The 57,671-nt window shown below is 48.5% G+C and carries 44 protein-coding genes (2 of these 44 only partly in view); 23 read left to right on the top strand and 21 right to left on the bottom strand.

What is annotated here, in order from left to right; genetic code table 11:
• On the bottom strand, nucleotides 1–1,174 hold the 5' portion of the coding sequence (locus tag L0Y31_RS07915) for an Nramp family divalent metal transporter (RefSeq protein WP_234736579.1). It extends 176 nt beyond the left edge of the window; 1,174 of the gene's 1,350 nt are visible here — the first part of the coding sequence; its start codon is at nucleotides 1,172–1,174; its stop codon lies off the left edge, out of view.
• 228 nt (nucleotides 1,175–1,402) lie between these two features.
• Here L0Y31_RS07915 and L0Y31_RS07910 point away from each other — a divergent pair, with 228 nt between their 5' ends.
• From L0Y31_RS07910 to L0Y31_RS07875, 8 genes are all read left to right on the top strand, one after another.
• Nucleotides 1,403–2,059: a metal-dependent transcriptional regulator gene (locus tag L0Y31_RS07910; RefSeq protein ID WP_234736578.1), complete on the top strand. Its 657-nt coding sequence runs from the start codon at nucleotides 1,403–1,405 to the stop codon at nucleotides 2,057–2,059.
• 34 nt (nucleotides 2,060–2,093) lie between these two features.
• The gene (locus L0Y31_RS07905; protein ID WP_234736577.1) at nucleotides 2,094–3,170 is read left to right on the top strand and encodes an LptF/LptG family permease; all 1,077 of its coding nucleotides are present in this window, start codon (nucleotides 2,094–2,096) and stop codon (nucleotides 3,168–3,170) included.
• A gap of 27 nt (nucleotides 3,171–3,197) precedes the next feature.
• Nucleotides 3,198–4,097 (top strand): DMT family transporter, encoded by a 900-nt coding sequence (locus L0Y31_RS07900; RefSeq protein ID WP_234736576.1) that lies wholly within the window; start codon nucleotides 3,198–3,200, stop codon nucleotides 4,095–4,097.
• Nucleotides 4,097–5,560, top strand: a complete 1,464-nt coding sequence (locus L0Y31_RS07895; protein WP_234736575.1) for a DUF6056 family protein — start codon at nucleotides 4,097–4,099, stop codon at nucleotides 5,558–5,560. The genes L0Y31_RS07900 and L0Y31_RS07895 overlap by 1 nt, the downstream gene beginning before the upstream one ends.
• Before the next feature lie 2 nt (nucleotides 5,561–5,562).
• Nucleotides 5,563–7,257 (top strand): hypothetical protein, encoded by a 1,695-nt coding sequence (locus L0Y31_RS07890; protein ID WP_234736574.1) that lies wholly within the window; start codon nucleotides 5,563–5,565, stop codon nucleotides 7,255–7,257.
• Between the two features lie 9 nt (nucleotides 7,258–7,266).
• A complete protein-coding gene (locus tag L0Y31_RS07885; protein WP_234736573.1) occupies nucleotides 7,267–9,021 on the top strand; it encodes a hypothetical protein in 1,755 nt (584 codons plus the stop codon).
• Nucleotides 9,022–9,130: 109 nt separating this feature from the next.
• Nucleotides 9,131–10,120: a glycosyltransferase family 2 protein gene (locus L0Y31_RS07880; protein WP_234736572.1), complete on the top strand. Its 990-nt coding sequence runs from the start codon at nucleotides 9,131–9,133 to the stop codon at nucleotides 10,118–10,120.
• Nucleotides 10,110–11,606: an MBOAT family O-acyltransferase gene (locus L0Y31_RS07875; RefSeq protein ID WP_234736571.1), complete on the top strand. Its 1,497-nt coding sequence runs from the start codon at nucleotides 10,110–10,112 to the stop codon at nucleotides 11,604–11,606. Before L0Y31_RS07880 ends, L0Y31_RS07875 begins: the two co-directional genes overlap by 11 nt.
• A gap of 9 nt (nucleotides 11,607–11,615) precedes the next feature.
• Here the strand turns inward: L0Y31_RS07875 and L0Y31_RS07870 are convergent, their stop codons facing one another.
• Nucleotides 11,616–12,236, bottom strand: coding sequence for a cysteine hydrolase family protein (locus L0Y31_RS07870; protein ID WP_234736570.1), 621 nt, complete (start codon nucleotides 12,234–12,236; stop codon nucleotides 11,616–11,618).
• A 323-nt stretch (nucleotides 12,237–12,559) separates the two neighbouring features.
• Here L0Y31_RS07870 and L0Y31_RS07865 point away from each other — a divergent pair, with 323 nt between their 5' ends.
• Entirely contained in the window at nucleotides 12,560–13,063 is a 504-nt protein-coding gene (locus L0Y31_RS07865) for a hypothetical protein (protein WP_234736569.1), read from the top strand.
• A 77-nt stretch (nucleotides 13,064–13,140) separates the two neighbouring features.
• Here L0Y31_RS07865 and L0Y31_RS07860 read toward each other — a convergent pair whose 3' ends face one another.
• Nucleotides 13,141–15,267, bottom strand: a complete 2,127-nt coding sequence (locus L0Y31_RS07860) for a prolyl oligopeptidase family serine peptidase (RefSeq protein WP_234736568.1) — start codon at nucleotides 15,265–15,267, stop codon at nucleotides 13,141–13,143.
• Nucleotides 15,268–15,438: 171 nt separating this feature from the next.
• Between L0Y31_RS07860 and L0Y31_RS07855 the strand changes: the two genes are divergently transcribed.
• The 4 genes from L0Y31_RS07855 (at nucleotide 15,439) to L0Y31_RS07840 (ending at nucleotide 22,933) form a co-directional block, all read left to right on the top strand.
• Nucleotides 15,439–18,600: a ligand-binding sensor domain-containing protein gene (locus tag L0Y31_RS07855; protein ID WP_234736567.1), complete on the top strand. Its 3,162-nt coding sequence runs from the start codon at nucleotides 15,439–15,441 to the stop codon at nucleotides 18,598–18,600.
• Nucleotides 18,601–18,755: 155 nt separating this feature from the next.
• The gene (locus L0Y31_RS07850) at nucleotides 18,756–19,232 is read left to right on the top strand and encodes a MarR family winged helix-turn-helix transcriptional regulator (RefSeq protein WP_234736566.1); all 477 of its coding nucleotides are present in this window, start codon (nucleotides 18,756–18,758) and stop codon (nucleotides 19,230–19,232) included.
• 21 nt (nucleotides 19,233–19,253) lie between these two features.
• On the top strand, nucleotides 19,254–21,704 hold the full coding sequence (locus L0Y31_RS07845; protein ID WP_234736565.1) for a 3-hydroxyacyl-CoA dehydrogenase/enoyl-CoA hydratase family protein: 2,451 nt from the start codon (nucleotides 19,254–19,256) through the stop codon (nucleotides 21,702–21,704).
• Nucleotides 21,705–21,757: 53 nt separating this feature from the next.
• Nucleotides 21,758–22,933 (top strand): acetyl-CoA C-acyltransferase, encoded by a 1,176-nt coding sequence (locus tag L0Y31_RS07840; protein WP_234736564.1) that lies wholly within the window; start codon nucleotides 21,758–21,760, stop codon nucleotides 22,931–22,933.
• A 34-nt stretch (nucleotides 22,934–22,967) separates the two neighbouring features.
• Here the strand turns inward: L0Y31_RS07840 and L0Y31_RS07835 are convergent, their stop codons facing one another.
• Nucleotides 22,968–25,058 carry a LysM peptidoglycan-binding domain-containing protein gene (locus L0Y31_RS07835; protein ID WP_234736563.1) on the bottom strand — a complete coding sequence of 697 codons (2,091 nt, stop codon included), beginning with the start codon at nucleotides 25,056–25,058 and terminating at the stop codon, nucleotides 22,968–22,970.
• Nucleotides 25,059–25,436: 378 nt separating this feature from the next.
• Between L0Y31_RS07835 and L0Y31_RS07830 the strand changes: the two genes are divergently transcribed.
• Both L0Y31_RS07830 and L0Y31_RS07825 read left to right on the top strand, forming a co-directional pair.
• Nucleotides 25,437–27,236 carry an acyl-CoA dehydrogenase family protein gene (locus L0Y31_RS07830; RefSeq protein WP_234736562.1) on the top strand — a complete coding sequence of 600 codons (1,800 nt, stop codon included), beginning with the start codon at nucleotides 25,437–25,439 and terminating at the stop codon, nucleotides 27,234–27,236.
• Nucleotides 27,237–27,493: 257 nt separating this feature from the next.
• Nucleotides 27,494–32,908 carry an alpha-2-macroglobulin family protein gene (locus L0Y31_RS07825; protein WP_234736561.1) on the top strand — a complete coding sequence of 1,805 codons (5,415 nt, stop codon included), beginning with the start codon at nucleotides 27,494–27,496 and terminating at the stop codon, nucleotides 32,906–32,908.
• Nucleotides 32,909–32,963: 55 nt separating this feature from the next.
• Here L0Y31_RS07825 and L0Y31_RS07820 read toward each other — a convergent pair whose 3' ends face one another.
• The 4 genes from L0Y31_RS07820 to rocD form a co-directional block, all read right to left on the bottom strand.
• Complete coding sequence (locus L0Y31_RS07820; RefSeq protein ID WP_234736560.1) at nucleotides 32,964–34,046, bottom strand: hypothetical protein; 1,083 nt, start codon at nucleotides 34,044–34,046, stop codon at nucleotides 32,964–32,966.
• Entirely contained in the window at nucleotides 34,021–34,593 is a 573-nt protein-coding gene (locus L0Y31_RS07815) for a hypothetical protein (protein WP_234736559.1), read from the bottom strand. Before L0Y31_RS07815 ends, L0Y31_RS07820 begins: the two co-directional genes overlap by 26 nt.
• Before the next feature lie 77 nt (nucleotides 34,594–34,670).
• A complete protein-coding gene (locus tag L0Y31_RS07810; RefSeq protein WP_234736558.1) occupies nucleotides 34,671–35,276 on the bottom strand; it encodes an RNA polymerase sigma factor in 606 nt (201 codons plus the stop codon).
• Between the two features lie 194 nt (nucleotides 35,277–35,470).
• Nucleotides 35,471–36,730 carry an ornithine--oxo-acid transaminase gene (gene rocD, locus L0Y31_RS07805; RefSeq protein ID WP_234736557.1) on the bottom strand — a complete coding sequence of 420 codons (1,260 nt, stop codon included), beginning with the start codon at nucleotides 36,728–36,730 and terminating at the stop codon, nucleotides 35,471–35,473.
• Between the two features lie 137 nt (nucleotides 36,731–36,867).
• Between rocD and L0Y31_RS07800 the strand changes: the two genes are divergently transcribed.
• Together L0Y31_RS07800 and rpmB are read left to right on the top strand one after the other, a co-directional pair.
• Entirely contained in the window at nucleotides 36,868–37,050 is a 183-nt protein-coding gene (locus L0Y31_RS07800; RefSeq protein WP_234736556.1) for a DUF5522 domain-containing protein, read from the top strand.
• A gap of 103 nt (nucleotides 37,051–37,153) precedes the next feature.
• Nucleotides 37,154–37,393: a 50S ribosomal protein L28 gene (gene rpmB, locus L0Y31_RS07795; protein ID WP_234736555.1), complete on the top strand. Its 240-nt coding sequence runs from the start codon at nucleotides 37,154–37,156 to the stop codon at nucleotides 37,391–37,393.
• Between the two features lie 66 nt (nucleotides 37,394–37,459).
• Here rpmB and L0Y31_RS07790 read toward each other — a convergent pair whose 3' ends face one another.
• Entirely contained in the window at nucleotides 37,460–38,719 is a 1,260-nt protein-coding gene (locus L0Y31_RS07790) for a pepsin/retropepsin-like aspartic protease family protein (protein WP_234736554.1), read from the bottom strand.
• Nucleotides 38,720–38,995: 276 nt separating this feature from the next.
• Between L0Y31_RS07790 and tpiA the strand changes: the two genes are divergently transcribed.
• Complete coding sequence (tpiA, locus tag L0Y31_RS07785) at nucleotides 38,996–39,757, top strand: triose-phosphate isomerase (RefSeq protein ID WP_234736553.1); 762 nt, start codon at nucleotides 38,996–38,998, stop codon at nucleotides 39,755–39,757.
• 44 nt (nucleotides 39,758–39,801) lie between these two features.
• On the opposite strand, the gene L0Y31_RS07780 is transcribed toward tpiA, so the two are convergent.
• The 4 genes from L0Y31_RS07780 to pdhA all read right to left on the bottom strand — a co-directional run bounded on the left by L0Y31_RS07780 (nucleotide 39,802) and on the right by pdhA (nucleotide 43,727).
• Nucleotides 39,802–41,148 (bottom strand): aspartate kinase, encoded by a 1,347-nt coding sequence (locus L0Y31_RS07780; RefSeq protein WP_234736552.1) that lies wholly within the window; start codon nucleotides 41,146–41,148, stop codon nucleotides 39,802–39,804.
• 84 nt (nucleotides 41,149–41,232) lie between these two features.
• Nucleotides 41,233–41,742: a 6,7-dimethyl-8-ribityllumazine synthase gene (ribH, locus tag L0Y31_RS07775; protein ID WP_234736551.1), complete on the bottom strand. Its 510-nt coding sequence runs from the start codon at nucleotides 41,740–41,742 to the stop codon at nucleotides 41,233–41,235.
• 67 nt (nucleotides 41,743–41,809) lie between these two features.
• Complete coding sequence (locus L0Y31_RS07770; protein ID WP_234736550.1) at nucleotides 41,810–42,511, bottom strand: tetratricopeptide repeat protein; 702 nt, start codon at nucleotides 42,509–42,511, stop codon at nucleotides 41,810–41,812.
• Between the two features lie 175 nt (nucleotides 42,512–42,686).
• On the bottom strand, nucleotides 42,687–43,727 hold the full coding sequence (gene pdhA, locus L0Y31_RS07765; protein WP_234736549.1) for a pyruvate dehydrogenase (acetyl-transferring) E1 component subunit alpha: 1,041 nt from the start codon (nucleotides 43,725–43,727) through the stop codon (nucleotides 42,687–42,689).
• A gap of 171 nt (nucleotides 43,728–43,898) precedes the next feature.
• On the opposite strand from pdhA, the gene recF reads away from it, so the two are divergent.
• Nucleotides 43,899–44,993, top strand: a complete 1,095-nt coding sequence (recF, locus tag L0Y31_RS07760) for a DNA replication/repair protein RecF (protein WP_234736548.1) — start codon at nucleotides 43,899–43,901, stop codon at nucleotides 44,991–44,993.
• 345 nt (nucleotides 44,994–45,338) lie between these two features.
• Here the strand turns inward: recF and tatC are convergent, their stop codons facing one another.
• The 3 genes from tatC to L0Y31_RS07745 form a co-directional block, all read right to left on the bottom strand.
• Nucleotides 45,339–46,220, bottom strand: coding sequence for a twin-arginine translocase subunit TatC (gene tatC / locus L0Y31_RS07755; RefSeq protein ID WP_234736547.1), 882 nt, complete (start codon nucleotides 46,218–46,220; stop codon nucleotides 45,339–45,341).
• 73 nt (nucleotides 46,221–46,293) lie between these two features.
• Nucleotides 46,294–47,586, bottom strand: coding sequence for a serine hydroxymethyltransferase (locus L0Y31_RS07750; RefSeq protein ID WP_234736546.1), 1,293 nt, complete (start codon nucleotides 47,584–47,586; stop codon nucleotides 46,294–46,296).
• Nucleotides 47,587–47,722: 136 nt separating this feature from the next.
• Nucleotides 47,723–48,592 carry a helix-turn-helix domain-containing protein gene (locus L0Y31_RS07745; protein WP_234736545.1) on the bottom strand — a complete coding sequence of 290 codons (870 nt, stop codon included), beginning with the start codon at nucleotides 48,590–48,592 and terminating at the stop codon, nucleotides 47,723–47,725.
• A 136-nt stretch (nucleotides 48,593–48,728) separates the two neighbouring features.
• On the opposite strand from L0Y31_RS07745, the gene L0Y31_RS07740 reads away from it, so the two are divergent.
• Both L0Y31_RS07740 and L0Y31_RS07735 read left to right on the top strand, forming a co-directional pair.
• Nucleotides 48,729–49,565: a phytanoyl-CoA dioxygenase family protein gene (locus tag L0Y31_RS07740; protein ID WP_234736544.1), complete on the top strand. Its 837-nt coding sequence runs from the start codon at nucleotides 48,729–48,731 to the stop codon at nucleotides 49,563–49,565.
• A 214-nt stretch (nucleotides 49,566–49,779) separates the two neighbouring features.
• Nucleotides 49,780–51,927, top strand: a complete 2,148-nt coding sequence (locus L0Y31_RS07735; protein ID WP_234736543.1) for a protein-disulfide reductase DsbD family protein — start codon at nucleotides 49,780–49,782, stop codon at nucleotides 51,925–51,927.
• 108 nt (nucleotides 51,928–52,035) lie between these two features.
• Here the strand turns inward: L0Y31_RS07735 and L0Y31_RS07730 are convergent, their stop codons facing one another.
• Nucleotides 52,036–52,731: a porin family protein gene (locus tag L0Y31_RS07730; protein WP_234736542.1), complete on the bottom strand. Its 696-nt coding sequence runs from the start codon at nucleotides 52,729–52,731 to the stop codon at nucleotides 52,036–52,038.
• Between the two features lie 276 nt (nucleotides 52,732–53,007).
• Between L0Y31_RS07730 and L0Y31_RS07725 the strand changes: the two genes are divergently transcribed.
• Nucleotides 53,008–53,823, top strand: coding sequence for a lysophospholipid acyltransferase family protein (locus tag L0Y31_RS07725; protein WP_234736541.1), 816 nt, complete (start codon nucleotides 53,008–53,010; stop codon nucleotides 53,821–53,823).
• A gap of 37 nt (nucleotides 53,824–53,860) precedes the next feature.
• On the opposite strand, the gene L0Y31_RS07720 is transcribed toward L0Y31_RS07725, so the two are convergent.
• The 4 genes from L0Y31_RS07720 to L0Y31_RS07705 form a co-directional block, all read right to left on the bottom strand.
• Complete coding sequence (locus L0Y31_RS07720) at nucleotides 53,861–55,273, bottom strand: inorganic phosphate transporter (RefSeq protein WP_234736540.1); 1,413 nt, start codon at nucleotides 55,271–55,273, stop codon at nucleotides 53,861–53,863.
• 120 nt (nucleotides 55,274–55,393) lie between these two features.
• On the bottom strand, nucleotides 55,394–56,473 hold the full coding sequence (gene rlmN / locus L0Y31_RS07715; RefSeq protein WP_234736539.1) for a dual-specificity RNA methyltransferase RlmN: 1,080 nt from the start codon (nucleotides 56,471–56,473) through the stop codon (nucleotides 55,394–55,396).
• Nucleotides 56,470–57,009, bottom strand: a complete 540-nt coding sequence (locus L0Y31_RS07710) for a CvpA family protein (RefSeq protein WP_234736538.1) — start codon at nucleotides 57,007–57,009, stop codon at nucleotides 56,470–56,472. The genes rlmN and L0Y31_RS07710 overlap by 4 nt, the downstream gene beginning before the upstream one ends.
• 67 nt (nucleotides 57,010–57,076) lie before the next feature.
• Nucleotides 57,077–57,529, bottom strand: a complete 453-nt coding sequence (locus L0Y31_RS07705) for a GatB/YqeY domain-containing protein (RefSeq protein WP_234736537.1) — start codon at nucleotides 57,527–57,529, stop codon at nucleotides 57,077–57,079.
• 132 nt (nucleotides 57,530–57,661) lie between these two features.
• On the opposite strand from L0Y31_RS07705, the gene L0Y31_RS07700 reads away from it, so the two are divergent.
• Nucleotides 57,662–57,671, top strand: partial view of a pyridoxine 5'-phosphate synthase gene (locus tag L0Y31_RS07700; protein WP_234736536.1) — the start only. The gene runs 704 nt beyond the window's last position; 10 of the gene's 714 nt are visible here — the first part of the coding sequence; the start codon lies at nucleotides 57,662–57,664; its stop codon lies off the right edge, out of view.

Genomic DNA, 57,671 nt, shown 5'->3' with positions numbered 1-57,671 from the left:
CCTGACTAAACACCAGCAGATCAGCGGTTCCTTTTTCGCCGTAAAGAATGGTTACAATCAGGGCGGGCACAATGGCAATCAAGCGCGTAATCAAGCGGCGTAACCAGGGTTTTAGTCGAATGTGCAGAAAACCTTCCATCACAATTTGCCCCGCCAAGGTCCCGGTCAGCGTTGAGTTCTGGCCGGATGCGAGTAAAGCGATGGCAAAAAGTGTACTGGCCATCGTAGCACCCAACACTGGATTGAGCAAGGCATGCGCGTCGGTAATATCGGCAACGTGCTGATTCCCTGAGAAGTGAAAAGCCGCCGCGGCTAACACCAGAATGGCAGCGTTGATGAAAAACGCGAGAAACAGCGATACTGTGGAATCAATGGTTGCGAACTTAATGGCATTTCGTCGGCCTTCTTCGCTGCGCGTGTAGTTGCGGGTTTGTACAATGCTGGAATGCAAATACAGGTTGTGTGGCATTACGGTAGCGCCCAAAATTCCAATGGCCACGTACAACATTGCCGGATTGGTAATGATTTCACGCTTCGGAATCAACCCACCCGCAACAGCGCTCCAGTCGGGACTAGCCACGATCACTTCGTAGGCAAAACAGCCCAAGATAATGAAAATGAGCCCCGCCACTAGTCGTTCCAGCCAGCGAAATCCTTTGTTTTGCAGATATAGCAACAGCAGCACGTCTACTGCCGTGATGCATACCCCAACGGTGAGCGGAATCTGAAAAAGTAAATTTAAGGCGATAGCCGAACCGATGACTTCGGCCAAATCGCAGGCAGCAATCGCTACTTCGCTCAAAACCCACAAGACAATGGCCGTTGGTCGGCTGTAATGATCCCGGCAAGCCTGGGCCAAATCGCGGTCCGTGGCAATGCCCAGTTTCAAAGCCAGGTGTTGCAACAGGATAGCAAACACGTTGGAAATCAGGATCACAGAAAGTAACGTATACCCAAAACTAGACCCGCCAGCAATGTCGGTTGCCCAGTTTCCCGGATCCATATACCCCACGGCAACCATCATTCCTGGCCCGATAAAGGCCATCAAACGCTTCCAAAAAGACCCAGTCTCAAATACCGGCACACTAGCGTGTACTTCCGGAAGAGAATTGTCTACATTTTTCGATTTATCCTGGCGATTCGATTCGGTGGTTGAAAGTACTGATGCCCCCATAATATTTTGTGCGGAAGACCTCTATCCAATTTTTTAGGCTACCAATTCACTATTTTGACTTGCTTATATAACAGCTTAAGTGTAACAAGACAAATATATAAAATGTTTTCTAAATAAAAATTTAGACTAATCTAAAAAATAATAATTGTGTAATAAAAATGTAAATTTGTTGGGAGACCGATTTGTTAACCTGCCGATTAGCTGAATACTTAGCTGGTAATGTGACTTATGCATTCATTCACTGAGGAGAATTATTTAAAAACGATTTATTACCTTTCTACCCGGCAAGAGGGCGAGGTAACCACCAATTCGCTGGCCGAAATGACATCGACAAAGGCCGCGTCGGTGTCGGACATGCTGCGTAAATTATCCGAAAAAAGCCTTATTCATTACAAAAAGTACCAGGGTGTTCGCCTGACTGAAGAAGGCAAACGGCTTGCGTTGAAAGTAATCCGGCGCCATCGGTTGTGGGAAGTTTTTCTGGTCGAAAAGCTGGGTTTTGGCTGGGACGAAGTACACGAGATGGCCGAAGATTTGGAACACATTCGGTCGGAGGAACTGGTAGAGCGCCTGGATGCCTACCTGGATTATCCGCAATTTGATCCCCACGGCGACCCAATTCCCAGCCCGGCGGGTCAGATGCCGGAAGTAGAATACCGTAAATTATCGGAGATTCCGGTTGGTCAGGAAGTGCAGGTGATGGGCGTACTGGAGCATTCGACGGAATTTTTACAGCATCTGGACAAAACTGGCCTGAATTTGGGTTGTAAGCTTAATGTCCAGGACGCTAATTCGTTCGACAAATCGATCTCCGTGCAGATCAATGGTGAAAAATTGTTATTTGTTAGTAACGAAGTAGCTCGAAATCTTTTAGTCAGTCGTTAGTAGAAAGGCAGTAACTGACACTGGCAAGCCAATTATGAAGCTCTTAGACAAATATATTCTTAAGCAATTTCTCCTGACGTATCTTTTCGTGGTTTTGATGATCGTGCTGGTTGTTGTCATGATCGATTACACGGAGAAAGTGGATGATTTTTACAAACACAACGCTCCCACGGATAAAATTCTGTTTGATTATTACCTCAACTTTATTCCGTATTGGGCCAATACCATCAGCCCACTCATGGTCTTTATTGCGGCAGTTTTCATGACGTCCCGCATGGCGGCCAAATCAGAGGTTATCGCTATTCTGAGTTCGGGCGTTAGCTTTATTCGCTTTCTGGTTCCTTATTTTATTGGGGCGCTTATGCTGGGGGTAGCTACGTATTTTCTGGTGGGCTGGATTATTCCGCGCGCCAACAAAACCCGGATCGCTTTCGAGCTGAAATACATCAAAGATCAGTTTACGTATTCTGGCCGCAATGTTCACCTGAAAGTGGCTCCGGACGTTTATGCCTATCTGGAAAGCTACAACAATCAGGTTAATACGGGCTATAAGTTCACGCTGGAGAAAGTCAAAGACAACCAGTTGCAGCAAAAACTTTCCAGCGACCGGATTGAGTGGAACATGCAAAAAAAGAAGTGGACCATTTATGATTATTCGATCCGTACCATCAATGGCTTGCAGGAAACCATCACGCGCGGCCCGAAAGTGGATACGCTTCTGAATATGTATCCGTCGGATTTCGACAATCATTACAACCTCTACGAAACCTTTACATTTCCAGAGCTGAACAGTTACATTGAACTCCTGCAAAGTCGGGGGGCCGATGGCGTCGAGACCTACCTGCTCGAAAAATATGCCCGCCAGACCCGGCCTTTCGCCATTATCATTCTCACCGCCATTGGCGTCATTATGTCGGCCCGGAAAAGCCGCCGGGGTGTAGGCTGGCAGGTGGCACTGGGCTTTATTCTGGCTTTTGTGTACCTCTTGTTTTTCATGATGGCCAAAGGCATTGCCGAATCCGGGAATATGAATCCGTTAGTGGCGGTCTGGCTGCCAAATGCTATTTTTGCGGCCATTGGCTTAATCCTGTACCATACGATTCCAAGATAAAAATTGGCCGACCGTAGCCAACGCTCCATGCGCACAAAACCAACGCTTAAAGATTACCTGCACCTGCATTTTATTGTGCTGATTTGGGGGTTTACGGCCATTCTGGGATTGCTGATCAGTGTTTCTTCGCTTCCTCTGGTCATGTACCGGACCTTGCTGGCCACGCTCGGCTTGGGTGCGTTGTTGCTTCTGCAAAAGAAATCCTTTGCCGTTCCGACAGCAGATCGTTTCAAGCTCTTGGGAACCGGTGTTATCATTGCGGTGCATTGGGTGGCTTTTTTCGGAGCGGCCCGCATTGCCAACGCTTCGGTCTGTCTGGCCGGTATGGCCACCTGCTCGCTCTGGACGAGTTTGCTTGAGCCACTGGTTGTTAGACGCCGCATTCAAACGCTGGAAGTTGGACTGGGTCTGGTTATTATTGCCGGACTTTACATGATTTTTCGGTTTGAATTTGATAAAGCCCTGGGGCTATCGGTTGCTATTTTCTCGGCCATGTTAGCCGCTGTTTTTTCCATCATTAACAGTCAATTTACGCACCGCTATCCGGCTCAGATAATAACCTTTTACGAAATGGGCGGTGCTTTTCTGGGTTCATTGCTAGGGCTGGGGTTATATTTGGGACTTTCGAATGAACCGATGGCCATAATCCCGGCTCCCAACGACTGGATCTGGATTGTCATTCTGGCTCTAGTATGTACTGTTTATGCCTACGCTGCTTCTGTTAAACTCATGCGTAAGTTTACAGCCTTTGCGATCAACCTGACGGTCAATCTGGAGCCGGTTTATGGCATCCTGCTGGCTTACCTGGTTTTTGGCGAAAGCGAACGCATGACAACAGGATTTTACGCCGGAACACTGGTCATCTTACTGGCTGTACTCGCCTATCCAGTGCTGAGTCGGCATTTTAATAAGGTAATTGTTGAGTAATGAATGTAGCTTTCTTACCACGGCTGATCGTTGGAATTATTCTGACGGGCTGCCTGTTTCTGGCGGGTTTTCTGTTAGTCGTTCTGGCTTTCTACAATCATCCCTCCCCCACCGATGATTACTGTTTTACGGATACCGTAATCAAGTTCGGATTCTGGCAGGCACAGGTTTTTTATTACAACGGTTGGACCGGGCGTTTTTTCCATAACTTCATTGTCCACACCAATCCCATGGTGTGGGGCTGGATTGACGGGTACCATGTTTTTCCGATTCTGGTGCTAGGCTTGCTGTGGTCCAGCTTTTACGTATTGGCCCGCCAGCTCACCCGCCACATTTTATCGCCCGTTGATCAGTTGGTTATGGCTTCCGGCGGCACTTTTTTGACCATAACGAGTCTGGCGACCATTGCGGAATTTTTTTACTGGTATACCGGACTAGCCTGTTATTCGCTCTCCTGCATTTTTCTCATTCTGTTGCTAGGCGTGTTCATTATTCATGACCGCCATAAGTTCCAGTTTTCAACGCCCCTGTTCATTGCGGAGGCTTTTTTGGTCATGGGAATTATCGGTTCCAGCGAAACCAGCATGGTTATGGCCATGTCCCTGTTGGCCATGCTGCTGCTTTGCATGGTGCTGTACCGACGTAAGATTCCGGTTTCGTTTATTTCTTTGCTGGTTTGGGCCGTGATCTGCTGCTTTTTTCTGCTTCAGGCACCCGGTAATGCTGTACGAATGTCAGGAAATCCACAGAATCAGAACCTGGTTTTTTCGGTGGTGGAGACGCTTAAATACAGCTTAGGTTATTTTCCAAAACTGCTGGTCAAAACACCTATTCTGCCCTTATCGCTGCTTTTCCTGCCTTTGGCTTTTCGGCTTACGGAAGGACGGAGCGTGGTGCGGCCTTATTTTTTCGTGCATCCGTTACTGGCCTTGCTTTATTTTGGTTCAACCTTGTTTGCCTTGACGTTCCTGCACTTCTGGGCGGTTGGAATTCCACCGGTTGCGCGCTTGATGAACGCCGTTAATATCGTTTTTATCCTTGGCTGGTTCTACAACCTCATTATCTGGGTCCGGGTGTTTCGGCAGCGCATCGGCGACGTTTCTCTCTTGACTGACTATAATTGGCCCCTGGTTGCCGTGGCTGGTTTAGGGCTTCTTTTCACTACCTATGCCAATTCAAACCTGAAAATGATGTACAGCGACTGGCGGTCCGGTCGGGCTGCTCAGTATGATCTGGCCATGAAAGCGCGTTACCAGCAAATGGCCGCTAGTCCTGCCGATACGGTGGTTCTGGCTCCTTTGGCCGCTTTTCCCGCCTCTTTGGTGCTGGAAGACATCACCCCAAATCCGCAGCATCTCTGGAACAAATGCTGGGCTAGTTATTATCACAAAAATGGGGTGCGTCTAGGCGAAGTCAACGCACAGGCCGTTGGAGACAGCACCACCCAACTTCAGACAAAATAACCATGATGCACGTTTCGGAGCCGCTCAAACGGATTTCTCCGGTTTTGATCGCCCTACCCATCGTTTGTTTTACGGGGCTTTTGCTAAACTATGCCGTCAACGTTCCGTGGATGGATGACGTCGAGTCGTTTATCGGCTTTATGCTGACGTATCTTAAAACGGATCAGCTTTCCGACAAGATTTACTGGTTGTTCAAGCCCAATAATGAACACCGCATTCTGTTTGCCAAACTCGCCACCGTCGGAATGCACAGCCTAACGGGTGAAGTCAACTTTCGCGGATTGATTTTTATTGCTTTCGGCTGTTTGCTCGGGCTGCTTTTTTATTTCTTCCGCATTTTTCAATCGCTACGCCTGCCCCTGTTGGCGTTTCTACCCGTTCCGCTCTTATTGCTTCAGCCTCAGTTTCACCTGACCAGCAATTGGGCGATCACGGCCCTCCAGCACGAAGCTGCCGCTTTTCTGGTTTTTAGCAGCCTTTATTTGCTGGCGGAGCAGACGTCTAAACGCTTCGGCGGCGCGTTGCTGGTTCAGTTACTGGCCTCCTTTTCCATGAGTAACGGATTGTTTGGCTGGGTAGCGGGGGCCGGGGTTTTGCTGGTTCAGCGCGAGTTTAAAAAACTGGCGTTCTGGTTGGGTATTGGTGCCGCAGCGATCTTTTTCTATTTCCACGATTTTGCCAATCCCCAGGGCAATGAAAGTAGCATCGGCTTTTTTCTAAAAAATCCGCACCTGGTTTTCTTCGGCTTTTTCACATTTCTCGGCGGCCAATTCGATTTTTTCCCGGAAGCCGAAATTTTCCGACGGAGTATTTTGCCCACACTGGCGGGTTTCGCCCTGCTGCCAACCCTTCTTTTCCTGCTTTGGAAAATGCTGTGGCCCTGGCCTAAATCAGTCCTCCACGCCCCTATCGACCTGGCAAAACGGCGTTACTTCTTCGTTGGCGGATATGGTTTCTTACTCGTGAATGCGGTGGTTGTAGCCTTTTTGCGTCCGCGATTTGGCTACAGTGTCATGCTTATTAGCAATTACATGCTGTATCCGTCGCTATTGGTGTGTCTAATTTACCTGAACCTGCTGAGTGAAGCCAAAAACAGCAAGTGGCTAAAACGCTATGTTTGGGGCGGAATCGGTATCGGTACGCTTGTCTGGGGAGTCATGTATTTCTGGCACTTGCCCGCTCTGGCCGAGCGTAAACAGCGCATCGAAGCGTTTGCTTTTAACCAAAAACACAACGGCAATGGCCTCGGCGCTATGGTAGGTACTACGTACGGCACCTTCATGAAGCAATGGATGGAAGGCGCTGTTAGCCAAGGATTTTACCGCTATCCCGATAATATGTTTACATCCTCGGCGGAGAAAGCGCTCCTGGCTCCGATTCCGACTAAGCTGGACAAAAACTTGCAGTTCAAAGTCGAAGAGCAAGGCGATAGTTTCTGGGTTAGCTCCTTTGATGGACCAGTTGTGCGCGGTTCGCAACGCGCCTGCGTCATTGTAAAGTCGGCAGCGCATACGTATCTTTTTCCGATTATCACTCAGTTTCGTCCGCGGCCTTTCTACCTGAATGGCCCTGCCAGCGGTCTAGCTGCCGAGGTGCTGAAGTCAGCGCTGTATCCGGGTACCTACCAAGTTGGGTTATACATTGCTCCCGATCCGTCGGGCATTGTTTATTCATCTCAGCAAATTACCATTCCATAACCACCGTCCATGAAAAATCGCTACCGCCTCATCCAACACCCTGCGCTCATCTGGCCAATCTTGCTCGCTCCCATTCTGCTTTTTGCGTGGTGGACGGTTCGCTACGCCGTGAACATGCCGTATCAGGATGATTTTGACGCGATTATGGGACCGGTAGCCGAGCTGTCGAAAGGGCCCGGATTCTGGAAAAGTCTGCATATTCTGTACGTGCAGGACGATGAACGCCGCATCATTGTTGCCCGCCTTATCGCGTACCTGATTTATCTGGTTAACGGGATTCACGACCACCGGATCCAGATTTTTGTGGGCTGTCTGGCGCTACCGGGTTTGTGGTTGCTGTTTGCTAAAACCATTAGGCGGTTAGGAATGGCGTGGTGGGCTGTCGTTCCGGTTTCCCTGATTCTGTTTCAACCGCGTTATTACGAAGCGGTGCTGTGGAGCATGCTGCCAACGCAGCACCTCAGTGTCTATTTTCTAATTTTTTGTACGCTTTATCTGGTCGCAAAACCGCAGCGCTGGGCATTCATTGCGGCAATCATTACGGGAATTATAGCCATCGGCACCGACAGCAACGGCTCTTTTGCCTGGGCAATAGGCATTTTGATTTTGCTTTATCAGCAACGCTATCGGGCACTTATCATCTGGGTAGTCAGCATACTGCCGTTCCTTGGGCTATACTATTACCGCCTGGAAATTCCGGCTTACCGCCCCAAACTAACCGACAACCTGATTCAACTTCCGGGCGTGGTCATCCAGGAGTTTTTCGCTTTTCTGGGAATGCCTGCCGATCCTGGCTTCAAATTCTCGCTGAAACTACGCTTGCTGGTCACAACGGTGGTGGGCGTTCCTCTTTTTCTGGGAGCAGCTTATTGGCTGTTGGGCCTTTTAAGTCAGTACAAAATTATTCGCTGGCCCATGGCCTTGCTCATTCCGGCCGAGCGCGTTCGTCGGTTCCCGCAGCCGGTTTTGTTCCTGACCGGAGGCGCTTTGATTCTGCTTCTTACGATGCTGGCCTACGCAACAGCGCGGGCGGGCGACGGCATCGAGGATATTTACATCAGCCGCTACAAACTTATATCCAGTCTAACTTTGCTTGTTTTGTATGGTCTGGTGCTGGCGGGGGTGCCCCAACGGTTGCGTCGATACGTAGCTGGCGTTTTTGTTGGTATTGGGCTTCTTTTTTTCACGTCGGGGTATTTTCAGTATTTCGAACACATGGTTAATTTCCGGCGGACTCTGCTGGTCGATGCCTACTCCTGGCAATATACCCGGACTTTACCTTCGTCTCCTATTTATTTGTCATTCCGCGAGGCGGTTGATAAGTTCGTTCTGATGGCACTGGAAGCCAAAACGTACCGTTTTCCGGAAGGAATTTACACCGGTTTAGCCGCATTGGCCAAACAGGACACAGCTGCTCGGCAGAGCCTGATTGCCCAGATTTCACCTGATTCCAATTATTTAACTATTCTGGATGAGCGTTTTGAGCGCGGTTCCGGTCTCGATGACGGTGCTTATACCGTTCTGCACTCAGATTCATTAACTTATCTTTTTCCTACGCTGCAAAACCGCAATGGGATTCGCCTTTTCCTGACCCAGGGTCGCTATTTTGCGCCGGGCTATGAATCAACGCCCATTCTGTTAAAATCGCTTCGGCCAGGAACCTACCGCGTTGGCACGCTGGTTGTCCGGGAGCCCCAGCGAGAGGTTATTTATAGCAACTGGAAGTTGCGCGTAAGTACTAAAAATGTCCAATTGAACCAGTGAGTATCAGCGCCATAAAGTATACGTTTCCTAATAAAACCCAATTTGGTATGGAGGCGTTAGCGAAAAGGTGTAATTTTGAGCTCAGTATAAGACCAACCATCGACTAACTTTGTCTGCACCACAGATTTCCATCGTAGCGCCCCTCTATAACGAGCGTGAAACGTTTCCGCTTCTGGTTGCTCGTTTAAATGCCCTAATGGACACGTCACCGCTTTCAATTGAGGTAGTTTTGATCGACGACGGCAGCCGAGATAACACGGCACAGCTCATGCAGCAGGTTGCCCTGACCGATGCGCGTTACCACTGTATCTTCCTCTCGCGTAATTACGGTCACCAGATTGCCCTGACGGCTGGCATGGCCACGGCCCGGGGCACGGAAGCCTTATTTGTTATTGACGGAGACTTGCAGGACCCCCCGGAGCTTCTACCACAGTTCTACGAAAAGTACAAACAAGGCTATGATGTAGTCTATGCCGTTCGCAAAAAACGGAAAGAAGGCTTTTTGAAGAAAACTGCTTATTTTCTGTTCTACCGCTTCATGAAGTCTATTTCCTACGTCGATATTCCCCTTGATAGCGGTGATTTTTCCCTAATTAGCCGCCGCGTCGCTGATGTACTGAATAAAATGCCGGAAGAAAGCCGATTTATTCGGGGAATGCGGACCTGGATTGGTTTCAAGCAGGTCGGTGTTGAGTACGAACGCGATGCCCGCGCAGCCGGAGAGGCAAAATACACGTTCAAAATGCTGCGTAAGTTGGCATACAACGGGATTTTCAACTTCAGTGAATTTCCGATCAAATTTGTTACGCAACTTGGGGTGGCTTCTATTGGTATTGCGGTCATTTACTTCATCCAGACATTGATTAAAAAATATGTCTTTAACGATGTCCCCGAAGGCTTCACGGCTATGATTTTTCTGCTGATCCTCTTCAGCGGGGTTCAACTAATTGCCTTGGGATTGATTGGTGAATACGTGCTGCGTATTTTCTTCCAGACAAAAGGGCGGCCTTTGTATGTCGTTCGAGAGGTGATTTGCGAGCAGGAACGCCAGTTAGATAGAAATTTTTTGATACCGGACGAGCAGAAAAATGCTGTTTAATTCATTACAGTTCCTGCTTTTCTTCCTGGTTGTTACGCTAGCGTATTACAGTCTGTCGTGGAAAGGACGCTGGGTGCTACTTTTGTTAGCGAGTTGCTATTTTTACCTCGTTTTCAAGCCAGCCTACATCCTCATTCTTTTCCTGACCATTGTCATTGACTACTACGCTGGCCTGTGGATTGAGCGAACGCAGGGCTCCAACCGCAAGTGGTTGCTGATTATCAGCCTGATTTCTAACATCGGGATTCTGGCTTTTTTTAAATATTTCGGGTTCTTTACCGACATTGCTGTTACTTTTCTTGATCAGCTAGGTCTGGATGCGGCTGCCCAGCGAACCAACAGCGCGGGTCTGCAAATTCTGAACAAAGTTCTGCTGCTGTTTGGCCAGCAACCCGCTACGTCATTTGCCCTTGTCGAAGCCTTTCTACCGATTGGCCTGTCGTTTCATACGTTCCAGGCCATGAGCTACACGATTGAAGTTTACCGGGGTAATCAGAAAGCAGAGTCCCATTTCGGGATTTATGCGCTGTATGTCATGTTTTACCCGCAATTGGTAGCGGGACCCATCGAACGGCCACAAAACGTACTGCACCAGTTTCACACGTATTTCAAATACGATTTCGAAAATGTCAAGGCTGGATTGATGCAGATGGCGTTTGGCTTTTTCAAGAAAGTAGTCATTGGCGACCGGCTGGGCCTGATCGTCGATCATGCTTACAATAACTCCAGCGAACACAATGGTCTGACACTGCTGGTAGCCACCCTGGCTTTCACCATTCAGATTTATTGCGACTTTTCGGGCTACTCCGACATTGCCATCGGCTCTGCCCGAACCATGGGTTTTACGCTCATGGAGAATTTCAGAACGCCTTACTTTTCCCGTTCCATCGCTGAATTCTGGCGGCGCTGGCACATTTCACTTTCCACCTGGTTCCGGGATTATTTATATATTCCTTTAGGGGGAAACCGCGTCAGCCAGAGCCGACGCTACCTGAATGTATTTATCGTCTTTTTAGTCAGCGGCTTGTGGCACGGCGCGAGCTGGAATTATATTGTCTGGGGCGGCTTGCACGGCGCTTACCAGTTAATGGCAGGCTGGCGTGACAAGGCTCTGAGCCAATGGGGCATCAAGTTTCCGGAAGAAAACAAAGCGTATCAATTTTTCCAGCTTTCGCTAACGTTTATCCTGGTGATGCTGACGTGGGTATTTTTCCGAAACCGGTTTGCGCCAGTTGGCAACGCATTGGAAATCATCAGTAAAATTGTGTTTTCCCCTTTCGAAGGTCCGCTAAGCTCGCCGCTAAACACGACTGAACTCTGGTTCTGTCTTCTGCTGGTAGCGGCCTTGTTCTGGAAAGAAAAGTTCTACTTTACGATTCCAACGCGCAGCAACCTGGCCTTTTTTGTGGTATTCCCGCTGCTGTGCTTTCTGTGCTATTTATTTGGCGTCTTTACCTCAAACCAGTTTATCTATTTCCAATTTTAAGTTGGTTTGCTACGTGGCTGCTGGGGCCGTCTGGACCGTCAATTCCTGAAGGTCCAGTTGCTCCGATGGGGTTACATCGGCACCCAGTACCCGCTCCATGTAATCCAGCGACGCTTGCGTATGGGCTGTCGTCCCGGCAGCTACACAATCAGCCGGAACATAAAGACCAAAGTCGCGCATATAGGCATCATTGGCTGAGAAGAGCACACAAACATCTGCGCTAATCCCCGTCAGAATTAACCGCTCTACCTTCAGATACTTTAGCAAGGTATCGAGGGTTGTCTCGTAGAAAGCCGAATGTTTAGGCTTTATCATGAAATAATCGTCTTTTTCAAGATGGATGTATTTTGATAAAACCTGTCCACGCGCCTCGTCCCGAAACGATTGTTTGATGACTTCTTTAAAGTCTGAACGCCAGCGGCCAAAATTATCATTTACGTAAATAACCGGGATTTTCAGCGCTTTTGCCCGCTCTTTAAGCACAGCAATTTTTCGGGCTGCATCCAGGGTTGGATCTAAGAATTCAGGCCCTTCTGGAAATTCCAGGTCATTGATCATATCAATAATCAACAAAGCCACCGGGCAGGCATCCGGTGCACTACCATGTAAATCGTCACTTTGCTGTCCCATATATTACACTTTCATTATTTTAATCGATCTTAGAATAACTTAAACGCTCTGTGATCTGTTTAATGCTTCAACTTACTTTACCTAAACTATAGTTATAATCGTCCGACAAAATAAGGGAAAGGTCCTGCTTTCTAACTTTCGCTGACCGCCAGATAAATTAGTGTTACCGTTTATACCTGAAATGTACACTTCATCCTAAGATAATACGGGAAAATACCTATTTTCCGGCAGCCATCCGTTTTCGAGTAAAACTACGCTTGCGCTACCACAAAAAATCCAATTAACTTTGCATCGTTAACAACAACTAATCAATCCACACAAAGATGAAAAAGGCTCTCGCATCATTATTTGTAGCAGTTTTACTGCTTACCAGTGTTCAATCTTTTGCCCAGTTAGCTGTCGATAAAGGGACTAAGTTTATTAATGTTGGTGTCGGTGTCGGCGGCAATTATTTTTACAGTGCAGGCGTAGGCTTCAATGGCGCTATCGACATTGGCGTTGTCAAAGATATAACAGTAGGTGCTGCTGGTGGTTTCAGAAGCTTCGGTGACGGGTTTGGTGGATTTGATATTGGTGCTCGTGGCTCCTATCACTTTAATGATCTACTAAACTTGACGACCGATAAGGCCGACTTGTACGCTGGATTAGGTGTTACTTTTTTCAAATACACAGGTCCGTACTCAAGCTTTTATAATTCTTCATTCGTTACTGTTCCTGTCCACATTGGGGGGCGTTATTTCTTCTCCGACAATCTTGGTGGCTTTGCAGAACTCGGTTCTTCGATTTCAATCCTGAAAGTAGGCTTAACGTTCAAGCTGGGTCAGTAACCAATAGATGCTTTTTTGTACCAATGCAAAACGCTCCGACAGTCTGCCGGAGCGTTTTTGTTTTTAGTAGCTAACGTTTATTTACTGGCGACTTCCCGCAGGCTTTTCACACCCATGTTCCAGAGCGTAAAAGCATAGATGTCGGCCATCGTTTCAATGTTCTTTTTCGTATTGCTCGCGCCGTGTCCCGAGTTCGTTTCAATCCGAATCAGGGCCGGGTTTGGGCCTTGGTAGGCAGCCTGCAACGTAGCGGCGTATTTAAACGAATGCGCGGGCACCACCCGGTCGTCGTGGTCAGCCGTCGTGATCAGCGTTGCCGGATAATTCAAGCCGGGCTTGATGTTGTGAATGGGCGAATACGCATAAAGCGCCTTAAATTCTTCCGCATTATCGCTGCTGCCATAATCAGCAATCCAGTTCCAGCCGATGGTGAACTTATGAAACCGAAGCATGTCCATCACGCCCACCTGCGGAATAGCTACCCGAAACAAATCCGGGCGCTGGTTCATCACGGCCCCCACCAACAAACCACCGTTGGAGCCGCCCCGAATGGCCAGTTTTTGCGAGGACGTGTATTTTTGGGCAATTAGGTATTCACCGGCCGTAATAAAATCATCGAAAACATTCTGCTTTTTAAGCTTCATGCCTTGCTCGTGCCATTTCTCCCCGTATTCGCTGCCCCCACGCAGGTTGGCTTGGGCATAAACGCCACCCTGCTCCAGGAACGGAATCAACAGCGGATTGAAGGAAGGCGGTAAACTAACATTAAACCCACCGTAGCCGTACAGCAACGTCGGATTGTTCCCGTCTAGTTGCAACCCTTTCCGGTACGTGATGAACATCGGCACTTTAGTACCGTCCTTGCTGGAGTAGAATACCTGCTTTGTTTCGTAGTCCGTGGGCTTGAAATCGACTTCCGGGTTGCGGAACACGGTCGCTTTTTTGGTAGCTAGGTCGTAGCGGTAAATCGTTGGCGGGAACGTAAAGGACGAAAACGTAAAAAAGACAAATTTATCATCGCGTTGACCGCCGAAACCACCTGCTGTTCCGACGCCGGGCAACTGAATCTCGTTTTCCAGTTTTCCTTTCAGATCGTATACATATACGCGTGAGGTTACGTCCTTCGAGTACTCAACGAATAACTTGCCCCCTGCCGAACCAACACCGCCTTCGGTGATCGGTTCAGGCTTTTCAGGAATCAAAACCGAAAATTTCTTTTGCTTAGGATCGTACGAAAGCACTTTGCTATTGGGCGCTTTCTCATTGGTCGACACAATCAGTTGGTCGCCGTCGTTATCCACTACGCTGTAGCTAAAATTCGTAATTTCGGCTACGACGGGCGTAAAATCTTTTTGTCCAGCCTTTGCATCCAGCATGAATAAAGCGTTGCCATCCAGCCCCTTACCGCGATCACTAACGCTTAGAAAAACAAATCGTTCGTCTTCGGATGTATAGGCAACATTAAACCGCTGCGGATTCGCTTTGTCTTCAAATACCAGCCGGTCTGCCGACTGGGGCGTGTTCATTTTATGGAAATAAACCTGGTGGTTTTCGTTTTTAGCTGCTAACGCCGAACCTTCGGGCTTGGGGTACCGGCTATAATAAAACCCATCGCCCTGCCAGGCCGCACCCGATACTTTTACCCACTCAATTTTGTCGGACAAATACGCTTTGGTTGCCATGTCCATCACTTGGTATTCCTGCCAGTCGGAACCCGATTTAGAGAATCCAACGATGGAGTGACGACCGTCTTTTGACAGACTAAATACCGTAAGTCGGGTGGTGCCATCCGCCGAGAGTTTATTCGGATCAATCACCACTTCCGGCGCTCCGTTCAATCCTTTCTGGCGGTACAAAACCGATTGATTTTGCAAGCCATCATTTTTGTAAAAATAGAACCACTCTCCTTTTCGCGATGGAGCTGAATACTTCGGGTAATTATAAACTTTCTCGAGGCGCTCCTGCAACTGCCTGCGGTAGGGAATTTGTTCCAGATAACCGAAGGTAACTTCATTCTGGGCCTTTACCCACGCGCCCGTTTCCGCCGACCGATCATCCTCGAGCCAACGATAAGGGTCGGTAATCTTGGTACCGTGGTAATCATCTGTCTGGTCTACCTGGCGGGTCTGGGGGTATTTCAACTGAGCTTGAGCAAGCGAGGCTGTCAACATAAGGGACAATCCAATTAGCGTTGGTTTTAGCATATTGCTGATGGTAGTAAGGTAAAATCAGGCTATAAAGTTCGTTATAAATAGAAGCGATTACAAGCCTAACTGCCCATAACTAACTGGAATAGACTGACTCTAACCAAGGTTTGATTTGTAGGTAATCGGTAAAACTGTTAACTTACCAGTCCTTTACCGATTAAATAAATCATGAAACTATGCTGGAGATCAATTGGGCTCGCTTTACTGGCGATTTACTTGCTAACAGGCCCATTGATTTCTGCTTTTGCTCAACCCCGGTCATCGCAGGCTTTTCGCATTGATCACATTGGCGTCGATAACGGGCTGACCCAGGGTTCTGTCTACCACATGCTGCACGACAGTCGGGGCTTTCTCTGGCTGGGTACTCAGGACGGGCTTAATCGCTTCGACGGCCACCGTTTTCAGCATTACCGCCCGGCTCATAATGATACAACATCCATCACAGGAATCAACATTTTCGGAATTGTCGAAGATGGTGGCGGCAACCTTTGGCTGGGTACGGAAAATGGCCTTAATCGATACGACCGCGCTAGTAACCGCTTTTCCCACTTGCACGTATACGATAAAAATGGAAAAGCCATCAAAGAAAATGCACTGCCTTTTTACGCTGATGCCCGCGAACTGCTCTACCTCAGTGAACTGGATGGCCTGGTTTCTTATGATCTGAAAACCAAAAAGAAGCAGATCCTTCACCCGGATCTTAAGCCGCCCCACGAATACGACCAGCCAAACTCAACCATTCGAACGCCTTCCGGGATGGTTTGGCTTCATGCGCCCAAAGGAATAGTCTGCTACAACCAGCATACCAGGAAAGTACACCGCTACTTCAGCGATTATCCGAGCAATGAATTTGGGATTCCGCAAACTATATTCTCGTTTTACCCCGAACCCCTCCTGGATGTTGTCTGGCTTGGCACTACCGATGGACTGCTCCGATTCGAACCGTCAACCAAAAAACTGCAAAATATCGCTCCTCCCGGTCAAAAACCGCTGGGCACTATTTATTCCATCGAAGAAGATCAACAGGGACGGCTCTGGATTGGCACACAACGAACCGGCATCTGGCTTTACGACAAAAGTTCGGGCGCCTTTACGCAGCTGACGGATTTTACCAACATTCCAAAGCATCTTACGGATTACGAAATCAGTAAAGTATACGTTGATAAAGCAGGCATGGTCTGGGCCAATACCGACCCCGATGGATTAGCCCGGATTTTGCCGGAACATTACCGCTTCGATGGCATTTATAACCGCCAGCAAACGCAGCGCAACCAGACACAGGCCGTGCTGAGTAGCAACGTAATTCGAAGCTTTCTCGAAACGTCTTCTAAAGAAATCTGGATCGCCACCGAGCGGGGAATTGATGTTCTAGATCGGGTGAATAACCAAATCACCAAGCGTTATTTGACCCAAATTCAGGGTGGGAACCTTCCCTCTCGCAATCTCATCAAATCGCTCCACAAAGATCCAACGGGACGCATCTGGGTTGGAACGGTTGGAGGCGTCTTTGCTTTTAACCCAAACACGGAGCAGTTTGACAAGATTTGGCTTCCCGATAAGCATGATAGCCAGGTCATGGAAAACTTCGTGCGTGGGCTGGTCACGGTCGATGCAAACACCTTGATGGCGGCCACCGAAGACGGCATGTTCCAGCTTAATATTCCAGAGAGAAAGCTGACCCAAGTTGCGGCTTTAAAAGAAAAAAATATTTTTAGCCTTTACCGCGACAGCAAGGGCCGGCTTTGGGTGGGCACGTACCTGTCTGGTTTCTTCTGCTTTGAAAAACCTCCGCTAGAGGGTACTACCCAGCGGGCTCTGAAGGGCCTTGAAGGCTTTTCTATCCTGCATTTTTACGAAGATAAAATCCGTCAGATCTTATGGATGGCTACGGACAAAGGCTTGGCCGGACTAAACCTAAAGACGGGTAAAATACAGCTTTTTGGCGAGCAAAATGGCTTAGCCAATGAGTTTATCTACGCCGTCATTCCCGATCATACGCAAAAATTATGGGTTAGTACCAACCGTGGTCTGGCCCGTTTTGACCCCCAGACGCTTGCTTTTAAAAACTTCGATTTGTCGGATGGTTTGCAGGGCTATGAGTTTAACGGCAACGCTTATTGCCGAACAACCGATGGTGAATTGTTTTTTGGTGGCGTCAACGGGTTTAATCGTTTTTATCCCGAGCATTTCCGAAATAGCCCGTATTTACCAAGCGTTTATGTCTATAAATTGCTCGTTAATGAGGAGCCATACCGCCTGGATCAGTACGTCGGAGAAGCCAGTCAGATTGAATTACCCTACAACCGCAATACAATTGCACTTGAGTATGCCGCTCTGGATTTTTATAGCAGTGGCAATAACAATTATCAATACAAGCTCGAGCCTTACGACAAAAATTGGGTTAAGGCGGGTTCTGACACCTACGTTCGGTACGCCAACCTTCCACCGGGGACGTATACCTTTCAGGTGCGGGCTGCAAATAAAGATGGGCAGTGGAGCAAAAAAACACACCAACTCCACATTACCATCAAGCCTCCTTTCTGGCAAACCATCTGGTTTATTAGTTTAGTTTCTTTTTTTCTGGGCGCTATTGGATACGTCTGGTTGCGCCGGCGCGAAAACCGCATTCGTTGGCAACAGCAGCAGAAAGTCCGACTGGCCGTTGAATTACAGGAACAGATTAAAAAGAACCTTTCCCGGGATCTGCACGACGAAATTGGTACCCGTCTGGCTACGTTGAAGCTTTACATTAGCCGAATTGCTACCGATTCTCCTACGAATCCGCACCGCTCCGGTTCGCTCGGCGATCAAGCGAGGCAACTGATCAGCGAAATCATCACCGATGTTCGCAGCCTGCTCCGCGAGCTTAGTCCCCGAACCCTGGAACAGTATGGCTACGAAGCCGCCGTGGAAGAACTTTTATCCCGCATCGATGAGTCTACCCTGAAGATTCGTTTTTCAGCGGATAGCTTACCGGCCCGCCTCGACTCCGAAACGGAATTGATGCTGTACCGAATTACGCAGGAGTTATTGAACAATACCCTCAAGCACGCCAACGCCCAGCAGGTAAGGATTTTATTGCAGCTTAGAGGAGGAATACTCCACTTATTGTACGAAGATGACGGCGATGGTTTTGACTACGAAAAAGCCCGCCGTGGACTGGGCATTGGCAATATTGAATCGCGGGTGGCCCTAATCGGTGGGCACATCGAATGGCAAACGAGTTCCAAGGGAGGCACCCGCGCGGTTGTGGAATTAGCCTACCGCCCCCACGACCGACTCAATGCCCTCAAGCGGCTGGAACGCTCCCTGCGGCAGTTGACTTCTTGAGCTAAATTCCGGCCTAAACTACCCATTCTTCTTACTCTACTCCTACCTTTCCTATATTTTATCCTTTTTTCTTCAATAGTATGCTTGCATAATATCTCTCTATTTTGGTAGCTTTACAGTACCGTAGTTAAACGGAGAGCAGAGCGACACTAAATATGAAGAAGGAAAAAACCGTTGACTTTCACATTAAATGGGCATGGCATTCAATTTCCCGAATGTACAATGCCTATGCCGCTCGCTTCGGCATTACCATGTCCATTGGCTATGTTTTGCTAAATATTGACCTGGAACAAGGTACGCCAGCCACCAAAATCGGCCCGTTGCTGGGCATGGAGCCGCGCAGCCTGGTTCGGATGCTGAAAAATCTGGAAGAGCGCGGCCTCATTCGCCGGGAGGTCGATGGCAGCGACAAACGTTTTGTTCGGATTCTGCTGACCGAAGAAGGTAAAAAGAAACGGGAGATGGCCCGCGAAGGCGTCCTACTCTTTAATCAGGTTGTGCGGGAGCAAATTCCGCTGGATAAACTGGTGATATTCTTTGAGGTTATGAAAGATATTAACCGTCTGGTGGACGAAGAAAACGCGAAACTCAAAGCAAACGAAAGCGAAACGGAAGAACTAACCCTGGAGTAATTAAAGACCTCAATCCTACTTATGGAAGCTACCCTTTCAACATCGGCGGGCAATCGCCCCCAAACGAAAACCAGAAACCGCACGATCCGGCGCGTAGCCGTGTTAGGATCAGGAATTATGGGTTCACGCATTGCCTCCCACTTTGCCAACATCGGTGTCGAGGTCTTGCTGCTCGATATAGTGCCCAATGCCCTGACGGCGGCGGAAGAAGCCAAAGGCCTGACCCTGGAAAATCCGGCGGTTCGGAACCGGCTGGTCAACGAGGCTTTTCAGAATACGCTGAAAGCTTCTCCGGCGTCGCTGTATAGCCCTAAATTTGCGGAACGGGTCAAGCTGGGAAATTTTGACGATAACCTGAAAGAAATCGGTAGCTACGACTGGATTATCGAGGTCGTGGTTGAACGGCTGGACGTCAAACGCTCGCTGTACGAACGCGTTGAACAATTCCGTAAGCCGGGCACGCTGATTACTTCAAATACCTCGGGAATTCCGATGCACTTGCTCACAGAAGGTCGTTCGGAGGATTTCCGGCGGCATTTCTGCGGCACGCACTTTTTCAACCCTCCGCGCTACCTGCGCCTCCTGGAGATTATTCCCGGGCCCGATACCGATCCTGTCATCATTGACTTTTTGATGAAATACGGCGATTTGTATCTGGGAAAAACGACAGTGCTTTGCAAGGATACGCCTGCTTTCATCGCAAACCGTTTGGGGATTCAGGCGCTGGTTCAAACCATTCGCATTGCCGAGAACCTGGGGCTTTCGGTGGAAGCCGTTGATAAACTGACTGGCCCCGTAATTGGGCGGCCCAAATCGGGAACCTTCCGGCTGTCGGATGTGGTTGGTCTGGACACGACGGTGAACGTAGCCAACAACCTGGCCAAACTGGACTACGACGAGTCGCACGAATCGTTTCAATTAACCACTTCCATGCAAAAGTTGATGGAAAACAAGTGGCTGGGCGATAAAACGGGGCAAGGGTATTACAAGAAAATTAAGGACGAAAAAGGCAAGTCGGTTATTCTGGCGCTGGACCTAAAAACTTACGAATATAAGCCTTCCGAAAAAGTCAAATTTGCTACGCTGGAAGGCACCAAAAGCATTGATAATCTGAAGAAACGGTTCCCGGTTTTGCTGGCGGGAAAAGACGAGGCGGGCGAATTTTACCGGCAAACCTTTGCCGATGAGTTCCGCTACGCGACGTACCGCATTCCCGAAATTTCCGACGAACTCTACCGCATTGATGCTGCTATAACGGCTGGCTTCGGCTGGCAATTGGGTCTGTTTGAGACCTGGGATGCTATCGGTCTTCAGAAGGGCATCGAACTGATCGAATCGCAGGGCCAGAAACCCGCCCCCTGGGTGTATGAAATGGCCACTGCCGGTTTTGACAGTTTTTATAAGACAGACGGTGGCGTACGGAAGTACTACGACATTCCAACCAAAAGCTACAAGGCGGTTCCGGGCACGGAGAACTTTATTCTGCTCGAAAATTTCTCCAACAACATTGTCTGGAAAAATGCGGGTTCAACCCTCTACGACCTTGGCGATGGCATTCTGAATCTGGCTTTCCATTCGAAAATGAACACGTTTGGCTCCGAAGTCATTGAAGGACTAAACAAAGGAATTGCGATTGCCGAAAAAGATTTTCAGGGGCTTGTCATTGGGAATGAGTCGAATGAGGCGTTCTCGGCGGGAGCCAATCTGGCCATGCTGTTTATGTTTGCCATTGAGCAGGAATACGACGAGATCAATCTCATGATCGCTCAGTTCCAGCAAACGATGATGCGGGCGCGTTACTCGGCGATTCCGGTTGTCGGGGCGCCGCACACGCTGGCGCTGGGTGGCGGCTGCGAGTTGAACCTGCACTGCGATACAACCGTGGCGCACGCCGAAACCTACATGGGTCTGGTTGAAGTAGGCGTCGGCTTGATTCCGGCGGGTGGCGGAACGAAAGAAATGGCCGCGCGCGCTTCGGACCTTTACCAAACCGGCGACCCAGAACTGAATATCCTGCAAAACATCTTCATGAACATCGCCACGGCCAAAGTTTCGACGTCGGCCCAGGAAGCCAAGGAGATGAATTATTTGCACCCTGACAGCCAGATCGTTCTGAACCGAAGCCGCCAGATTGCCGAAGCGAAACAGGCAGCGCTTACACTGGCTGAAAATGGCTATACGCAGCCCAAACAGCGAAAAGACATCAAGGTACAGGGGAAAACCGGCATTGCCTTGTTCAGAGCGGGAATTACAGCCATGCGCATGGGACGTTTCATTTCGGAGCATGATCAGAAAATTGCCGAAAAACTGGCTTACGTTATTTGCGGTGGCGATTTGAGTTCGCCACAAAACGTAACGGAACAGTACCTTCTGGATCTCGAACGCGAAGCTTTCCTGTCGCTAACGGGCGAGAAAAAAACGCTCGAACGCATTCAGAGTTTGTTACAAGGCGGTAAGCCACTGCGGAATTAAGTAAACTTTAGTCTCTACCTAAGTAGCACGGCTACTTACTAAAAATATTCACTATGAACGCATACATTGTAGCCGGATACCGCACCGCCGTTGGGAAAGCACCGCGCGGTGGGCTGCGCTTCACTCGCCCCGACGACATGGCGGCTGAAGTCATTAAACACCTGCTGGCGCAGGTTCCCCAGTTGGACCCCGTCCGCGTTGAAGACCTTATTGTCGGAAACGCGGTGCCGGAAGCCGAACAAGGCATGCAGATTGCGCGCTATATTGCCCTTTTGTCCTTGCCAAACAGCGTACCAGGCATGACAATCAACCGGTATTGCGGTTCGGGTCTGGAAGCCATTGCCATTGCTTCAGCAAAAATTCACGCCGGACTGGCGGATTGCATGATAGCGGGCGGCACTGAATCCATGTCGATGGTACCGGTTATGGGCTGGAAGACGGCTCTGAATTATGAAATTGCCAAAGCGCACCCCGACTACTACATTGGCATGGGTTTAACGGCGGAGCAGGTAGCCGAGCAGTTCAACATTAGCCGGGACGCACAGGATGAGTTTGCCTACGAATCGCACCAAAAAGCCCTAGCAGCCCAGGCAGCGGGCAAATTTGATGCTGAAATCGTACCGATTTCGGTGAAAGAAACGTATTTCGACGCCAACGCCGGCAAGAAAAAGAACCGGGAATGGAGCGTTAGCAAAGACGAAGGCCCGCGTGCCGATACGAATGCCGAGGCCTTAGCCCGATTAAAACCCGTTTTTGCGGCGGGGGGGTCTGTCACCGCCGGAAATTCATCGCAAACCTCCGACGGAGCCGCCTTTGTCATTGTAATGTCCGAGCGACTGGTCAACGAACTGGGACTTAAGCCCAAAGCCCGCCTAATGTCGTACGCGACCGCTGGGGTAGAGCCGCGCATCATGGGTATCGGTCCCGTCAATGCCATTCCACAAGCGCTGAAAATTGCTGGTTTGAAGCAGGACGATATTGATGTCATTGAGCTAAACGAAGCCTTTGCGGCACAGTCGCTGGCTGTGATTCAGGAGCTTGGTCTTGATCGTACCAAAGTTAATCCCAACGGAGGGGCCATCGCGCTTGGTCACGCGCTTGGCTCAACGGGAGCCAGGCTATCGGTGCAACTCATCAACGAAATGGAGCGGGAAAGCCAACGTTACGGACTCGTTACCGCCTGCGTGGGTGGTGGCCAGGGCGTTGCTGGGGTGTTTGAACGCTTATAATCGTACGAGCCCGTTGAACGACGGGCTCACTTTTTTACTGTTTCTGGTAGATAATGATCCGCTGGCCCACTTCAATGACGTTGTTCTGAATGGAATTCCATTTGGCCACCAAAGCCGGACTCACTTTATACCGCAGCCCAATTCGGTACAGGTTTTCCCCGGGCTGAACAATGTGAATTAGCGGCTCCTTGATCGCTTTTGGGGCTACTGGCGGCGCTACCGGTACGGGTTTGACGGCTGGCGCAGCTGCTGGTCTGGCGCTGGGTGTTGGCGTGGGCCTGGTAACTGGTGCAGTTGCTGGCTTGACACTGGGTGCTGGTTTTACGTTAGGAACTGCCTTTTTGGGCGTATTTACGGCAGGACGCGTTGTCGGAAAAGTACCCACCAGATTTGTTTTTTTCGATAGATCAATCATCAGCTGCTTACCTGCCTGAAGACGATCCTGCCACGTCAGGTTATTCCAGTCAAAAAGCTGCTGAACAGTAACGCCGTACCGGTTGGCAATCATCAAATACGTCTCACCACGCTCAATCGTATGAATTAATAAAGGTTGTTCAGGAGCCTTTTTGGGAGCCACGGCCTTCTTGGTGACGGTTACGGCAGCGGGCGGTGTACTACTGGCTGGCTTGATGGTTTTGGTCGCGTTGCTGCTGGCAACAAGAATAGAATCCAGGATGCGCGTAGCTCTGGATGTTACCGAAGTGCTGTCTATTTTTTGGGATACCGTTCTTGTGGTGTCTGGCTTGGGGGGAGCCTGAGCAAGCGTGGTTGTTTCTTCTTTTATAACGGGCTCCGGGGTTTGTACGGCAGGCAAACGATAATATTCAACGGGTTTGCTTCGCGGTCGTTTCTGCTGCAACCAGAGCACCCGCCCCGGTAGCAACCGCTCGGTAGGCCCAATCTCGTTGTTTTTAGCCAGAGCTTGCATTTGAATACCATACTGCTGCGAAACATCCCACAACGTCTGCCCTCGTCGGACCACATGGTAGGGCACTTTTCCGCGCTTATCTTTTTTCTCAATATAGAAAATATCGCCTGCGTAAAGGACCTGTTCCTCTTTTAAATCATTATACTTCTGGAAATTTTTTACCTTGATATCTGCCTTATAAGCCAGCGTGATCTTGTTGTCATATAGCTGAGCCTGAATGCCTTTCTTATTATTTATCTGGTAAAAAACCGGCTCGCGAAACCCCGTTGTTTTAGTAAGCTTACGTAGTACCGGAAAACCCATGTCCTGCCAGGCGGTTTGGTTTCCTTCTACAATCCCAGCCCGGCGCTTGACTTCGATGTATTGCTCCAGCGGCGTTGAAATAAAAACAGTATACTCTTTATCCGCCGGCACCCGGTCCGATTTGACCCAGCGATTCAGTAGCACGACATCGGCGGGCGTAACGCGAAAAAAATCAGCGAGTTGCGTGAGTGTTTTATTCTTTGTATCCGCGTAGGGATAAAGTACCAAAGGGCGCTGTGGCCGATATACCGGCAACGCCCGTTCCAGAACGAGTTTATGCGCTAGCAAGCGAATAAGCTGCTCATCCGTTGCTTCATTGAGGGCATAGGCGGTTGGACTATCGGCCTTAGGTACGGCGGTTGAATTGGTCGATTGGGTGGCCGGATGATTGTATAAGTGCAGTGCTTCGATCCAGTTATCGGTTTGCTGATGCAGGCTTTTTAAACGCTGGGTAGCGGTTTCCGTGGCTAGCAAAAGGTGCAATCGCTCATCGACAGTTGGCGTTACCTGCAAGCCCAGCGGATTGGCTTTCGTAATGCTCCATAAGCCAACGGATCGGTCCGCCGACGTGACCAGCGAACTATCTTCAAGCGCCAGATACTTAAAATCGTCAGGTATACCCGCCTGATTCAACATGGGTTCAATGATCGGGAAGTACATCACCATCTGCTCTACTTTGGTAGAAACCAGCGGACGATTGATGTACAGCATCTCGACTTCCTGCTGCAAAAACTGCCGATTAGTCTGCGAAATATAGATTGTTACGCCGGCAAACTCCACGCGCTCCCCTACCTGCGGAACGCCCTGGGCCTGACTGGATAAGCCGCTTCCACTCAGTAATAATGTACTTACCAGAGCAACGGCGTTTCTTATCAAAATCCAATCCTTAAGCATACTATAGCGTTTGTCCTTCCTTCCCTGCTTTTGCGCCAAGTTCCCCGGCTCTTTACGTATTAGACACAAAATCAACTTACTAGCTATGATGAACAATATAGGCTTGAAAGTTATCAATTACCCATAAGGCCCGAAAATATTTTTCCTTAGTATACCACTATGATCAGTCAGTAACATAGAGACTTGTATTCTCTTTTTCCACTCCAACTATCATGCCATCCTGAAAAAACCTAATAACGTAAATAAATCTTGAATTAAGTAAATTTTAGAAGCCGTATGCTTGCATACTATTATTGAAAAACCTATTTTTACACAACAGTAGTAGTATGCAAGCATACGAAAGAGAAAGCCAATTAAGCCATAAATAATCTAACCCATATGATAGCTACGGAGCCTAAAGCCTCACTCAAAGGTGGTGAATTTCTGATCAAAGAAACGGACGCTTCGCAGGTCTTTATTCCGGAAGAATTTACGGAAGAGCAGCAAATGATTGCCGCTACCTGCCGCGAATTTCTAGAGCGTGAAATCTGGCCACGATTAGAAGAAATCGATCATGCAAAGTCTCCCGAGTTGATTTCGTCGCTGATGGACAAAGCCGGCGAACTCGGTCTTCTGGGCACTTCGGTTCCGGAAGAATACGGCGGTTTTGGTATGAATTTCAATACGTCCATGCTGGTTACGGAAGTAACGGGCGCTGGACACTCGTTCTCGGTGGCCCTATCGGCGCATACCGGGATTGGAACTCTACCCATCGTTTATTACGGCAACGAAGAGCAAAAAGCGAAATACTTACCCAAGCTGGCAACGGGCGAATGGAAAGCAGCGTATTGCCTGACCGAACCCGATTCTGGCTCTGATGCCAACTCGGGCAAAACCCGGGCAACACTCTCGGAAGACGGCCAGCATTATATCATTAATGGGCAAAAAATGTGGATTACCAACGGTGGTTTTGCCGATGTATTCATCGTTTTTGCCAAAATAGATTCGGATAAAAATCTATCTGCTTTCATTATCGAGAAAGGCTTTGGCGGCATTACCATGAACGAGCCAGAGCATAAAATGGGCATCAAAGGATCTGACACCCGCCAGGTTTTCTTTAACGATTGCAAAGTACCCGTCGAAAACCTCTTATCCACGCCGGGAAATGGCTTTAAGATTGCCGTTAATATTCTGAATGTTGGACGGATCAAGCTGGGTGTTGCCGCCGCCGGTGGCGCCAAAGAAGTCATCACGCAGTCGGTTCAATACGCTAACGAACGCCGCCAGTTCGGAACGCCGATTGCGACTTTCGGAGCCATCAAACACAAGCTCGGCGAAATGGCCATCAAGGTGTTTACGGCCGAATCGGCAAGTTACCGCGCTGGTCAAAACATCGACGATCTGATTGAAGACCTGAAAGCAAAGGGCATGTCTGATGCTGACGCCAAACTCAAAGCGCTGGAACAATTCGCCATTGAGTGCGCCATCATGAAAGTACACGGCTCGGAAGCCCTTGATTATGTGGTGGATGAAGGTGTGCAGATCTATGGAGGGATGGGTTATTCGGCCGACGCCCCGATGGATCGCAACTACCGCGATGCCCGGATCAATCGGATTTTCGAAGGCACCAACGAAATCAACCGGATGCTGGTGGTGGATATGCTGCTGAAACGCGCCATGAAAGGGGAGCTTGACCTCATGGGGCCAGCAATGGCCGTGGCCAAAGAGATTATGTCGATTCCCGATTTTGGTGCCGACGAAGACGAAGGGTTGTTCGTAGCGGAGAAAAAGGTGCTGCGTAACCTGAAGAAAGCCGCCCTCATGGTAGCCGGTGCCGCCGTTCAGAAATTCATGATGAAGCTGTCGGAAGAGCAGGAGATTTTGATGAGCATTGCCGATATGGCCATCGAAATCTATGCCGCCGAATCGGCGCTATTACGCGTCGAAAAACTGATCAACACCAAAGGCGAACCGGCGGTCGAGCTTCAAAAAGATATAGCGATTGCTTACCTGCACGAAGCCGTCGAAAAAGTGAACATTGCCGGACGGGCAGCCATCACGTCTTTTGCCGAAGGCGACGAACTGCGCGTTATGCTGATGGGCTTGAAGCGCTTTACCAAGATTGAGCCGATTAACCTGAAAGTGATCCGCCGCCGCATTGCTGACGCTATGATCGCAGAAAACAAATATATTTTTTAAGCACTGAGCAAGAGCGAAATAAGTCCCACAAAAATTTCGCTCCCTAAAGACTAACTTCACAACTAAAGATCAAGTATGTATAAGCCAGCCGCGGATTCGTGGCTGGCTTTATCGTTTTCATGCCGTTGCGGCATTCTAGTGCATTGCTCTGGCTGACTATAGTTTCACGCCGTTTGCGAAAGAGCCTGTTTTTTGTTGCCTGCATTCGTATAATTTTCTGACCTTTCAGCGTTTTTCGACCGTATCCGCATTAACGCATGAAATCATTTCCCCACGTTCTTTATGCTCTGGGTCTGTTGCTATTGCTAACAACCTGCTCACATTTAAACTCTGTGCACGTTGTCGGGCGCAATTTTGAAGACGAAGTTTCGCAGACTCAAAATCTGGTTTTTACTTTCAATAAAGATCTGGTGTCCAAAGGCCGCATCGGTGTCTGGGACTCAACGCAATACATTCATTTCGAACCGGCTATTCGCGGAAAATTCAAATGGGTTGATGAGAATGAGCTCGTTTTTTCGCCCGCTACCTCCCTGCGCCCCGCCACGGATTACAAAGCCGCTTTAACCGACCAGCTTATTCACCAGCTTGAGGACAAGAAGCTTGATGTGTCGAGCGAAGCTATTGCGTTTCATACCCCCTACCTCCAATTGACCAACACAGAAATCTGGTGGACCCGAAGCGAGAGCGGCAAAGCCATTTCTAAAGCCAAATTAGCGTTTAATTATCCCGTCAACAGCGCTGAACTCGCTGGCTTACTGAAAATACAAACGGAGGGTGCTAAGGCACTAGCCACGCAAATAGACCAGACCGCCCAGGCAGAAACCATTCCGATTACGCTAACCGATGCGCCCGCTACCCGCAACGAGCAGCCACTAACTATTCGCCTCGAAAAAGGCTTGAAAGTGCCCAATACCGCCTTCGTTACCAAAGAGGCTTTTGAGCAAAGCGTGGCCTTGCCTTCCTCGGCCCGATTAGACGTGGTTGATATCAAAACCGGCTACGAAAACAACGAAGGAATCGTCCGAGTCGTCACCACGCAGGAACTGAAACCGGAAAAGCTAAATGACTATTACACCATTGAACCTGCCCTTGACGTGCGCGCCGAACTCACGGAAAATGGTTTTATCCTACGTGGCGCGTTCAACGAAACGGATACGTATGCTCTGACGCTCACCGACCAGATGCAGGGCGTTTTGGGCGCTCGTTTGGAAGAAGTAGTTAGCAAGGATTTGTTTTTCGGGAAAATACCCGCCGGAATCTCGTTTGCGAACAAACGCGCTCAGTACTTATCGTCAAAAGGTAACCGCAACATAGGTGTACGTATCACCAATGTACCCGAAGTAACCGTGAAGATTGCTAAAGTCTACGAAAACAACATTCTGGCTTACACGCGTTCGGGCCGCTACGAAGAATATGGCGAAGTGGGCGGCGAATGGAAACCAACTGGATTGTACACATATAACGACGATGAACAACAGGCTTACAGCGACATTGTAGTCGATAAAACAATAGAAACCAGCAATTTACCCAAAACAAAAGGCATCTCGGCCTTGAACGTGGCTCTTCCCGACCCTACGAATAATTTCCGGGGGGTGTATCTGGTCACCATCGGCTCAAAAGAGGAAATGTACATGCGGGCCACGAAACTGGTGTCTATCTCCGACATTGGCCTGATTGCGAAACAGGGAGCGGACGACGTCTGGATTTTTGCGAATTCTATCCGCACCGCCGAGCCTATTGCTGACCTTGAAGTAACCCTGGTGAGCAGCAATAACCAAGCTGTTGCGACCCTGAAAACCGACGGAAAAGGCGTCGCCCATTTCGAGAAACTGACCGAAAAAGCACCAGGTTTTAAAATAGCGCTGGTTACCGCCAAGAGGGAAGATGATTTTAACTACCTGTTACTGGAAGACACGCATGTGGAAACTTCCCGCTTCGAAGTAGACGGCAAAAGAGACAATCTAACCGGCTTCGATGCCTTCGTTTACGGCGACCGCGACATTTACCGCCCCGGCGAAACGATTCATTTTAACACCGTTATTCGTAAACCAGATTGGGAAAGCGTGGGTGAAATTCCGCTAAAAATCCGTGTGGTGGCGCCCAACGGCAAAGAATACCGCGTGCTTCGGAAGGCTACCAACGAACAGGGCGCGGTCAGTACAGACATTGCAATGGACGCGGCGGCGGTAACCGGAACCTATGTCCTGGAAGTGTATAACGCCAATGAGGTTTTGCTGGCTTCACGCAACATCAGCATTGAGGAGTTTATTCCAGACCGCATCAAGGTTGATACCAAAACCGAGCGCGATGCTTACCGCTCCGGTGAAACCATTACCATGACGGCCACCGCTACCAACCTTTTTGGGCCACCAGCGACCAACCGAACGTATGAAATGGACCTGCAACTGGCCCGGAAAGTCTTTGCGCCGAAACAATTCCCGGAATATACGTTCGCCATTCAGAACACAACTTCTTTTGAAAAACAGCTTCGGCAAGGCGTCACCAACGCCAACGGCCAGGCCATTGAGCGCTTTCCGATCTCGACGGCCTACCGCGATATTGGGGTGCTGGAAGGGAAATTGTTTGTCACGGTTTTTGATGAAAATAGCCGCCCGGTCAACCGGTTGAAGCAATTTGAGGTATTTACGCAGGAGACATTTTACGGCATTCGGCTGGCCGACCATTATGTGGGTACGAACGCTCCCTTACCGGTCGAAATCGTGGCGCTGGATCGGGCGGGGGCTTTACGCAGCAACGTTACCGCCCGCGCCGAAGTAGTGCGTTTTGATTACCAGACCGTTATTGAAAAACAGAATGGCCAGCTTCGCTATGTCTCGAAAAAACGCGAAAAGATAGTTTATGCCAATACCTTGACGCTCTCAACTGGGAAAGGTGAGTTTCGCTATGTGCCAACCGTGTCCGGTGAATACGAGGTTCGCGTTCGCCGCCCGGAAGCGGCGTCTTTTACGGCCATTCCTTTTTATGCTTATGGGTATGGATCGACTGAAAGTTCGTCCTTTGAGGTAAGCACGGAAGGACAGGTGCTGATGGAATTTGATAAACCGGAGTACCAAACTGGTGATAAAGCAAAAGTGCTTTTCAAAACGCCCTTCGCTGGCAAACTCCTGGTTACGTTGGAGCGCAACCGCATTCTGGAAACGCACGTCTTAGACACTGATAATAAATCTGCTGAGCTTACTTTTTCGCTGGGCAAAGAACACTTACCCAATGTTTACGTCACGGCAACGCTCATTCGTCCCCTTGATAATTCTAACCTCCCACTGACCGTTGCCCACGGCTTCGCTCCGATTAAGGTTACTGACTCGGCTACCAAAATACCGGTTGTTATAACTGCTCTCGCGCAATCGCGGTCCAAAACCAGCCAGCGCATTACCATCAAGACCGAACCCAATGCCGAGTTAACTGTTGCCGTGGTTGATGAGGGGATTTTGCAGATCAAAAACTTCCAGACGCCCGATATTCATGGTTACTTCTACCAAAAACGCGCTTTGGAAGTAAACAGCCACGACTTATACGCCTTTTTGTTTCCTGAACTCTCTTTGTCGGGAAGTTCGTCTTTTGGTGGTGATGGTTACAATTTGGGTAAACGCATTAATCCATTGAGTAATGGTCGGGTAAAGCTGGTGACATTCTGGAGCGGTCCGCTGAAAGCCAATAGTAGCGGTGAAGCGCAGTTTATCGTCGCCATTCCGCAGTTTTCCGGTGATTTGCGCGTGATGGCGGTTGCTTATAAAGGCAAAGCGTTTGGCTCATCGGCCACAAACATGAAAGTCGCCGATCCGCTGGTGATTAGCACCGGTGTACCGCGTTTTCTTAGTCCCACTGATTCGCTTAGCTTACCCGTCACCATTAGCAACACTACCAAAAATCCGGCTACTGTTACGGCCGCTCTGTCCGTTAAAGGTTCTCTTACAAGTAGTTCTTCCGCGCAAAAACTGACCATCCAGCCGGGCCAGGAAGCCAGAGCAACGTTTGCTTTGCGTGCCAAATCGGCAATTGGAACAGGCAGCATTACGGTTTCGGTGCGCGGTCTAAATGAAACGTTCAGCGAAACCACAGACCTTACCGTGCGTCCCGCCACTTCTTTGCTGAAAAAAGCGCAATCGGGTGTGCTGGCCGGTGGACAGTCGCAGGTTATTGATTTAACTCATGCCTTCCTGCCTGGCACGGCTCAGAGTAGTCTGGTTGTTAGCCGCTCCCCGATGGTTCAGTTAGGCAAGCCCCTGTCTGACTTACTAGGCTATCCCTACGGTTGTATTGAGCAAACAATCTCGAAAGCGTTTCCGCAGCTTCACTTTGCCGATGTGGTGAAAACCATTGGTAAATCAAGCACTTATTTTGTTAGCCGGGGCGAAAGTAACCTGAACCCAGCCTTTGCGGTACAGGAAGCCATCCGGCGCATTGAATCACTCCAGCTTTTTAGCGGCGGGTTTGGGATGTGGCCGGGTACCGCGAAAGAAGATCTTTGGGCAACCGCTTACGCCGTTCATTTCATGCGGGAAGCCAATCAGGCAGGGTTTGAGGTTAGTCCTAAAACTTTGAGTAAAGCGATTTCTTTCCTGGAATCGCAAACCAGCACGCCTGCCTTGGAAGACGTGGTTACATACGAAGAAACAGGCAACCGAATTGTTCGAAAAGCAGCCAGCCGCGCGGCTTTGTATGGCTTGTACGTTTTAGCGCTCAACGGGCAACCCAACCGTTCGGCCATGAACTATTACAAGAGCAATTCCAAGCTGCTTACTCCTGACAGCCGTTACGTACTGGCGTCGGCTTATTATCTAACGGGCGATAGCCGCAGTTACAACGCACTCCTTCCCAAACGCTATAGCGACGCCTCAACGGAGCGGCAGTCGGGCGGCAGTTACGCATCGCCCATCCGGAATCTGGCCTTGATTTTAAATACGTTGCTTGAAACGGACGCGGATAATTTACAGATTCCAGGGCTGGCTCGCCAACTGTCGCAAGCGCTAAATGCCTCATCGTACCTGAATACGCAGGAATCGGTTTTCGCTACTTTGGCTTTGGGCAAGATTGCTAAAAAAGCCGCAACCTCAACAGCTACGGCTACCCTTTCCGCAGGAGGCAAAGTAATTGGGCAGTTTACCGGTCCAAACCTAAAGCTTACCAACGGAATTGCGAATCAGAAAGTAAGTATCGCCGCAAAAGGTACCGGTAGCCTATATTGGTTTGCGCAAACAGAAGGCTTGAGTGCAACCAATACGTATACGGAAGAAGACGCCGGACTGCGGGTGCGGCGGCAGTTTCTGGATCGTGACGGCAATCCGATGACTTCTTTCAAGCAAAATGATCTGGTTGTTGTACGGCTCACATTAGCCAGCGAAAACGGCCTTCCGGTCCAGAATGTGGTACTAACTGACGTGCTGCCTGCCAGCTTTGAAATCGAAAATCCGCGCCTGACCGAGCCGCGCGAAATGCCCTGGATAAAGGAAACAACCAAACCTGATCATTTTGACGTCCGCGACGACCGGATTCACTTTTTTACGAATGTCCACAACAAGGAACAGACTTTCTATTACCTCGTTCGGGTCGTCTCGAAAGGCTCGTTTACACTTGGACCAGTTTCGGCTGATGCGATGTACGACGGCAGCCTGCGCAGTTATTCGGGTGGAGGAAAGATTCGGGTGCATTAAAAAAGAAAGGCCCGGCAAATTGCCGGGCCTTTCCGCTATTGAATGGGTTCTTTAGCTATTGAAACTTCACATCACTGAAGCGCGAAACCACGCGTACCTTAGCCCCCGAACCTTTACCAACCTGACCCGTATATTGCTTAGTCGACTGATAGTGATAGCGGTTGCTTTCTTGATTTGGTTGCGTTTTCAGGATAATTTTGCTGTTATCGCTTGGATACCGAAAGCCCCCATGTTGAACGGTAACATCAAACTGGAGATTACCTTCGGCCAGTGCCGGAAGTGCCACCGACGAGTAAGCTGCCTGAATATCAATATTTTCGGCAGACCGGTTAAATTGGTCGATTTTAAATACATTCGAGAACTCGACGTTTATTTTGCAGGACTCCCGCAAGGTTCCAATCTGAACGGGTGAATAGCCAATCGTTGCGTTCAGGGTACCTACATCGCCAATCTGCATGTTGCCGTGTTTGTTCGTTAAATTCAGCACATTGACCTTGTCCAGCACCAGCTTCGAGTGTTGAAAATCGAGTTTGGCACTTTCCAAAGCGCCTATTTCAGCTGTTCCAAATTTAACATCAATGTCTATTTTATCGCCCCGCAGGTCAGTGGCGTAAAAGTTACCGTGTTCGTTGACGATGGTCAGTGGTGCCCGGAAGTTGGGAATATGCGTATTGCCAAACTGGTTTTTAACAATCAGGGCATTGTTACGCGGCATTGAGATCTGATAATCAACCTGTACGCCACTTTTATTACTTCCGTCCCGTACGTTTCTGATGATCGTTATAGCCCGGTTCTGCCCATTATAAGAACCCCGATTGATGAGCGTTTTCAGGCTAATCTGATCACCGTTCCGGCGTTCCGTTATATCCACGGCACTGAGATATCGCTCGGCACCCTCGTCTGAGGGCGCGTTTGCTTTCACCGAAATATCCACCCGAATTTCGTTGCGGTCCCAGAGATTTACCTTTACATCACCGAACTGATTATCGATGGCGAGGTTGTCCCGGGAATTTACATCGTATACTTTAACAATGGTCTTGCGTTTTTCAACAACAAGTTGTTGTTCCTCCGCCAATGCCCGCTGCATGGGTAGCAGGCAAACGAGCAGAAGGCTATATAAGTGCTTTTTTCGGTTCATTCGTTTGTTGTTTGATTCGTTGAATAATCATCAATTGCTGGTTGAGCATGTCGATTTGCAATTGCAGATTCTGTACCATCGCCTGGATCAACGCTTCCTGATTCGGTGCTTTGGGCAGGTCTTTTTTCAGGTTGGTGTAATTTTTTTCTAGCTCGGTTAATTCGGTGGCAAACTCCTTATACAAGGCTGGATTGCTAGCCGTCAAATTCTGCAGTTCAATTCGTTTTTCGTCGATTAAGCGAACATACTGCTTAAATTGACCCGCATAGGCAGGTGCCAAGGCCACCATTTCGGGTTGCTTCGTAAAGCCATATTGATTATTAAAGTACATAAACCCCGCCGCTAACCCGATCAAAAGAACAACGGATGCGGCTACCTGCCAGACGGCCCGGGTAGACCAGCTCGCCGATGATCTGGAATTCAGCCAGCGGCGCTGGGGTTTATGGCCCATCCCCTGCTCAATGGCTCCCCAGAGGTCAGCGCGCGGTTCCAGTACATCGAAGTCTTCCCGGTTATCCCGGATGAATCGTTCAAGATTTCCTTTCATTTTCTCAATGATTGAATGAATGAGAGAATAAAGCCCGTTTAGATTCTTTTACTATCCTCACATTCCCTACTCAACGTTTATTTTAGTAATTCCAACAGCCGTTTTTTTGCCCGCATGTACTGAGTTCGCGATGTTGTTTCACTGATTCCCAATACAGCGCCAATTTCTTCATGATCATACCCCTCAAACAAATAAAGCGATAAAACTACCCGGTACCCTTCTGGCAGCCCCTGCATGGCCAGCCTTACCCGATCAACCTCCATTTGAATTGCTTCCTCGTCGAATGATTCCGTATCAGCAATATCCAGCCCATCCTCTTCGCCAACGCGATACGAATCGATATCGACCCATTGTTCCGTTTGACGCCCCCGACGGCTCCGCAGGTGATTAATTGACCGATTAACGACAATCTGTTTCAGCCACGCCCCAAATGTCGATTGACTACGGAACGTGTGTAAATTACTAAACGCGTCAATGAATGCTTCCTGCAATACATCTTCAGCCTCGCCCACGTGGTTAAGGATGCGCATACAAACGTTAAACATTGCTTTCGAGTAGTGCTTGTACAAGTCGTACTGCGCCTTTCGATCACCTTGTTTGCAACGTTCAACTAGTTCGACATGTCGGTCGATGTACAATTTCGTTTCCAAATGGGCTGAGGAGTCGGATCGCCAGAAATTCATAGTAAAGACATCAGCTAATTGGTCAATGTTGCATGGTGCTTCAAAAATTTCGGGCTAACCGCATAAGAAAAAAAGCCTCTGGCCGTTAAACGGTGCCAGAGGCTGACAAAAGGACAATAAAGTAGTCTGATAACTAACACTTTACGACATAGAAGACCAGTTAAGCTATCAGGAAACTAACTTATTTATATGTCTTAATTTTCTGATACAAAAGCCAAAACGGTTGCCTCGATTAGATCACACGCTTCGTGCATTTGCTCTTCGGTGATTACCAAAGGCGGCGCAAAGCGAATCTTGTCTCCCTGGGTTGGCTTGCAAAGCAGGCCCGCATCCTTGAAGCGCAGACACAACTCCCAGGCGGTTTCATCCCCATACGCAGGCAGGCTATCAATCACAATTGCATTCAAAAGACCTTTGCCACGAACCAACTTGACAAAGCTCGTTTTTTGCGCAAGAGCCGTCATGCGGGCACGGAAAACCTGCCCCATTGCCTCTGCATTTTCAGCCAGCTGCTCATCCTGCGTTACCTGCAAAGCGGCCATCGTAACGGCACAAGCCAGCGGGTTTCCACCGTAGGTAGAACCATGTTCGCCGGGCTTAATGGTCAGCATAATTTCATCGCTGGCTAAAACCGCCGACACGGGCATGGTGCCACCCGACAACGATTTACCCAGAATTAAAATATCAGGCTTTACGTCTTCGTGATCGCAGGCCAGTCGACGACCCGTTCGGCCAATTCCAGTCTGCACTTCGTCGGCAATAAACAGAACATTGTATTTTGTACACAATTCCCGAACGCCCCGCAAATAGCCTTCATCTGGCACTAAAACGCCCGCTTCACCCTGAATGGGTTCAACCATGAATCCGGCAATCGTAGCATCCTTTTGAAACACATTCTCCAAAGCCGCCAAATCGTTGTACGGCACTAAAAGATAACCGGGAAGCAAAGGGCCGTAATCATTGGTAGAGGAAGGGTCCGTAGACGACGAAATAGCCGCCATCGTGCGGCCCCAGAAGTTTCCCTTGGCGTACACGGTTTTCGCTTCGTTTTGCGGAATGCCTTTGACTTTATACGCCCATTTCCGGGTTAACTTCAAGGCTGTTTCGCCCCCTTCAGCGCCGGAGTTCATCATTAAAACCTTATCGAAGCCAAAATAATCGCAGATGTACTTCTCACACTGACCTAACAAATCGGTATAAAATGCACGCGATGTTAAGGTTAGCCGCTGGGCCTGTTGAATCATGGCATCAATAATCCGTGGATGGCAATGACCCTGACTAACCGCACTATAAGCAGACAGAAAATCAGCGTATCTCCGTCCTTCTACGTCCCATACATAGATGCCCTGGCCGCGCGTTAGCACAACCGGAAGCGGATGGTAGTTGTGGGCTCCGTACTTATCTTCGAGCGCAATGGCTTGTTGAGTGGCTGTATTAGAACTAATGATTTCCATAGTAAGGACAAATTACAAAGTGGAATTAGGCTGGATTCTGGTAAGCGGGTGGCGTGCACCTAAGGGTGGGTAAGAACTGGAATCGCGAATAAATGGTTCTTGCCAAAAATACGAAGACTTCAACAGTCCGGCAAACAATGGCTGATTCAACGCAAAAAAAGCGGACGGTTCCTGCGCTCGACCCGAGTGATTATTACATCAACGAAATGGGTTACCTGGTTTTTACGGCCTCCTATCACCTCAAGCGGGGCTATTGTTGCCAGAACGGATGCAAGCACTGCCCGTATGGATTCCGAAAAAAAGACAATTTTCGGGCTTAATACGCAGATAATCCGGTTAATTAACAATTATTTCGCCGCCTTAGTTGTATTGTTTCCAACAATTTAAGAACTTTGCACCCTCATTTAGAAACCGATTACTGTCATGGCTAAAGTTTGTCAAATTACAGGAAAGCGGACACGGGTAGGTAACAACGTTTCTCACGCCAACAATAAGACTAAGCGGAAGTTCTACCCGAATCTGCAAAAGAAACGGTTCTTCCTGGAGTCGTCGGGTGAGTGGATCTCCCTGAAAGTTTCGACTTCAGCGTTGCGGACTGTTAACAAAAAAGGGATCGAAGCAACATTGCGGGATGCCTATCAGAAAGGTACGCTGACATTCTGATCATAGATAGACAGCGTTTAAGGCTTTTAAACACAGCCGCTCTTGGTCAAGAGCGGCTGTTGTTTTTCAGATCAGCCTTTTCAAGACCATCTGCGTAAAGATTATATTGCCGTTGCGCCGGACAAGAATTTCAAGCTCCTTGCCGTCTCCCTTCTGAAGAAGCTTATAAATTTCACTAATGTGCATCTTTGCGGCTGACGAGCCGTTGATAAAAATTACTTCGTCGCCTTCTTTTAAGCCCGCCTGGTCTGCCGGGGAGTCGTCAATTATCTTCTCAATGTAGTAATTCCGCAAATTTAACCCCCTGGCTTTAAGCTCCATGCCGCTCATGTCGTGCTCAAAAGTCTGCTTCAGGATTCGCTTAACGGGCTTTAGTACCAAGTATTTATCGTGGTAATTGAAGGTTACTTTGAAGCGGCGCAAAATCTCACAGCCGATGTTTCCGTTTCGTTCAGTTTGAGTACCAATTTTGACCCCAAATGCCAGACTATCCGGAAAGGAAGCCACTACGTTATCCATCTCAAAATTGCCAAACCGGATTTTATGAATGCGGCCCAGGTTGCCATTGATTACGCCACTCAAGCCACGGCCTAGCTGCGCCCGAATCACTTTATCGGGCAAACGCACGTCTTCGTTTCCATTATTTCGATTGATCAGCAAGGCGTGTCCTGCACCGGTATCAATAACGACCCGAATCGGCACCGTTTTGCCGTTATCAACCACGGCCAGCACATCCGTATACGGCTTGGTGTCCTGGATCATGATTGGGTAGCGAACCCCGCGCGAACGCCGATAACGATAAGAAGACGGCTGTTGCAGGAGAATTTCGCGGCGCTGGAAGTCAATCGTAACGATAAAATTATTGAATACTTCGTAGCCGAAAATACCGTGGATGGGTATGCCTACATACTCCGAAAGCTGAAGAACGTCTTCATCCAAAACAACCATATTCTGGTGATTTGCCCGCATGTGGCCCATCGTTAACACATTGTTGATGGCTACCGATGCCAGTAGCTGACCACCCTCACCAGCCCCTGTTAGTTTCACTTTGCGGGTAAATTGCAGTTTCTGTGACCGAATTGCCGCCGGATCGGTGATGATTGTTGAGCTAACCCCGGTATCTAAAATAAAGTGAAGCGTATCCGAATTATTGATTTTTACCGGCACAACAATCAGGTTGGAATGCAGCTCAAAGGGAATTCGGGCTATTTTACGGTTTTGAATCAAATGGTAACCATAACGATCTTTCCCGTCATCTTTGTCCTCCGCTCCAAACACGTTTAGGCAGCACAACAACAGCACGAAAAAAAAACCAAACCTTTTCATGATCGTAGTTATCAAGCCATGCAGAAATATACAATTATTTAAGCTAAAAACACAATATTAAAGCAAAGGGTTGCACGCATTGCTAAACGATGGAAGTCCTCAGAATCAAAGAGAAGCAGGAAACAGTCTCCGAATCGCAAGACTCGCTGTTTTTTTGTGAAAGCCCGCTAAAAATGTACTATTTTCGCCTGAATAAGCACAAAAAATTATATTCTATCTGGGCGAAGGGAAGGCGAATTTCTGATTAACCTTTATTCCCCGTAAAATAAAATAGTTATGCGAAAAAAGATTGTTGCCGGTAACTGGAAAATGAACAAGACACTGGAAGAAGCGGTTGCTCTGACTTCGGAAGTTGTTAACATGATCAAGGACGAGGTAACCAGCGACGTACAAGTTGTTTTATGTCCACCTTCACTGTACCTGACAACGCTTCGTCAATACGTGCAGGGCAATAGCCGGATCGCACTCGGCGCCCAAAATTGCCACGAAAAGGCATCAGGCGCTTACACGGGTGAAATAGCAGCTTCTATGCTGAAATCAATTGATGTTCAATACGTTATTTTAGGCCACAGCGAACGGCGGCAATATTTTGGGGAAACCAATGCGCAACTAGCCGAAAAGGTTAATATCTCTCTGGAAAATGGCCTTACGCCTATTTTCTGCTGTGGAGAGTCACTGGAGCAGCGCCAAAGCAGCGACTTCATTGGCTTCGTGAAAAACCAGATCACCGAAAGCCTTTTTCATTTAACACCGGAAGCTTTTGGCAAGATCGTAATCGCCTACGAGCCCATCTGGGCCATTGGCACGGGTCTCACGGCAACCGCCGACCAGGCGCAGGAGATGCACGCGGCTTTGCGGCAGCACATCGGGGAGAAATACGGCGAAGAAATTGCGGACAATACGTCTATCCTGTACGGCGGAAGTGCCAACGCACAAAATGCAGCAGAGTTGTTCGCCAACCCTGATGTAGACGGCGGGTTAATTGGCGGAGCATCGCTCAAATCCCGTGATTTTACCACGGTTGTTAAAGCTGCGTAAATGCTAAGGCCCTCACTTAAGAAGCAGTGAGGGCCTTATGTTTATTAGTTTTGTGGCCGGAATAATCCGTCGTTCAGCGCATTCAGCGCTTCTGCTTTGTAACGGCTGTGAAGCAACAAAGAAAGGTTGTGTTCGGTGCCGCCGTACGAAATCATGCGTATCGGAATGTTTCTCAGAGCGCTTAGCACCTGAGCCGCGATTCCCGCATAATCCGCGCTGAAGTTACCTACAATGCAAATAATCGTCTGGTCGTAGTCCGGTTCTTCCAGATCGCAAAATGCGCTCAGTTCGTCCGTAATGTCTTTTAGTTTTGACGTATCGTCAATCGTTACTGACACCGATACTTCCGATGTAGCCAGCATATCAACTGGCGTTTTGTGCTTCTCGAAAATCTCGAAAATCCGTCGCAAAAAGCCGTAAGCATTTAGCATCCGCAGGGAGTGGATGTAAAGCGCGGTAATGCCATCTTTGGCCGCTACGGCCTTAAACACCTGATCCGAAGCGGCTCCGGCGGCAGTGCGGTCGGCAATCAGCGTGCCGGGCGCAGCCGGGTCCATTGTGTTTTTCAGGCGAACAGGCACCCCGTATTTACGCGCCGGCGTGATGGTTGACGGGTGAAGAATCTTAGCCCCAAAATAGGCCAACTCAGCCGCTTCTTCAAAGGTCAGCTCGCGAATCGGGAATGTATTTTTTACAATCCGGGGATCATTGTTGTGCATCCCATCAATATCCGTCCAGATCTGAATTTCTTCGGCGCGGATAGCCCCTCCGATGAGCGATGCCGTGTAATCAGAACCGCCCCGCTTCAGGTTATCTACTTCGCCCCGTGGGTTCCGGGCAATGAAACCTTGCGTTACGATGATCTGCTTATCATTGTGTGGACGAAGCATCTCCCGCAGTTTACGTTCAATATAGTCTAGTTCGGGCTCCCCATCGGCATCAATACGCATGAACTCCAGAGCAGGAAGCAGCAACGAACTTTCGCCCTGCTCTTCCAGGTAAGACTGAAACATCTGCGTACTCAACAGCTCGCCTTCGGCTACCAATTCCTTCTCCTGCTTGGGCGTAAACGGCTTTACACGCATCAATGAGCGGATATACGAAAACTCATTTTCAACGATTTGCTGCCCCTTCGTCAGCCCCGTCGTCGTTTTGTAGAGATCACGAATAAATGAGTTGTAATGCGCCTTCAGGTGTTCAATTTTTTCAGCGGCTTCATCATCGTGGTTGCCCTTAAGCGATTCAGAAATTGATAAAAGCGCGTTTGTTGTGCCAGAAAGCGCCGACAATACGACGATTTTTGTGCTATCATCCGCGGTAATCAGGGTACGAATCGAGTGCATACGCTCGGGTTTTCCAACCGAGGTTCCTCCGAATTTCCAAACTTGCATTTCAGGTTATTTATAGATTTGATGGTTAAAAGTAAGCCAGTTGGTTTGCTGATGAAGGGTTAAATAAGCCACAAACCGCTTAGGTCAAACTTTAAATTGAAAACTATATACTTGCTTTTGCAAGCCCAGCATCTTGATGGCTGTCATCGCGGCCTCGTCTCCCTTGTTGCCATGAACGCCGCCCGCCCGGTCTAACGCCTGCTGCTGGTTATTGGGTGTCAGAACGCCAAAAATAACCGGCTTACCCGTTTTCAGTCCGACATTCGTTAAGCCTTGCGCTACGGCGTGGTTGATGTAGTCATTGTGCTTGGTTTCGCCCTGAATCACGCAGCCAATGGCAATCACGGCGTCAATATCGTTGCGTTGAGCAAACCAGTTGGCACCCAGGCTTAATTCAAAGCTACCCGGTACGTTTCCCCGAATAATATTCTCGGCTTTCGCTCCGTATTGAATCAGCGTTTGGTAAGCTCCATCAAACAGGGCTTCGGTAACTTCGCTGTTCCACTCTGCTACGACGATGCCGAAGCGGTATGGACTAATGTTGGGTAGATTTTCGGTCGAAAAGACGCTTAGGTTTTTGTGTTCGCTTGCCATATAAGTAAAAAGGACAAAGCCAGCCGGCTTTGTCCTTCGTATGTGTGCTTTGTTTGCTTCGATACGGTTACGACTCGCCGGCCAGGCCTTCCAGCACCGATTTATACTTCTTAGCGTTTGCCGTCTCGCTCGAATTTGGGTATTTTTCAATCAGCTGATTGTAGGTGCTAATGGCTTCGCTTAGCTGCTTATTTTGCTCATAAGCAACCGCCAGCTTCATCATATACGTTGGCGTAAAGAATGCATTAGGCTTGTAATCAGCCGCTTTTTTGTAGTAGTCAATAGCCTCACCGTAGGACTTTTTCTCGGAATAAGCGTCGCCAATCAGTGCATACGCCCGAGCTTGAATCAACAGATCCGAAGAGCTGAATCCTTTCAGACGCTCAATGGCTTCGTCAAATTTGCCTTGCTTCAATTGAGCAACACCGGCATAAAAGTCAGCCAGATTGCCGGCCTTTGTCGCGCCGTAGCCATCGGCAATAGCAACCAAACCTTCGTTAGCACCATTACCATTCAGCGCTTTTTTTAGAGAATCCGATTCCCATTCATACACCGAAGGGAACATGGCTGTCTGTGCTTCTTCATCCTGGCCATCAACATAATAGCGATAGCCAATAAAACCAGCCACGGCCAATACAACGATACCAATAAGCCCCAGAACAATATTCCGATTCTTTTCAAGAAATACTTCGGCTTTACCGAACTGACCTACTAATGCATCCGGGTCTTCCAAAAACTCCAGCTTAGAGCCTGTGTTTATTTTACTCATGTCCATTGACAAATTTGGAATGCAAAATTAGCAGTTTTAAGAATATTCGACAACGGAAATGAGATAAAGATTTGATTTATATTGGTTTTTAATCCAGTTTTAAAATAAAAGCCCGCCGATGATGTACCGGGCGGGCTTTCAGAAACAAATTTTAGTCCAATTAAATAGCGAAAGCTTACTCTTCCATGAATGGATAATCTTTGTCCATGTATACATCCTTGAAGGCTTCTTCCGGCGCTGGATAAGGCGACTCTTCCGCAAATTTCACGGATTCATCTACCTGACCTTTAATCTTCTTATCAATTGCGGCCAATTCCTCTTCTGTAGCAATGCCCTGCTCCAGAATCCGGGATTTGATCAGCTCAACCGGGTCGCGCTGTTTGTACTGCTCTACTTCGTCTTTCGAGCGGTATTTTTGCGGATCAGACATTGAGTGTCCCCGGTAGCGGTACGTGCGGAACTCCAGGTACGTTGGTCCTTCGCCTTTGCGCGCGCGTTCGGCGGCCCGGCTAACGGCTTCGTGCACTAGTTCAACGTCCATCGCGTCAACCGGCTCCGAAGGCATGTCATAGGCTTCGCCAATGGTGTACAGCTCCGTTACGTTCGATGTACGGGCTACTGACGTTCCCATGGCATAACCGTTATTCTCAACTACAAAAATAACGGGTAACTTCCAGAGCATTGCCATGTTAAAGGCTTCGTGCAAAGCGCCCTGACGAACGGCTCCGTCGCCGAAGAAACAGATGCAAAGGTTTTCTGTCTTGTTGTATTTCTCGGCAAAAGCCAGTCCGGCGCCCAGTGGAATTTGAGCACCTACAATCCCGTGTCCACCGACAAAATTGACTGATTTGTCAAAGATGTGCATGGAACCACCTTTTCCTTTTGACGAGCCGGTTTGCTTACCAAATAACTCGGCCATGATCGCGTTAGGATCTGAGCCTAGCGCCAGAGGAATACCATGGTCACGATAGGCCGTGATCCACTTATCATCTTTCGTCAAAGCAGTGTATGAACCTGACGAACAGGCCTCCTGACCAATGTACAGGTGGCAAAAACCCCGGATTTTTTGCTGACCATATAACTGACCGGCCTTCTCTTCAAACTTGCGTTGAAGTTGCATCGACTCATACCAGTACATATACCGTTCTTTCGGATGGGTCGCTTTGGCTGCTGCCGGCGATGCATCGCCCGGTTTAGATTTTTCTTTTACTGCCATGTTCTTAAGTTGAACCTAAAAAATAAGATAACCGACGGAACGGATAGCGTTCGCCGTCTCGGATGAACCGTTAAAAGCTTGTTTCAACCAAACGGTCTGTATCTTTGTTGCTTTAAGCACATAGTAACCGTTGCTGCGAAATTAAGCATTACTTGGATAACAACCATACCGATGCATTTGGAAAAACTCAACCTGACCAATTTCAAGAATTACGAGGAGGGGCAATTCCGTTTTAGCGAACAGATTAATTGCATCGTTGGTCCGAATGGCAGCGGTAAAACCAATCTGCTGGATGCCATTTATTTTTTATCCCTCAGCAAGAGCGCATTCCACAATCAGGACGCTCTGAGCATTGAACACGAAGCGCCGTTTTTCATTGTGGATGGCGTTTTCCGAAACGGCGCTAAAACGACGCAAATTACCGTTAGTTTACAACGGGGTCAGCGTAAGACTATTTTAACCGATAAAAAGCCTTACGAGCGTGTGAGTGAGCACATTGGCAAATTCCCAGTGGTACTGGTTGCGCCCAACGATACCGACCTAGTACGAGAGCATAGCGAAGAACGTCGGCATTTTTTTGACGGTGTTCTGTCGCAGCTCGATTCAGAGTATCTGCGGGATTACCTGGCTTATCAGCACGTTCTGAAACAGCGGAATGGCCTATTGAAAATTTTTGCGGAACAGCGCTACCACGATGAGGACCTGCTCGAAACCTACAACGAACCATTGTTGCAACTGGCCCTGCGTATTCACGAGCGCCGAAAAATTTTTATTGCCGATTTTCTGCCGATTGTTCAGAAGCATTACGCCTACCTGAGCGACGCCCGCGAAGAAGTTGATATTATTTACGAATCGGAGGTTGGAAACGAAGAGTTTGAGCGGGATTTTCGGCGGAATCGCCAGAAAGATATTCAGCTTCAACGCACGACCAAGGGTGTTCACAAAGATGACTATGTGTTTGAGGTCAACGGCGTAGCGCTCAAAAAATTCGGCTCACAAGGCCAGCAAAAGACGTTTGTCATCGCGCTGAAATTAGCCCAGTTTGAACAGCTACAAGCTGAAAAAGGCTTGAAACCAATTTTGCTTCTGGACGATATTTTCGATAAACTAGATGATCGGCGGATCGGCAAACTTATCGAACTGATGGAGCAGCAGACGTTTGGCCAGATTTTCCTGACCGACGCCCGCCCCGAACGAACCCAACAGCTCTTGAATTCGGTGAAAGCGGAAGTTGCCTACTTCCGGCCTGAAGGGTCAAGGGCTTAAGCTGCTCCATTGTATTGGACAAAACTTATTTTTAGTTACATTGTGTAACTATTCCTGGACAAATAATCATCCTTAACTCTTTCAGTAACATGATCCGCACGCTCATTTTTCTGACGACTCTATCTGCAACTAGTGCTTTGGCACAGCTTCCTGATCTAAAAGCCCCTGTTGCAGTCCCCAGAAATACAGCGCAACCCGATACAATCCTGAAAGTCATCTACGCCGATAAAGAAACAAAGGCACCGAAATTGGAATGAATAAATAACCTTTCCTGGTTTTAAATCTGTTGCTAATAGGTCACAAAAAAAGCCCGCTTTCGGCGGGCTTTTTTTGTGTATAATTTGATTATTCTTCGTCCTTGGTATAATTACCACTTTCCATCATTTCTTTTTGATCTTTCAGGCGCAGCCGTAGTACATATCCCGAAACCCAGATACTTACTTCATACAACAACGCTAGCGGAATGGATACCAGAATTTGGCTATAAATATCGGGTGAAGGTGTGATGATGGCGGCAATAACCAGAATAGCAACTAACGCATGGCGACGGTATTCGCGCATAAACTGCGGAGTCAATACGCCAACTTTCGATAGTACAAACGTAATAATCGGCATCTGGAAGGTCAGACCGCAACCCAATGTCAGCGTTGCCAACGTAGACATATACGATGAAATGTCAAATTCGTTAACGATGCTCGGGTCAAGCTGATAATTCGCTAAAAAGTTGATTGCTAGTGGAGAAACAACGTAATAGCCAAATAGAATACCGGTCAGAAACAGAAATGTTACAAAAAAGACTCCACCCCGCGCAGCCCGCCGCTCCGAAGGTCGTAGACCCGGCACGATAAAACGCCAAAGCTCCCAAAAAGCATAAGGAAAAGCCCCCACCAATCCAATCATCAACGACAGCGTAAGCGAGGTTGTAAACTGCCCGGCCATCTCACGGCTTTGCATCGTAAAGTTAAGCTTCTGGATACAAAGGTCCGCAAAGCCTGTTTTCTCCGATAACTTACACATCATCCGGTAGGTCCAGAAATCAGGTCTGGACGGAGCGGCAATGATGTTGCTGTAAATTTCCCGGATGAAAACAAAAGCAATTAGTGCAAATACAGCAATCGACCCTACTGCACGCACGAGATGCCACCGTAGCTCCTCCAAGTGCTCCAGAAAGGTCATCTCACCACTATCTTGAACGTCGTTTTCCAATTGTTGATCTAAAGGAGTCATCAAAAAATAAGTGAAGGAGTGGTAGCATGAATAAGTAGAATAGCCGTTACAGCTACCCTACCTGTTCACCAAATTAACTATATAACGGAAACTGCTTCATCCAGTTGTTAACTTCTTCTTTTATGGTTTGCAATTTCGCGTCGTTGTCATGATTCATCAGAACATCGTCTATATATACGACAATTTGCTCCATATCGGATTCTTTCATACCACGCGTTGTAACGGCAGCCGTCCCGACGCGCATCCCTGATGTTACCATTGGCGATTTATCGTCAAAGGGCACCATGTTCTTATTAATAGTAATATCGGCTTTAATGAGCGTATTTTCGGCTAATTTACCAGTCAGTCCTTTCGAACGCAAGTCAATTAACATCAGGTGATTATCCGTACCGCCTGAAATTATTTTATAGCCTTTCGCTACAAAAGCAGCGGCCATAGCCTGGGCGTTTTTCTGAATCTGCACGGCATACTCCGTAAAATCATCGCTCAGAGCCTCACCAAAGGCAACTGCTTTCGCCGCAATAACGTGCTCCAGCGGCCCACCCTGCGTACCCGGGAAAACGCCCGAATCCAGCAGTGAAGACATTAACCGCAATTCGCCTTTCGGTGTTTTGATACCAAACGGATTTTCGAAATCATTCCGCATCATAATTAACCCGCCGCGTGGACCGCGCAGGGTTTTATGGGTAGTTGTCGTTATGATATGGCAATGTTCCAGCGGATCATTCAATAATCCTTTGGCGATCAAGCCTGCCGGGTGCGAGATGTCGGCCAGCAACAGCGCGCCAACCTGGTCGGCAATGGCCCGCAAGCGTACATAATCCCAATCGCGGCTGTAAGCCGAAGCGCCACAAATCAGCACTTTCGGACGCTCGCGCATGGCGGTTTCCTCTACAACATCATAATTAATAACGCCTGTTTCCTGCTCTACGCCGTAGAACGTCGGGCGGAAATATTTCCCGGAAATATTCACGGGTGAACCGTGCGTCAGGTGGCCTCCGTGCGAGAGGTCAAAACCCAGAATGGTGTCGCCCGGCTTCAGAGTGGCCAGGAATACGGCCGTATTTGCCTGAGCGCCCGAGTGCGGCTGTACGTTCGCCCAGCTCGCCCCAAACAGTTCTTTGATCCGGTCAATGGCCAGTTGTTCTATTTCGTCAACCACTTCGCAGCCGCCGTAATAGCGTTTGCCCGGTAATCCTTCGGCATATTTATTAGTAAGCACGCTTCCCGCAGCTTCCATTACTTGTTTAGAAACAAAGTTTTCGGAAGCAATCAGTTCGATACCGGATTCCTGACGATGTTGCTCTCTGGCAATTAGGTCAAACACCTGTGTATCACGGGTAATGGAAGTGGCGGTCGTTGACATATGGCAATTAAATGGAATTGAGTAGTAACGTTTGTTTTACGGAACGCAAAGTTACGTCTTTTCCCGTACTGCACAGCATTACTACCCCGCATTTCCTAAGGACTGTTCGGCAAGAAATAAGGAAGAAAGCCAAAATTTATTTCATTCGTTGTAAATACTGGTATCTCAAGGGGGTTGTTCCGGTATAAAGTTTGAACTGGCGGTGAAAGTGCGAAATATTATTGAAGCCACATTCTAGCCCTACCTGCCCCACGCTATTGTTCGAATGAAGCAGCAGCTTCCGGGCGTGGCTGATGCGCAATTCGTTGAGGTATTCAATAAATGATTTTCGGGTTCGTCGCCGGAAATAACGACAAAAAGCAGCCGGAGCCATGCCAGCAACCGAGGCAATATCATCGATTCGGATGTCGTGGCGGAAATGTTCCAGCATGTAATCCAGTACTCGCTTCATGCGCTCACTTTCGGCTTCACTGGCAATCAGCTGGTACCCATCACTAGCCAGCATGACGGCGTCCGAGTCGGCCGCCAGACAGACCAAGAGTTGCAAAACACCCAGTAGCAAGGGCATTCCTTCCAAATGGAGCAGATTATATAACAATGGCTTAGCCTCTTCAACCTTGGCTTCGCTGAAACGCAACCCATGATTAGCCCGGGCAAGCAGCGTTCTCAACGTGCTGGATTCGGGGAGCTGCGGCAACCACTGATCGCCCAACTTTTGGTCAAATTGAATGACAATGGCCTCGGCAATTTGTTTGTTATCTGGCTCGTAGTACGATTCATCATTTCGCCAGAAGTGTGGCAGGTTGGGCCCCATTAGCACCAGATCACCTTCACTAAATGATTCAATATGGTCGCCTACAAATCGCTTGCCCTGGCTTTGAATTATATAAGTCAATTCGTATTCCGGATGATAATGCCAGGGAGCATCAAAATGCGCTAGTAACAGATGCTTAATCTGTAGAGAATTGTCTTTACCGAAATCTATCTTTTCAAACAGCGCTTTCACTGTATGCAGTATTTAAACAGGTTCTTATTACTTACCTCCCCTACTAAGTCAAAATCGTACACAATTAGGGCAAATAATGGCTTTTTTTCAAGAAAAAGTAGAACCAATTTTGTGACACTCTATTCCTAAATCCTTCATGCTTTTTTCTTCTAACAAAACGTTATTGCTGCGTGCGTTGGATGAGCCATATCCGTTGAGCGCAGAAGCCGTCCGTTTCTACCGCGAAAATGGCTATGTTAAACTGAAAAACACACTTAGCCCGGAAGTGTTAGAATATTACGGTACAATTCTTAGCGATTTGGTGATTCGTTTGAACACGCTCACCAAACCAATGGAAGAAAGAACCACTTACGAGCGGGCGTTTTTGCAGATTATGAACCTTTGGCGTGAAAACGACGAGGTAAAAGAGTTTGTCTTTTCGCGCCGCTTGGCCAAGATTGCCGCCGACCTGATGGGGGTCGGCGGTGTTCGTTTATACCACGACCAGGCACTTTATAAAGAACCATCCGGAGGTTTTACACCCTGGCACGCGGATCAATTTTACTGGCCCCTTTCTTCGCCCAACACCGTCACGGTCTGGATTCCCTTGCAGCCAACGCCGATGGAGATGGGCCCGCTTGCCTTTGCCGCAAAAAGCCAGACGGTTGAGTTAGGACGCGATAAGGAAATCAGTGACGAAAGCGAAGCCATGCTAGCGGAAGAACTGAGCAGGCTGAATTTTACCATTCATGATACGCCTTTCGAGCTGGGAGAAGTTAGTTTCCACGCTGGCTGGACCTTTCACCGCGCCGGGCCGAACACCTCGGATGCCCCCCGAAAAGTGATGACCATGATTTACATGGACGCCGAACAGACTATTTCTAAACCCTTAAATACATACCAGGAAGCCGACTGGCAAACGTGGTTGAGCGGCCTTCCCATCGGCAGCAAGCCCGAGGGACCCTTAAATCCGCTTTTGTTTGCTTCCGAGTAAGTTTCAATAATTAACGACTCGACAAGAGTAGTAACATCAGCAAACGAGCTTTGCCCTTTATAATCATTGACAAAGAATTGCCTTATCATAGGTTGGTTGTATTGAACACCCCGTCGGGATCTCCCGATGGGGTGTTTTTTTGCAGATTGATTAGATTTGGAAATATTTTTGTAAAAATGATGTTGTTAAACGAGCGATACAGCATCTTGTTGGTATGAAACAATATAGTTCTTTCTTTTTTCTGTTGATAGTCACCCTGTTAACAGGCAACACTAATGCCCAGATTCTTAAATCTCCGGCTACCTGGAATTTTCGCCTCAATAAGTCGGAGGCTAAAGTGGGAGATATAGTAGAAGTACGAATGACGGCGGCCATTGATGACGGCTGGTACATGTACTCCAGTGATTTCGACCCGAATCTTGGGCCTAATCTGGCTGTTTCTAAATTTAAGCCCAACAATACGTATGAGCTGGTTGGCAAACTCACTCCTGTTGGTGCCAAGGAAAAATACGAAGAAGTTTGGGGTGGAAATGTCCGCTATTTCACGCACGAAGCGATTTTTACGCAAAAAGTAAAAATCCTGAAAAACGCGCCGACGATAGCGGGTAGCATTGAGTACTCGACCTGCTCCTTAAAAGACGGAACCTGCCTGCCACCGGCCGAAAGTGATTTTAGCCTAACGCTCAAAACTACGGAGGCTACGGCTTCGGCGGCGACGCCTAGCCCAACTGCCGTGGCAACGAGCCAACCCGCCTCCGGTTCGTCAGTTGCAGAAGCAGCACCAACCAGCCAAACGGCTACGTCTACGGCTGTTGCCCCCTCAGCGAACCAAACGCTGGTGGATTCTGAACAGGTAGCTACTGCCAGTTCAGACGAAATGACTCCGCGCGAAGTCATCGCCCAACCCGAGCAAACGGCAGATACGTCCCTGATCGGTTTTATTGTTGCAGCCTTTCTGTCTGGTTTGCTTGCCTTGCTGACACCCTGTGTGTTTCCGATTATTCCCATGACTGTCAGCTATTTTACCAAGCAGAATCATGGCTTTGCGAAAGCTTTGCTATATGGTGTCTCCATCATTGGAATTTACGTTCTGATTGGTACGCTGGTTTCGCGGATTAATGGACCGGCCTTTGCCAATTTCGTTAGTACGCACTGGATACCAAACTTGCTTTTTTTCGCTATTTTCTTTGTTTTTGGCTTATCCTTTCTGGGCCTTTTTGAAATTGTTTTGCCTAGTTCGCTAGTTAATAAAGCAGACGCCCAAGCCGAAAAAGGAGGCGTTCTGGGCATCATCTTCATGGCTTTTACGCTGGTTCTGGTTTCCTTTTCCTGCACGGGCCCGATCGTAGGAAGCTTGCTGGTTGCTTCGGCAGGTGGCGAAATTGTGAAACCCATCGTCGGCATGGCCGCCTTTTCGTCGGCTTTTGCCATTCCGTTTACGTTGTTTGCGGCCTTCCCTCAGTGGCTGAAAAGTTTGCCAAAATCGGGGGGCTGGTTAAACTCGGTGAAGGTTGTTCTGGGCTTTTTGGAGTTGGCGCTGGCGTTAAAATTCTTCAGCATTGCCGATCAGGTTTACCACTGGAACTTACTGGATCGGGAAATCTACCTAGCACTGTGGGTGGTTATTTTCTCCCTAATTGGCTTCTACCTGCTGGGAAAAATTCGGTTACCCCACGACAGCGAAACAAAAACGGTCAGTGTTCCGCGTCTTTTGTTAGCCATTGTAACCTTTGCGTTCGTTGTCTACATGATTCCCGGACTTTGGGGGGCGCCTTTGAAAGCACTGGCGGGGTATTTACCTCCCGAAACAACGCAGGATTTTGGTTTTACGGCCCGTTCGGAGTCGGCGTCCAAATCGGTCAACGCACTGGGCGAACAGCCTAAACACGCGGATCTTTTTCGGTTGCCCCACGGCATTCAGGGTTTCTTTGATTACAACGAAGCATTGGCGTATGCCAAGAAAGTAAACAAGCCTGTATTTATTGATTTTACCGGTCATGGTTGCGTAAACTGCCGCGAAATGGAGTCACGAGTATGGTCAGAGTCGCCTGTTTTACAGCGCCTTACTGATGATTACGTTGTTGTTGCCTTGTATGTAGATGATAAAACAGAATTACCGCAAAACCAGTGGTATTCATCCAAGTACGATGGCAAACAAAAAAAGACAATTGGTGGCCAAAACGCTGATTTGCAGATTGTAAAATACAAAAACAACGCCCAGCCTCACTACTGCCTGGTTGATAATAACGGAAATCTGCTTGTCCAGCCAAAAAACTACGATCTGGACGTCAATAACTTCGCGGCTTTTCTGGATGAAGGCAAGAAAGCATACCAAACTGCGGGGATGTTATCCAACCGCTAATCGTTTCTTAAACATAAGAAAGCCCGCGCCAACTGGCACGGGCTTTTCTTTTTAACTCTTGCAGTCATGAGCTGCATAACCCTTAAACACACACAAACGCTTTTTATTTTATTGACCGATTGGGAATGAGTAGCCGATGGAGGCGCTCAGACCCCGGTTGCGAATAGGCAATTGTAAAATCGATAGTTCATACTGCCGCGAGAATCCGTGCTGGTAACGAGCCTCGGCAAAAAACTTGCCTGCTCCTACTTCCGCGCTTAATCCCAGACCAGCAATGGCGCTGAAATCCCACCGATTAAAGGCTCCGTTGCCCATCTCAATCGGAAAATCGATTGGCCGTGTCTGGAATATACCGCTTCCTCTTGTCCGAATCCGTCCGTTAGCAGCATAACCAGCTGATCCCCCCGCCAGCAAATAACCTTGCACAGGCCCATCGTTCAGGTTGACTTTAAACAGCAGTGGCGTTTCGATAAAACGTGTCTGATAAGCGACCTTCGCGCCTAGCGGAATGTTGAAGCCACCACCCAGACCAATATCGAAGCTTTGGCGGATAGCAAAACCTTTCTGCATGTACTGCACTTCTGGCCGGAACGAAACCCGGTTGCTCAGGGGAATCTCCAAAAATACAGCGCCCGTTAGACCAGGTTCGAACTTGATATCAGTGGGCAAATTATTTAAGTAGCTCGGTTTTGAGACTCCAGACCAGGTAGCGCCTCCGCGGAGGCCTACCTGAACCTGGGCTGTTACGGTGTGGGTAATAGTGAATGCTAAAGCGATAATTCCTGCCAGTGTAAATCGTTTCATTGAATTGGTTCTGTTAGTGAGTGGTACTTTATATTAGGCAGGTAAATTTTATTCGATAGTCTCCGGGTGTTTTTGTGTTATTTGCCCGTTTGATAAACCCGTGCGGGAAAGGTTTAACTCAGTTAAAATATTTTTTTTATAAGCTGTAATTTCTTGTCTCAGGCGCAGCCTTTAACGGAGTGGAGCACGTTTTCAACTAATTTTTTGGTACTATTTTTTGAAAACATTGCACCGCTATTTTAGCTTTACGTAGATAAGCTATTGGTTTTTCCCTGGATGAACACGAAGCCACCAACCCGATATAGCCTCCTGCCACGTTTTCTGATGCCCCTGGATTTTTTGGGGCTGTTTGAGCAGGACCCTTTTGGAAATTTCCTTTTTCTCAAGCGAATCCTTATGTCTATTGTAGGCTGGATAACCTATTTCCGCTACACGCTCTATAATCGGGTGAGAATTGAGGGGATGGAGCATTTGAAGGACCTGCCGATAAACAATGTACTTTTCCTCTCTAATCACCAGACTTACTTCGCGGATGTAATCGCTTTTTACCACATTTTCTGCGCGGCTAAATGGGGCTACAAAAACACCATTATTCCTCCTTTTTACTTATTGGCTCCCCGTGCCCGTAGTTATTACGTAGCGGCCAGTGAAACCATGAAAGGAGGTTTTATTCCGCGCATGTTTTCGATGGGCGGTGCCATTCAGGTAGAACGCTCCTGGCGATCAAAAGGGCAGGATGTAAACCGGGAGGTAGATAAATCGGCGGGAAACCGCATCGGAATGGCGCTTGACCACGGTTGGGTGGTGAGCTTTCCGCAGGGCACAACCAGCCCTTACGCCCCCGTGCGCAAAGGCACAGCCCACATCCTCAAAGAAGACGCTCCCATTGTGGTACCCATTGTAATCAACGGGTTCCGACGGGCTTTTGACAAGAAAGGATTGCGGCTAAAAAAACAGAACACCGTGCTGAGTGTGCGCATCAAACCACCTTTGGCGTACAGCCCGGACGAATCGATTGACGATTTGGTGGATAAAGTCCGGTCAGCGATTGAGCAGGATATTCCTAAAGAAAAATTAACGTGGTTGATGTAACCCGGCGTTGCAGAAACCCCGGGTTACCTTTCCTGACTTACAGCAGCCAGCGGAAGAAGATATATAGCGTAAACGAAAGCATAATCGATACCGGCAGCGTCATGATCCATGCCAGCGCGATATTTCGCACGGTTCCGCCCTGGAGGTTTTTAATGCCTCGGCTAGCCACCATACTCCCCGCAATACCCGACGAAAGCATGTGCGTTGTACTGACCGGCGCTTTGTAAAACGTTGCCAGCGCAATGGTGGTAGCAGCAACCAATTCAGCCGAAGCACCCTGCGCATAGGTTAGGTGTTGCTTGCCGATTTTTTCACCAATTGTTACAACGATCCGTTTCCAACCCACCATCGTTCCTAATCCCAACGAAAGGGCAATCATCAGAATGACCCAGAACGGTGCGTAATCTGTAAACCGCCGCAAGCCTTTTTTCTCGTTAAGATTAGCGGTAAGGGTATCGATATCAGCCGTACTTAAATTCACTTCTTCGCTCTCAATCAGCTTTTTAACGTTGTTATTGATTAACAACAAGTCGCGGCGGATTTGCAGACGGTCTTCGCGCTTGAATGTATTATCTTCCAGCGGGTGATTCAGAAGCATCTGTAAATTAACCAGTTCAGCTTTGGTTTGGCCCAGGCGGACCCGATCGGCGGAAGACAACCCAACGGTATCAATCCGGTTAACAACCGTTGAAATCTGCGTTATATTACCGCGCATTGTGGTTGGGTCGATGTTGTTATTCAGCGCAAAATGAGCGGGCGTAATACCAATCAAAATCAGCATGATGAGGCCAACTCCTTTTTGTCCGTCGTTTGAACCGTGAAAAAAGCTAACCCCCGTACAGGTAGCAATCAACACACCCCGTATCCAGGCGGGTGGTGGGGTATTTTTCTTCGGCTCTTTGAACAGGGCTTTGTTATTGACCAGTTTACGCAGCAGATACATCAGAATGATCGCCAAACTGAAACCGATCAGGGGCGATAACAAGAGGGCTTTCCCAATTTTGGAAGCTTCTTCCCAGTTTACACCGCCACCGGTTTTGGCGCTCGCCATGGTTGAAAATGCCAGACCGACGCCCAGAATCGAGCCAATCAGCGTGTGTGAACTCGAACTTGGCAAGCCAAAATACCAGGTTCCTAAATTCCAAATAATGGCGCTCAGTAGCAACGCCAGAACCATCGCAATACTATGGTATACGTTTTGGTCAACAAGGAGCTCGACGGGCAATAAATTAACGATCCCCATCGCCACCCCGATTCCACCCAATAATACACCCACGAAATTACAGATACCCGACCAAACAACGGCGACGTTGGGTTTCAGGGAGTTGGTATAAATAACAGTGGCGACGGCATTGGCGGTATCGTGAAAACCGTTAACAAATTCAAAGGCGCAGGCAGCAAAAAGGCACAGCGAAAGAAGGATGAAAATATCGGTTTCTAGTCCGAACATGAAATGTGCAAATCTGTTGTGAGAAGGCCAGTTACGGCTATTAATCAGAATAATACCGCAAAAGTACGGGAAACTTAGCAGTCCAATGTTAAGGAATTGTTAAGCCCTTAATCACAAATATCATGGTTCTACTCCAACCGTCGGCACATTTTTACCGGCTAATTGCCCACAGGCCGCATCAATGTCTTTTCCGCGGCTCCGACGAACGTTAACTGTTACGCCCCGATCGTCCAGAAAACCGGCGAATTTATCCAGTGTTTGCGGGTCCGTATTTTTGAATGATGCCTCCGAAATAGGATTATACTCAATAATATTAATCTTGGCAGGTACTTTCTTCGTAAACTGCCAAAGCTCCTTGGCGTCCTGCAAGGAATCGTTAAAATTGTAAAAAACAATGTACTCGAACGTAACCCGCGTACCGGTTTTGCGGTAAAAATAATTTAACGCATCAGCCAGAGCAGGTAGCGAATTGCTTTCATTGATGGGCATGATCTGATTCCGCTTGACATCATTGGCCGCGTGCAACGACAGCGCCAGGTTGAATTTCACGTTATCGTCACCCAGCTTTTTGATCATTTTGGCGATCCCAGCCGTTGACACCGTAATCCGCTTGGCCGACATACCCAGTCCGTCCGGCGAGGTAATGCGCGCGATGGATTCCATCGTTCCGTTGTAGTTCAGCAGCGGTTCACCCATGCCCATGTACACGATGTTGGTGAGCGGCGCGTCGTAGGCTTCTTTTGCCTGGCGGTCGATAGCAACTACCTGGTCGTAAATTTCAGCGGGGTCGAGGTTGCGTTTGCGCTCCATATAACCCGTTGCGCAGAACTTGCACGTCAGCGAACAACCCACCTGCGACGACACACAGGCCGTCATGCGGGCATCATCATCCTGCCGAAGCGCCGGAATTAGCACGCCTTCTACCAGGTTGCCGTCGTAGAGTTTAAAGGAGGATTTGATCGTCCCATCGGAACTGCGCTGCGACTGCGCCACCGTCAGCGAACGAATCTCAAAATGTTCGTCCAGCAGCTGCCGGGTCTTCAGCGACAGGTTACTCATGCCCTCAAATGACTGCACGGAGTGTTTCCAGAGCCATTCCTGAATTTGTTTAGCCCGGAATCCTTGTTCGCCGTGCTGCGTCAACCAGGTTTTGAGCTGGTCGGTTGTTAGTTTTCGTATGTCTTGCTTTGCCACTATCATTCTTCCTCTCGATCTGTTTGTCGATGTGCCACTGCTTCCCGGCTTTTTTTCAGAAAGCTGTTTCCCGTAGCTATAGTCATCACCTTGGGAGCTACGGGCACCACCAGCGGATAAAGTAAGGTTTCCCGCGTTTGGGCGATTGGCATTTGGACACCCATCCAGCTTAACAACCAAAGCATTACACTAATTCCGAAGACCCACGTAAAAATTCCAACGGCGGCTCCGGCCAGACTATCGAAGGTGCCGAGAAAGGTAGCCCGAAGCATTCGGCGCAGGGTATACCCCATCCGATTAATCATTAAAACCGTTGGAAAAAAGATCACGGAAAAACCCAGCCAGGGCAGCAGGCGTCGCGCCATTTCCCGGCTGATGTACGGCGCCAGCAAATCAATGCCAAAACTCAGGAATTTAAACCCGACAATCATGGCAACAACGAACGCCACCACCGCCACCACTTCCACTAGTAAGCCTTTGCGATAGCCGTTATAAGCACCCCAAAGCAGCGGAATAAGAATAAGAATGTCGATGGTTTTCATATTGGAAAATTAAGGCTTTAGTCCGCACCCAAATCAGATAAGTAGACGAACTAAAGCCTGTACATGCTTACGCTAACAGCGCCTTCACCATTGCAGAAACGACTTTGCCATCGGCAATACCCGCTAACTCTTTGGTTGCCACGCCCATTACTTTACCCATGTCCGACGGAGCCGAAGCACCCACCCGACTGATGATTTCCTGCAAACGCGCTTTCAATTCCTCTTCGGAAAGTTGTTTCGGCAAATACATTTCAATCACGGCCAATTCAGCCATTTCAGCCGCCAGTAAGTCTTCCCGGTTCTGAGTCCGGTAAATATCCGCCGAATCTTTCCGCTGTTTGGCGGCTTTGGTTAGCAACTTAATTTCATCTTCGGGCTTTAATTCACCGCCGACTGCTCCTTCTTTGGTTTCTTCCAGCAGAATCAATGACTTAATTGCCCGTAAAGCCCGGAGCCGATCCTGTGCTTTGGCCTTCATTGCTTCTTTAATATCTGCGTCAATCTGTTGTTTTAGCGCCATTGTATAATGAATAAATATTGATTGTACTTTTGACTGTGGAACTCACATTTGCTGGGCAAAGTTACAAAACCATCCCTACTAGTAAGCTAGCACGTTCTATTATTCATTTTTCACCTTGCCTAATTTATTAAAATGACGCGCC

Origin of the sequence: Tellurirhabdus bombi (assembly GCF_021484805.1) — a bacterium.
GTDB classification, from domain to species: domain Bacteria; phylum Bacteroidota; class Bacteroidia; order Cytophagales; family Spirosomataceae; genus Tellurirhabdus; species Tellurirhabdus bombi.
The sequence above is the reverse complement of the archived record's forward strand: the minus strand, read 5'-3'. Positions and strand labels throughout refer to the sequence as shown.

Bases quoted from the DNA above. Each gene is read 5' to 3' on its own strand.
- L0Y31_RS07910 (WP_234736578.1), top strand. From the start codon at position 1,403: ATGCATTCATTCACTGAGGAGAATTATTTAAAAACGATTTATTACCTT.
- L0Y31_RS07905 (WP_234736577.1), top strand. From the start codon at position 2,094: ATGAAGCTCTTAGACAAATATATTCTTAAGCAATTTCTCCTGACGTAT.
- L0Y31_RS07900 (WP_234736576.1), top strand. From the start codon at position 3,198: ATGCGCACAAAACCAACGCTTAAAGATTACCTGCACCTGCATTTTATT.
- L0Y31_RS07895 (WP_234736575.1), top strand. From the start codon at position 4,097: ATGAATGTAGCTTTCTTACCACGGCTGATCGTTGGAATTATTCTGACG.
- L0Y31_RS07890 (WP_234736574.1), top strand. From the start codon at position 5,563: ATGATGCACGTTTCGGAGCCGCTCAAACGGATTTCTCCGGTTTTGATC.
- L0Y31_RS07885 (WP_234736573.1), top strand. From the start codon at position 7,267: ATGAAAAATCGCTACCGCCTCATCCAACACCCTGCGCTCATCTGGCCA.
- L0Y31_RS07875 (WP_234736571.1), top strand. From the start codon at position 10,110: ATGCTGTTTAATTCATTACAGTTCCTGCTTTTCTTCCTGGTTGTTACG.
- L0Y31_RS07870 (WP_234736570.1), bottom strand. From the start codon at position 12,236: ATGGGACAGCAAAGTGACGATTTACATGGTAGTGCACCGGATGCCTGC.
- L0Y31_RS07865 (WP_234736569.1), top strand. From the start codon at position 12,560: ATGAAAAAGGCTCTCGCATCATTATTTGTAGCAGTTTTACTGCTTACC.
- L0Y31_RS07860 (WP_234736568.1), bottom strand. From the start codon at position 15,267: ATGCTAAAACCAACGCTAATTGGATTGTCCCTTATGTTGACAGCCTCG.
- L0Y31_RS07855 (WP_234736567.1), top strand. From the start codon at position 15,439: ATGAAACTATGCTGGAGATCAATTGGGCTCGCTTTACTGGCGATTTAC.
- L0Y31_RS07850 (WP_234736566.1), top strand. From the start codon at position 18,756: ATGAAGAAGGAAAAAACCGTTGACTTTCACATTAAATGGGCATGGCAT.
- L0Y31_RS07845 (WP_234736565.1), top strand. From the start codon at position 19,254: ATGGAAGCTACCCTTTCAACATCGGCGGGCAATCGCCCCCAAACGAAA.
- L0Y31_RS07840 (WP_234736564.1), top strand. From the start codon at position 21,758: ATGAACGCATACATTGTAGCCGGATACCGCACCGCCGTTGGGAAAGCA.
- L0Y31_RS07835 (WP_234736563.1), bottom strand. From the start codon at position 25,058: ATGCTTAAGGATTGGATTTTGATAAGAAACGCCGTTGCTCTGGTAAGT.
- L0Y31_RS07830 (WP_234736562.1), top strand. From the start codon at position 25,437: ATGATAGCTACGGAGCCTAAAGCCTCACTCAAAGGTGGTGAATTTCTG.
- L0Y31_RS07825 (WP_234736561.1), top strand. From the start codon at position 27,494: ATGAAATCATTTCCCCACGTTCTTTATGCTCTGGGTCTGTTGCTATTG.
- L0Y31_RS07820 (WP_234736560.1), bottom strand. From the start codon at position 34,046: ATGAACCGAAAAAAGCACTTATATAGCCTTCTGCTCGTTTGCCTGCTA.
- L0Y31_RS07815 (WP_234736559.1), bottom strand. From the start codon at position 34,593: ATGAAAGGAAATCTTGAACGATTCATCCGGGATAACCGGGAAGACTTC.
- L0Y31_RS07810 (WP_234736558.1), bottom strand. From the start codon at position 35,276: ATGAATTTCTGGCGATCCGACTCCTCAGCCCATTTGGAAACGAAATTG.
- rocD (WP_234736557.1), bottom strand. From the start codon at position 36,730: ATGGAAATCATTAGTTCTAATACAGCCACTCAACAAGCCATTGCGCTC.
- L0Y31_RS07800 (WP_234736556.1), top strand. From the start codon at position 36,868: ATGGCTGATTCAACGCAAAAAAAGCGGACGGTTCCTGCGCTCGACCCG.
- rpmB (WP_234736555.1), top strand. From the start codon at position 37,154: ATGGCTAAAGTTTGTCAAATTACAGGAAAGCGGACACGGGTAGGTAAC.
- L0Y31_RS07790 (WP_234736554.1), bottom strand. From the start codon at position 38,719: ATGAAAAGGTTTGGTTTTTTTTTCGTGCTGTTGTTGTGCTGCCTAAAC.
- tpiA (WP_234736553.1), top strand. From the start codon at position 38,996: ATGCGAAAAAAGATTGTTGCCGGTAACTGGAAAATGAACAAGACACTG.
- L0Y31_RS07780 (WP_234736552.1), bottom strand. From the start codon at position 41,148: ATGCAAGTTTGGAAATTCGGAGGAACCTCGGTTGGAAAACCCGAGCGT.
- ribH (WP_234736551.1), bottom strand. From the start codon at position 41,742: ATGGCAAGCGAACACAAAAACCTAAGCGTCTTTTCGACCGAAAATCTA.
- L0Y31_RS07770 (WP_234736550.1), bottom strand. From the start codon at position 42,511: ATGAGTAAAATAAACACAGGCTCTAAGCTGGAGTTTTTGGAAGACCCG.
- pdhA (WP_234736549.1), bottom strand. From the start codon at position 43,727: ATGGCAGTAAAAGAAAAATCTAAACCGGGCGATGCATCGCCGGCAGCA.
- recF (WP_234736548.1), top strand. From the start codon at position 43,899: ATGCATTTGGAAAAACTCAACCTGACCAATTTCAAGAATTACGAGGAG.
- tatC (WP_234736547.1), bottom strand. From the start codon at position 46,220: ATGACTCCTTTAGATCAACAATTGGAAAACGACGTTCAAGATAGTGGT.
- L0Y31_RS07750 (WP_234736546.1), bottom strand. From the start codon at position 47,586: ATGTCAACGACCGCCACTTCCATTACCCGTGATACACAGGTGTTTGAC.
- L0Y31_RS07740 (WP_234736544.1), top strand. From the start codon at position 48,729: ATGCTTTTTTCTTCTAACAAAACGTTATTGCTGCGTGCGTTGGATGAG.
- L0Y31_RS07735 (WP_234736543.1), top strand. From the start codon at position 49,780: ATGAAACAATATAGTTCTTTCTTTTTTCTGTTGATAGTCACCCTGTTA.
- L0Y31_RS07730 (WP_234736542.1), bottom strand. From the start codon at position 52,731: ATGAAACGATTTACACTGGCAGGAATTATCGCTTTAGCATTCACTATT.
- L0Y31_RS07725 (WP_234736541.1), top strand. From the start codon at position 53,008: ATGAACACGAAGCCACCAACCCGATATAGCCTCCTGCCACGTTTTCTG.
- L0Y31_RS07720 (WP_234736540.1), bottom strand. From the start codon at position 55,273: ATGTTCGGACTAGAAACCGATATTTTCATCCTTCTTTCGCTGTGCCTT.
- rlmN (WP_234736539.1), bottom strand. From the start codon at position 56,473: ATGATAGTGGCAAAGCAAGACATACGAAAACTAACAACCGACCAGCTC.
- L0Y31_RS07710 (WP_234736538.1), bottom strand. From the start codon at position 57,009: ATGAAAACCATCGACATTCTTATTCTTATTCCGCTGCTTTGGGGTGCT.
- L0Y31_RS07705 (WP_234736537.1), bottom strand. From the start codon at position 57,529: ATGGCGCTAAAACAACAGATTGACGCAGATATTAAAGAAGCAATGAAG.